This is a genomic window from Chitinophaga sp. W3I9 (genome assembly GCF_050434025.1).
Classification (GTDB): Bacteria; Bacteroidota; Bacteroidia; order Chitinophagales; family Chitinophagaceae; genus Chitinophaga.
The window spans coordinates 22,501-80,171 of the sequence record NZ_JBNPWC010000001.1 but is presented as its reverse complement, the minus strand read 5'-3'; the positions used below and the strand labels follow the sequence as shown (position 1 = coordinate 80,171).

Annotated in this window: 55 protein-coding genes and 2 tRNA genes (2 of these 57 only partly in view); 29 read left to right on the top strand and 28 right to left on the bottom strand. The window is 46.0% G+C overall.

The annotated features are described in order from the left end of the window. From QFZ51_RS00355 to QFZ51_RS00335, 5 genes are all read right to left on the bottom strand, one after another. Nucleotides 1-844: the 5' portion of a sensor histidine kinase gene (locus tag QFZ51_RS00355; protein ID WP_429042076.1), read on the bottom strand. Its footprint begins 254 nt before the window's first position; the window shows 844 of its 1,098 coding nt (coding positions 1-844); its start codon is at nucleotides 842-844; the stop codon falls past the left edge of the window. Nucleotides 845-862: 18 nt separating this feature from the next. Further along, nucleotides 863-3,013 (bottom strand): sensor histidine kinase, encoded by a 2,151-nt coding sequence (locus QFZ51_RS00350; RefSeq protein WP_429051556.1) that lies wholly within the window; start codon nucleotides 3,011-3,013, stop codon nucleotides 863-865. A 71-nt stretch (nucleotides 3,014-3,084) separates the two neighbouring features. Then, nucleotides 3,085-3,735: a hypothetical protein gene (locus QFZ51_RS00345; protein WP_370913347.1), complete on the bottom strand. Its 651-nt coding sequence runs from the start codon at nucleotides 3,733-3,735 to the stop codon at nucleotides 3,085-3,087. A gap of 86 nt (nucleotides 3,736-3,821) precedes the next feature. Beyond that, a complete protein-coding gene (locus tag QFZ51_RS00340) occupies nucleotides 3,822-4,658 on the bottom strand; it encodes a ThiF family adenylyltransferase (RefSeq protein WP_429042074.1) in 837 nt (278 codons plus the stop codon). Beyond that, nucleotides 4,633-4,920, bottom strand: coding sequence for a hypothetical protein (locus QFZ51_RS00335; protein WP_429042072.1), 288 nt, complete (start codon nucleotides 4,918-4,920; stop codon nucleotides 4,633-4,635). Before QFZ51_RS00335 ends, QFZ51_RS00340 begins: the two co-directional genes overlap by 26 nt. A 447-nt stretch (nucleotides 4,921-5,367) precedes the next feature. On the opposite strand from QFZ51_RS00335, the gene QFZ51_RS00330 reads away from it, so the two are divergent. Beyond that, entirely contained in the window at nucleotides 5,368-6,096 is a 729-nt protein-coding gene (locus tag QFZ51_RS00330) for a superoxide dismutase (protein ID WP_370913345.1), read from the top strand. A gap of 232 nt (nucleotides 6,097-6,328) precedes the next feature. Here QFZ51_RS00330 and QFZ51_RS00325 read toward each other — a convergent pair whose 3' ends face one another. From QFZ51_RS00325 to QFZ51_RS00315, 3 genes are all read right to left on the bottom strand, one after another. After that, entirely contained in the window at nucleotides 6,329-7,951 is a 1,623-nt protein-coding gene (locus QFZ51_RS00325; protein ID WP_429042069.1) for an ArnT family glycosyltransferase, read from the bottom strand. 63 nt (nucleotides 7,952-8,014) lie between these two features. Beyond that, nucleotides 8,015-8,689, bottom strand: coding sequence for a phosphatase PAP2 family protein (locus tag QFZ51_RS00320; RefSeq protein ID WP_429042066.1), 675 nt, complete (start codon nucleotides 8,687-8,689; stop codon nucleotides 8,015-8,017). A 28-nt stretch (nucleotides 8,690-8,717) separates the two neighbouring features. Beyond that, complete coding sequence (locus tag QFZ51_RS00315; protein ID WP_370913342.1) at nucleotides 8,718-10,163, bottom strand: LptF/LptG family permease; 1,446 nt, start codon at nucleotides 10,161-10,163, stop codon at nucleotides 8,718-8,720. 132 nt (nucleotides 10,164-10,295) lie between these two features. Here QFZ51_RS00315 and QFZ51_RS00310 point away from each other — a divergent pair, with 132 nt between their 5' ends. Continuing rightward, nucleotides 10,296-10,910, top strand: a complete 615-nt coding sequence (locus QFZ51_RS00310; protein WP_370913341.1) for a hypothetical protein — start codon at nucleotides 10,296-10,298, stop codon at nucleotides 10,908-10,910. Here the strand turns inward: QFZ51_RS00310 and QFZ51_RS00305 are convergent. Further along, nucleotides 10,907-11,287 carry an START-like domain-containing protein gene (locus QFZ51_RS00305; RefSeq protein ID WP_079473597.1) on the bottom strand — a complete coding sequence of 127 codons (381 nt, stop codon included), beginning with the start codon at nucleotides 11,285-11,287 and terminating at the stop codon, nucleotides 10,907-10,909. The two genes, QFZ51_RS00310 and QFZ51_RS00305, sit on opposite strands and share 4 nt — an antisense overlap. Before the next feature lie 363 nt (nucleotides 11,288-11,650). Between QFZ51_RS00305 and QFZ51_RS00300 the strand changes: the two genes are divergently transcribed. The 9 genes from QFZ51_RS00300 (at nucleotide 11,651) to QFZ51_RS00260 (ending at nucleotide 19,738) form a co-directional block, all read left to right on the top strand. After that, nucleotides 11,651-12,517, top strand: coding sequence for a sigma-70 family RNA polymerase sigma factor (locus tag QFZ51_RS00300; protein WP_079473598.1), 867 nt, complete (start codon nucleotides 11,651-11,653; stop codon nucleotides 12,515-12,517). Between the two features lie 254 nt (nucleotides 12,518-12,771). Beyond that, nucleotides 12,772-14,097 carry a signal recognition particle protein gene (ffh, locus tag QFZ51_RS00295; RefSeq protein ID WP_370913340.1) on the top strand — a complete coding sequence of 442 codons (1,326 nt, stop codon included), beginning with the start codon at nucleotides 12,772-12,774 and terminating at the stop codon, nucleotides 14,095-14,097. A 109-nt stretch (nucleotides 14,098-14,206) separates the two neighbouring features. Further along, nucleotides 14,207-14,671 carry a 30S ribosomal protein S16 gene (rpsP, locus tag QFZ51_RS00290; protein WP_370913339.1) on the top strand — a complete coding sequence of 155 codons (465 nt, stop codon included), beginning with the start codon at nucleotides 14,207-14,209 and terminating at the stop codon, nucleotides 14,669-14,671. Between the two features lie 130 nt (nucleotides 14,672-14,801). Next, on the top strand, nucleotides 14,802-15,323 hold the full coding sequence (gene rimM, locus QFZ51_RS00285; protein WP_079473601.1) for a ribosome maturation factor RimM: 522 nt from the start codon (nucleotides 14,802-14,804) through the stop codon (nucleotides 15,321-15,323). Between the two features lie 36 nt (nucleotides 15,324-15,359). Next, nucleotides 15,360-16,031, top strand: a complete 672-nt coding sequence (gene trmD, locus QFZ51_RS00280; RefSeq protein WP_370913337.1) for a tRNA (guanosine(37)-N1)-methyltransferase TrmD — start codon at nucleotides 15,360-15,362, stop codon at nucleotides 16,029-16,031. A gap of 119 nt (nucleotides 16,032-16,150) precedes the next feature. Then, nucleotides 16,151-16,498 (top strand): 50S ribosomal protein L19, encoded by a 348-nt coding sequence (rplS, locus tag QFZ51_RS00275; RefSeq protein WP_079473603.1) that lies wholly within the window; start codon nucleotides 16,151-16,153, stop codon nucleotides 16,496-16,498. 190 nt (nucleotides 16,499-16,688) lie between these two features. After that, the gene (locus QFZ51_RS00270) at nucleotides 16,689-16,943 is read left to right on the top strand and encodes a Sec-independent protein translocase subunit TatA/TatB (protein ID WP_429042059.1); all 255 of its coding nucleotides are present in this window, start codon (nucleotides 16,689-16,691) and stop codon (nucleotides 16,941-16,943) included. Nucleotides 16,944-17,004: 61 nt separating this feature from the next. Then, nucleotides 17,005-18,450, top strand: a complete 1,446-nt coding sequence (gene gatA / locus QFZ51_RS00265; protein ID WP_429042056.1) for an Asp-tRNA(Asn)/Glu-tRNA(Gln) amidotransferase subunit GatA — start codon at nucleotides 17,005-17,007, stop codon at nucleotides 18,448-18,450. Nucleotides 18,451-18,460: 10 nt separating this feature from the next. Further along, on the top strand, nucleotides 18,461-19,738 hold the full coding sequence (locus QFZ51_RS00260) for a lytic transglycosylase domain-containing protein (protein ID WP_429042053.1): 1,278 nt from the start codon (nucleotides 18,461-18,463) through the stop codon (nucleotides 19,736-19,738). A gap of 79 nt (nucleotides 19,739-19,817) precedes the next feature. Here the strand turns inward: QFZ51_RS00260 and QFZ51_RS00255 are convergent, their stop codons facing one another. From QFZ51_RS00255 to gap, 3 genes are all read right to left on the bottom strand, one after another. Further along, nucleotides 19,818-21,230 (bottom strand): cation:proton antiporter, encoded by a 1,413-nt coding sequence (locus QFZ51_RS00255; RefSeq protein ID WP_429042050.1) that lies wholly within the window; start codon nucleotides 21,228-21,230, stop codon nucleotides 19,818-19,820. A 138-nt stretch (nucleotides 21,231-21,368) separates the two neighbouring features. Then, entirely contained in the window at nucleotides 21,369-22,562 is a 1,194-nt protein-coding gene (locus QFZ51_RS00250) for a phosphoglycerate kinase (protein ID WP_429042047.1), read from the bottom strand. A gap of 163 nt (nucleotides 22,563-22,725) precedes the next feature. Then, complete coding sequence (gene gap, locus QFZ51_RS00245; protein ID WP_370913331.1) at nucleotides 22,726-23,742, bottom strand: type I glyceraldehyde-3-phosphate dehydrogenase; 1,017 nt, start codon at nucleotides 23,740-23,742, stop codon at nucleotides 22,726-22,728. 140 nt (nucleotides 23,743-23,882) lie between these two features. On the opposite strand from gap, the gene QFZ51_RS00240 reads away from it, so the two are divergent. Beyond that, nucleotides 23,883-23,954 (top strand) — tRNA-Glu (locus QFZ51_RS00240). A 58-nt stretch (nucleotides 23,955-24,012) separates the two neighbouring features. Here the strand turns inward: QFZ51_RS00240 and QFZ51_RS00235 are convergent. From QFZ51_RS00235 to QFZ51_RS00220, 4 genes are all read right to left on the bottom strand, one after another. After that, complete coding sequence (locus QFZ51_RS00235; RefSeq protein ID WP_429042044.1) at nucleotides 24,013-25,158, bottom strand: C1 family peptidase; 1,146 nt, start codon at nucleotides 25,156-25,158, stop codon at nucleotides 24,013-24,015. Between the two features lie 7 nt (nucleotides 25,159-25,165). Then, on the bottom strand, nucleotides 25,166-25,600 hold the full coding sequence (locus QFZ51_RS00230) for a hypothetical protein (RefSeq protein ID WP_429042042.1): 435 nt from the start codon (nucleotides 25,598-25,600) through the stop codon (nucleotides 25,166-25,168). 90 nt (nucleotides 25,601-25,690) lie between these two features. Next, nucleotides 25,691-26,137 (bottom strand): hypothetical protein, encoded by a 447-nt coding sequence (locus QFZ51_RS00225; RefSeq protein ID WP_429042039.1) that lies wholly within the window; start codon nucleotides 26,135-26,137, stop codon nucleotides 25,691-25,693. Then, nucleotides 26,134-26,697 (bottom strand): RNA polymerase sigma factor, encoded by a 564-nt coding sequence (locus QFZ51_RS00220; protein ID WP_429042037.1) that lies wholly within the window; start codon nucleotides 26,695-26,697, stop codon nucleotides 26,134-26,136. The genes QFZ51_RS00225 and QFZ51_RS00220 overlap by 4 nt, the downstream gene beginning before the upstream one ends. A 276-nt stretch (nucleotides 26,698-26,973) precedes the next feature. On the opposite strand from QFZ51_RS00220, the gene QFZ51_RS00215 reads away from it, so the two are divergent. From QFZ51_RS00215 to QFZ51_RS00205, 3 genes are all read left to right on the top strand, one after another. Further along, nucleotides 26,974-27,660, top strand: a complete 687-nt coding sequence (locus QFZ51_RS00215; protein ID WP_429042035.1) for a DUF1345 domain-containing protein — start codon at nucleotides 26,974-26,976, stop codon at nucleotides 27,658-27,660. 111 nt (nucleotides 27,661-27,771) lie between these two features. After that, a tRNA-Glu gene (locus tag QFZ51_RS00210) sits at nucleotides 27,772-27,843 on the top strand. 158 nt (nucleotides 27,844-28,001) lie between these two features. Then, a complete protein-coding gene (locus QFZ51_RS00205) occupies nucleotides 28,002-31,199 on the top strand; it encodes a two-component regulator propeller domain-containing protein (RefSeq protein WP_429042032.1) in 3,198 nt (1,065 codons plus the stop codon). A 41-nt stretch (nucleotides 31,200-31,240) separates the two neighbouring features. On the opposite strand, the gene QFZ51_RS00200 is transcribed toward QFZ51_RS00205, so the two are convergent. From QFZ51_RS00200 to QFZ51_RS00180, 5 genes are read right to left on the bottom strand one after another with little or no spacing between them, the layout of a single operon-like run. Beyond that, the gene (locus tag QFZ51_RS00200) at nucleotides 31,241-32,644 is read right to left on the bottom strand and encodes an MBL fold metallo-hydrolase RNA specificity domain-containing protein (RefSeq protein ID WP_429042031.1); all 1,404 of its coding nucleotides are present in this window, start codon (nucleotides 32,642-32,644) and stop codon (nucleotides 31,241-31,243) included. Between the two features lie 33 nt (nucleotides 32,645-32,677). Further along, nucleotides 32,678-33,187 carry a DUF4442 domain-containing protein gene (locus tag QFZ51_RS00195; protein WP_429042028.1) on the bottom strand — a complete coding sequence of 170 codons (510 nt, stop codon included), beginning with the start codon at nucleotides 33,185-33,187 and terminating at the stop codon, nucleotides 32,678-32,680. Between the two features lie 7 nt (nucleotides 33,188-33,194). After that, nucleotides 33,195-33,698: a thioredoxin family protein gene (locus tag QFZ51_RS00190; protein WP_429042026.1), complete on the bottom strand. Its 504-nt coding sequence runs from the start codon at nucleotides 33,696-33,698 to the stop codon at nucleotides 33,195-33,197. 27 nt (nucleotides 33,699-33,725) lie between these two features. After that, nucleotides 33,726-35,717, bottom strand: coding sequence for a polyphosphate kinase 1 (gene ppk1 / locus QFZ51_RS00185; RefSeq protein WP_429042023.1), 1,992 nt, complete (start codon nucleotides 35,715-35,717; stop codon nucleotides 33,726-33,728). A 6-nt stretch (nucleotides 35,718-35,723) separates the two neighbouring features. Further along, nucleotides 35,724-36,986 carry a Pycsar system effector family protein gene (locus QFZ51_RS00180; protein ID WP_429042021.1) on the bottom strand — a complete coding sequence of 421 codons (1,263 nt, stop codon included), beginning with the start codon at nucleotides 36,984-36,986 and terminating at the stop codon, nucleotides 35,724-35,726. 162 nt (nucleotides 36,987-37,148) lie between these two features. Between QFZ51_RS00180 and QFZ51_RS00175 the strand changes: the two genes are divergently transcribed. Beyond that, nucleotides 37,149-37,997 (top strand): hypothetical protein, encoded by an 849-nt coding sequence (locus QFZ51_RS00175; protein WP_429042019.1) that lies wholly within the window; start codon nucleotides 37,149-37,151, stop codon nucleotides 37,995-37,997. Continuing rightward, entirely contained in the window at nucleotides 37,994-41,647 is a 3,654-nt protein-coding gene (locus tag QFZ51_RS00170) for a BamA/TamA family outer membrane protein (RefSeq protein WP_429042016.1), read from the top strand. The genes QFZ51_RS00175 and QFZ51_RS00170 overlap by 4 nt, the downstream gene beginning before the upstream one ends. 72 nt (nucleotides 41,648-41,719) lie before the next feature. On the opposite strand, the gene QFZ51_RS00165 is transcribed toward QFZ51_RS00170, so the two are convergent. Together QFZ51_RS00165 and lysA are read right to left on the bottom strand one after the other, a co-directional pair. Further along, the gene (locus tag QFZ51_RS00165; RefSeq protein ID WP_429042013.1) at nucleotides 41,720-44,053 is read right to left on the bottom strand and encodes a GAF domain-containing protein; all 2,334 of its coding nucleotides are present in this window, start codon (nucleotides 44,051-44,053) and stop codon (nucleotides 41,720-41,722) included. 222 nt (nucleotides 44,054-44,275) lie between these two features. Continuing rightward, nucleotides 44,276-45,499, bottom strand: a complete 1,224-nt coding sequence (lysA, locus tag QFZ51_RS00160) for a diaminopimelate decarboxylase (RefSeq protein ID WP_370913316.1) — start codon at nucleotides 45,497-45,499, stop codon at nucleotides 44,276-44,278. Between the two features lie 125 nt (nucleotides 45,500-45,624). Between lysA and QFZ51_RS00155 the strand changes: the two genes are divergently transcribed. Both QFZ51_RS00155 and QFZ51_RS00150 read left to right on the top strand, forming a co-directional pair. Then, nucleotides 45,625-45,825: a hypothetical protein gene (locus tag QFZ51_RS00155; RefSeq protein ID WP_429042011.1), complete on the top strand. Its 201-nt coding sequence runs from the start codon at nucleotides 45,625-45,627 to the stop codon at nucleotides 45,823-45,825. A gap of 212 nt (nucleotides 45,826-46,037) precedes the next feature. Next, nucleotides 46,038-46,289 (top strand): hypothetical protein, encoded by a 252-nt coding sequence (locus tag QFZ51_RS00150; protein ID WP_429042008.1) that lies wholly within the window; start codon nucleotides 46,038-46,040, stop codon nucleotides 46,287-46,289. A 17-nt stretch (nucleotides 46,290-46,306) separates the two neighbouring features. Here the strand turns inward: QFZ51_RS00150 and QFZ51_RS00145 are convergent, their stop codons facing one another. Beyond that, a complete protein-coding gene (locus QFZ51_RS00145) occupies nucleotides 46,307-46,528 on the bottom strand; it encodes a helix-turn-helix domain-containing protein (RefSeq protein ID WP_336389068.1) in 222 nt (73 codons plus the stop codon). 144 nt (nucleotides 46,529-46,672) lie between these two features. Between QFZ51_RS00145 and QFZ51_RS00140 the strand changes: the two genes are divergently transcribed. The 3 genes from QFZ51_RS00140 to QFZ51_RS00130 all read left to right on the top strand — a co-directional run bounded on the left by QFZ51_RS00140 (nucleotide 46,673) and on the right by QFZ51_RS00130 (nucleotide 47,569). Then, nucleotides 46,673-46,876, top strand: coding sequence for a hypothetical protein (locus QFZ51_RS00140; RefSeq protein ID WP_429042006.1), 204 nt, complete (start codon nucleotides 46,673-46,675; stop codon nucleotides 46,874-46,876). A 183-nt stretch (nucleotides 46,877-47,059) separates the two neighbouring features. Further along, on the top strand, nucleotides 47,060-47,314 hold the full coding sequence (locus QFZ51_RS00135; protein ID WP_429042003.1) for a type II toxin-antitoxin system Phd/YefM family antitoxin: 255 nt from the start codon (nucleotides 47,060-47,062) through the stop codon (nucleotides 47,312-47,314). Beyond that, nucleotides 47,315-47,569, top strand: a complete 255-nt coding sequence (locus tag QFZ51_RS00130) for a Txe/YoeB family addiction module toxin (RefSeq protein WP_429042000.1) — start codon at nucleotides 47,315-47,317, stop codon at nucleotides 47,567-47,569. 151 nt (nucleotides 47,570-47,720) lie between these two features. On the opposite strand, the gene QFZ51_RS00125 is transcribed toward QFZ51_RS00130, so the two are convergent. Next, nucleotides 47,721-48,119, bottom strand: coding sequence for an RNA-binding S4 domain-containing protein (locus QFZ51_RS00125; protein ID WP_429041997.1), 399 nt, complete (start codon nucleotides 48,117-48,119; stop codon nucleotides 47,721-47,723). A gap of 47 nt (nucleotides 48,120-48,166) precedes the next feature. Continuing rightward, nucleotides 48,167-49,537 carry a dipeptidase gene (locus tag QFZ51_RS00120; RefSeq protein ID WP_429041994.1) on the bottom strand — a complete coding sequence of 457 codons (1,371 nt, stop codon included), beginning with the start codon at nucleotides 49,535-49,537 and terminating at the stop codon, nucleotides 48,167-48,169. Between the two features lie 232 nt (nucleotides 49,538-49,769). Here QFZ51_RS00120 and QFZ51_RS00115 point away from each other — a divergent pair, with 232 nt between their 5' ends. Beyond that, nucleotides 49,770-49,964 carry a hypothetical protein gene (locus QFZ51_RS00115; protein WP_429041992.1) on the top strand — a complete coding sequence of 65 codons (195 nt, stop codon included), beginning with the start codon at nucleotides 49,770-49,772 and terminating at the stop codon, nucleotides 49,962-49,964. Between the two features lie 6 nt (nucleotides 49,965-49,970). On the opposite strand, the gene QFZ51_RS00110 is transcribed toward QFZ51_RS00115, so the two are convergent. Then, a complete protein-coding gene (locus tag QFZ51_RS00110) occupies nucleotides 49,971-50,435 on the bottom strand; it encodes a response regulator (protein ID WP_429041990.1) in 465 nt (154 codons plus the stop codon). A gap of 388 nt (nucleotides 50,436-50,823) precedes the next feature. Here QFZ51_RS00110 and QFZ51_RS00105 point away from each other — a divergent pair, with 388 nt between their 5' ends. The 4 genes from QFZ51_RS00105 (at nucleotide 50,824) to QFZ51_RS00090 (ending at nucleotide 53,703) form a co-directional block, all read left to right on the top strand. After that, entirely contained in the window at nucleotides 50,824-51,402 is a 579-nt protein-coding gene (locus QFZ51_RS00105; protein ID WP_429041989.1) for a LemA family protein, read from the top strand. Nucleotides 51,403-51,488: 86 nt separating this feature from the next. Then, nucleotides 51,489-51,947, top strand: a complete 459-nt coding sequence (locus QFZ51_RS00100) for a TPM domain-containing protein (RefSeq protein ID WP_429041986.1) — start codon at nucleotides 51,489-51,491, stop codon at nucleotides 51,945-51,947. 37 nt (nucleotides 51,948-51,984) lie between these two features. Further along, entirely contained in the window at nucleotides 51,985-52,764 is a 780-nt protein-coding gene (locus tag QFZ51_RS00095) for a TPM domain-containing protein (protein WP_429041983.1), read from the top strand. Between the two features lie 18 nt (nucleotides 52,765-52,782). Continuing rightward, entirely contained in the window at nucleotides 52,783-53,703 is a 921-nt protein-coding gene (locus QFZ51_RS00090) for a hypothetical protein (RefSeq protein ID WP_429041982.1), read from the top strand. 218 nt (nucleotides 53,704-53,921) lie between these two features. On the opposite strand, the gene QFZ51_RS00085 is transcribed toward QFZ51_RS00090, so the two are convergent. Beyond that, nucleotides 53,922-56,468: a M1 family aminopeptidase gene (locus QFZ51_RS00085; RefSeq protein ID WP_429041979.1), complete on the bottom strand. Its 2,547-nt coding sequence runs from the start codon at nucleotides 56,466-56,468 to the stop codon at nucleotides 53,922-53,924. Between the two features lie 135 nt (nucleotides 56,469-56,603). Here QFZ51_RS00085 and QFZ51_RS00080 point away from each other — a divergent pair, with 135 nt between their 5' ends. Together QFZ51_RS00080 and QFZ51_RS00075 are read left to right on the top strand one after the other, a co-directional pair. Further along, complete coding sequence (locus tag QFZ51_RS00080; protein WP_370913304.1) at nucleotides 56,604-57,101, top strand: biotin/lipoyl-containing protein; 498 nt, start codon at nucleotides 56,604-56,606, stop codon at nucleotides 57,099-57,101. Between the two features lie 36 nt (nucleotides 57,102-57,137). Then, a protein-coding gene (locus QFZ51_RS00075) for a DUF4476 domain-containing protein (protein WP_429041976.1) crosses the window boundary here: on the top strand, nucleotides 57,138-57,671 show its 5' portion. The gene runs 981 nt beyond the window's last position; 534 of the gene's 1,515 nt are visible here — the first part of the coding sequence; the start codon lies at nucleotides 57,138-57,140; its stop codon lies beyond the right edge, outside the window.

Sequence of the window (57,671 nt, the reverse complement as noted above, 5' to 3'; positions counted from 1 at the left end):
CCGCCAGGTTAACCATCGGGTTTGTTTCCTCCGGCTTCTGGTATTTAACAGCATTTGAAATAAGATTGTTCAAAATAACACTGATCCTGAAGGTATCCCCCCTGAAATCTACAGCCTGGTCCACACTGGTTTGAAAGCGGATCTGGGTGTTCTGCGGTTTAAACGCAGTGATACAATCGTTCAGCAGGGTATTGAAGTCAATTCTCTCATATTCTATCTCCAGGCGGGAATTACGGTAATACTCAATGATCTTCTGGATAAAATCATCCAGCTTTAACACACAGGTTTCTACCATGTTTATATAACCATTGGGATCTACCACAGAATTATCCAGCCTGGACAGATTGATAATTCCCAGCACAGACATCAGCGGTGAACGTAAATCATGCGAAGTGGAATAAATAAACCGGTTAAGTTCATCGTTCGTTTTTTCCAGCTCTTCTATCTTTTCCCGGAGTTGCTTTCGTGTGCGGTATATTTCGTAGGCGTTGTTAATGGTTTTGTGCAGCTCATGCTCATCCCAGGGCTTCTTGATATAGGAGTAGATGTGGCCTTTGTTAATGGCGTCAATAATATCTTCCACATCCGTATAACCGGTCAGCAAAATTCGCATGGGGTCGGGCAGGATATCCTTTATTTCATTGAAGAACTCCACACCCGTGGCTACCGGCATTTTCTGATCGGCGATGATAATATGCACCATGATCTCCTTCAGCAGCAGTTTGCCTTCCTGCGCAGAAGTAGCGGTGTAGATTTCATAACTTCTGCGAAAGCTTGCTTTAAACGCGTTCAGGTTATGAATCTCATCATCTATGTATAATATTCTTATGCGGTTTTCTTTCATTGAAGGGCCTTATGGTTATTAGGATAAATGATTTGCGATACTAAGAGGTAAATATATAATAAATTCCGCTCCTTCACCCGGCGCCGAGTTCACAACAATCTTCCCTTTATGCTTCTCAATGATACTGAATACGATAGATAACCCCAGCCCCGTACCTTCCCCCACATCTTTGGTGGTGAAAAACGGATCAAAGATCTTTTCCCGCACCGCTTCCGACATGCCAATACCGGTATCTTTAATGGTAATAACAATGAAGCTGTTCTCCTGCCTGGTGGTAATGGAGATGAATTCATTGTGATGCTCCTTCTTGCTTTTGATAGCATTCAGCGCATTGCTGAAAATGTTCATGAACACCTGGTTTATTTTACCGGCGTAACATTCAATCTTCGGCAAGCCTGCATAATCCTTTATGATGTTCACATAAGGCGGTATGGCATTACGAAGCAGTACCAGCGTGGAGTCCAGTCCCTCGTGGATGTCAATGGATTTTACCTCGCTTTCATCGAGCCGGCTGAAAGTACGCAACCCCTTCACAATTTCGGCGGTGCGTGAAGCGCCGTCTTCTATACCCTTGATAAGCGAGGAAATTTCTTCGTGGATGTAGTCAATATCAATTTCTTTCTTGAACAGGGCAATATCCGCCAGCGATTTGGATATATCTGTGCTCACAGGTAATTCATCATAGCGGTTTAACAGCTCCCTCAGATCAGCGATATCCAGTTTCAACGGTTTGATATTGGATGTAACAAAGTTGATCGGGTTATTGATTTCATGCGCGATACCGGCCGTCAGCTGACCAAGCGATGCCATTTTCTCTTTTTCCACCAGCCGGGTTTGTGCATCTTTCAGGTTAGTTAAGGCCATGTTCAGTTCCAGGTTGGTAGCCTGCAGGTCTTCAGTTCTGTCCTTTACTTTACTTTCCAGTATGATGTTTTGTTCCCTTACCAGTCTTTCATTTTCCTGGGAAATAGCCAGGGCCATCTGCTGCGATGCTTCTTTTTCCGCCTTGAACACATTGATCTTATGGGCCAGTGCAAACGACAGCAGCAGTACTTCCACGCCGGAACCAATCTGCAGCGCATAGTAGGTAAAGTTGTTATACGGCAGGATATTGAAATTGCGCAGTACAAAAACGAAAATACTGATGAGGAATATTGACCATGCCAACAGGAAGAAACGGGCTGCGTTCACTCCCTTCATACTGATACGGTAGGCAACAACAAAGGCCATCACCGCGGCGAGGAAAGCATCCAGCTGCACAAGTATCTGCGCATAATTATACATATCCAGGAAGGTAGGTATAAAGCAAAGCATGTACAGTACAATCACGGCATTCATCAGCTTATGTCCCAGCGGGTAGTTTACCTTGGTAGACAGGAACTGCTGGATAAACACCAGCGCCGTAAGCCCGTTGAACACCGGCACCAGCACCGTGGCGTGCATAGCCAGCCATGGACTGTTGGGATACAGGAAACGGAAGGAATAACCCTGCAGCGTTACCTGGGTAAGCCCTACGCATATAATATAACTCACGTAGATGAGATAGCTGTTGTCACGGGTAGATATGTAAATAAAGAGATTATAAAAAGCCATGGCCAGGATAACGCCCACGTATATACCAAAAATCAGCTCCCGTTTGTTGTTCTTTTCAAAGATGCTTTCCGGGGTGCCCAGGTAAATCGGCAGCTGTAGCTGTTCTCCTGCCTTTACTTTCAGATAGAACTGGCGGGTTTCATTCGGTAGCAGCCGTATAGGGAAATGATAATTCTGGTGGTCATATCCCCGGTTTTTGTAAGCGGTAAACTCCCCCAGCCGGGTTTGCCTGATAGTGCCATCCGGCAACAGTTCGTATAGCGTGATGTCATCTATAATAGGATATTCCACCTCCAGCAGCAGCTTCTCCGCTTTCGACTGGTTATTGATGGAAAACCTTGCCCATTGGGTATATGGCGTGATCTGCAGGTTGGGTACGTCCTGCCCGGAAGCCTTGAATGCCTGCATGGGAGCCGAGGCAATAGTGAGCGTGTCTGCCTTATCAGTGTATAGCTCAAGATAACCACCTATCTGTAACAGCGATTTGCTGTTTTTAAACACAACAGGTTGTGCCGTTACATGAAACAGGACTAACAGGGTAAAGATTGACCATAAACCAACAATCTTGGACAGCATCACGAAAATAGATTAGTATCAGGCTTGAATTTATATGTTTTTTTCAGAAATACCGGCCCCGATTAATTGTTTTAAGGGGTAAAGTGGGCGTGTGTAGGGATCCGGAGGCTGTAGTTTACCTCGTAGGAACCCTTTGGGCCCACTTCTATTTTAGATTGCATTGGATTTTCACGCAGATCTGAAATCAGTAATTTCTCCTTGGGATCGGCATGTGGCAGCTCGTAGCAATCGTTGATCACCATAGCGGTGGCCAGGAAGTCGTCTTTCGGATAAAAGAACGTACCGTTATTCCCCAGTGATTCATCTATAACAAAACCTACACGTTTCCCTACCCGGGTGGTGATGGGTGCGCATAACACGTGATAGGTGTCTATCGGTAACTGTGCGCCCAATACAACACCTACTCTTGCCAGTACCTGGCTGCCGATTCCCATCCCGGCCACTTCTTTGGAATTCCACATTCCACAGATCTCCGCACTGCCTTTTTTTACATATGAATATATTTTCGGATCGTATTTGCCTATCGCCGTTTCAATGGGCAGTGGTAACACGCCGTCAGCAATCTGCACACGTGCCCCACCATATGTTTTGGTACGAGTATCGTCCTCCACTATGATCACTATTGTATTTTCATGTTGCATCCAGTCAGCGCTGCCGGATGTTACCTGGGCAATACCAAAATAAATTTCCAGCAACTTGAGGTGACCGGTATAAAATCTCATGCAAGCCTCAGGATCATCTGGAGCCCTAAATACCCTTACATTAATCATGACATTGCGGAATAGCGCTTATACAAGGCATAAGTATGTTAAACAATCAACTGCTCAAAATCTATGTAATACCTGCCTGAACTCTTTAACTGATCCAGGGCGATACGACGGCAGGTGTCGGCAACCAGGGCTCCTCCCAGTACAACTGAAGAGGCCAGCTGGGGCCATGTGGTAATAGTTTTACCAATCTCACCCAGGGAGAATTTCATCCTGTCAGATGCTTTGTCCAGCGCCAGCATGGGACTGAAGATGGGCAGCTTCTCGGCATCCGTTAAACCCTTTAAGGTATCAATATTCACCTCCGGTATCAAACCGTGCATAAGCGGCCGGTCTGGTTCAAGATCAAACCGCTCAATATCTATCATGCCCCTGTCGTTCATTTCCATAACAACCGGTATTTTCAGCGCTTTTGCCTTTATTCTGCTTAATATCTTAATATCAACGCCATCACATTCCTCCACAAAAATATCCAGCACGCCACCGCCGGTAAAGAAGTCATCCATATTGGCTTCTGTCATGCCATCCTGGTAAATGCTCACTTTAATAAACGGATCCAGCTCCGCAATTTCACGGGCGGCTATCACCACTTTCGGCAACTGTATATTGTGCACACCACAACGGATCCTGTTCATGTTGGTCAGCTCCAGCCGGTCGAAGTCCGCCAGCCGCAGTTCGCCACAGATACGCTCCATGACCAGCGTTAATGCGATCGATTGCCCAACGGATAAGCCGACAATGCCGATCTTCTTTTTTGACAATACCGCAATTTCTTCCGCAGTAATTTTATGCTGGTTCCTGCTGGTACGTAACTCAATAAACTCCGCTTCATTTACCAGGTGCACCAGCTGGTCATTCCAGGGATAGTATACCCACACGCCATATTTTTTCGGGGGAAATACCACCAAGATGTGCCTGTACTTTTTCCTCGTATTCCTCTGCAGTCAAGCGTTTGGTAGGATTCCTGATTTTCATCAGCTCCTTTAACTGAGAGTCGATATGATCGTTGATGCGTAGGTGCGGATGGGTTTCCAGAAGGGTCTCGAAGGACTGAAGGTCTTGTGCGCGCTTCAAATCATAAAAAACAGGCTTGTAGTCATTGCTCTTATCCTGTTGTTTCCTGAGGTACTCTTGTATCATGTTTCCTGCTTTATCGAGGTTGGACCAGGATTGCTTGCACTGAATGACGCTAAATTATCGTGTGTAAAGCAATTCCTGTTGCTCTTTAGTATTCGCTTAAAATATTAATTATATCTGATCGGTTATTACGTTGGCGCATTGGCGGGTTAATGAACAGGTTCCTTTGTTTGCCTGCCAGGCCCGGGATAAATATATCTGGCAATCACACAATTAATTGCAACTTTTCATTACAAAAATGATATGAATGTAAGGTAAAATAGTAATTTAATATGAAAACAAAGTAAAAGTTTCCCTTTATTTTGATATTAAATCATCGTTTTTATACTTTTACCTTAGTTTTAATATTAGTTTTCATCTCTCTCCACCAACGAGATTTGGTTTAATATTTGCGGCATTCCCGGCCTGACTCGATCTTTATTACTCAATAATATATTTAAATAATAAAACATGGATAAGAGAGAATTTCTCAAGCTTACCAGTCTTGCAGGCGCCGCCATCCTGAGCGGGCCATTGAGCAGCCTGGCTACTTCTTCTGTATCCGGCCAGCCGGCCTTTGCCGATCCTAAAGCCCCCTTTGTTCTACCTGCGTTGCCTTACGCATATGACGCCCTTGAGCCTCATATCGACAAGCTCACTATGGAAATTCACCACGATAAGCACCACGCTGCCTATGTGAAGAACCTGAATGATAACCTCGCCGGTACAGCGTTTGCAACACTGTCGCTCGAAGAAATCATGAACAAAGTGACGGACAAAGATAAAGCCATTCGCAATAACGGTGGCGGACATTATAATCACTCCCTCTTCTGGACATTATTGTCTCCCACAAAAAAGACGCCTTCTGATAAGCTGAAATCAGCCATCACCAGCGCTTTCGGCAGCTGGGAAGCATTCCAGACAAAATTCAATGATGCCGCAAAAACTGTTTTCGGCTCCGGCTGGGCATGGCTCATCGTAACCCCGGATAAGAAACTGGCTGTCATCAATACACCTAACCAGGACAATCCACTGATGCATAATATTGTGAAAGATAAGGGCACCCCCATCCTGGCGCTCGACGTATGGGAACACGCCTACTACCTGAAACATCAGAACAAACGCCCGGAATACATTGACGCTTTCTGGAATGCCGTTAACTGGGATGAGGTGGAGAAACGTTATAAAGCAGCGGTGTAATCGCCTCCGGCGCGGATTTTATCTTAGCTCAGGATTACGCTGATTATACTGATTAGCTGGATTTTTACTTTTTTTGATTTTTTTTGATTTTTTTGATTTTCTTAAAATAATAATTAAGGGAGATAAAAGCGAGTATATCCGCTTCTATCTCCCTTAATCCTTTATAAAATCAAAAGTAAAAAATCAAAGTAATCAGTATAATCAGCGTAATCCTGAGCCAAGACAAAATCCGCTATTTCCGCTTCAGGAACACGAAGCCGTTCTTCTCACCAATCACCTCCAGGTTAGGGTGGCGCCGGTAAGGCTCACTATCCGTAATACGGCAAATGAAGTAGGCGGGCTTGTCGATCCGGCCATTCAGGAGCCAGTCTTCGTTGTAATAGTTTTTATTGGAATGTGGCAGCTCTCTTGAATAGTAATGCTGCGCATAACTGTGGTATCCCAACGCTTTCACATATACGTCTTTCCCTTGCAGGGAAATGAAATAGTCTATGGCAGCGCGTTGTGAATAGGCTTCTATCTTGGGCACAAAATGTACTACTGTTACCTGTATCACCAATATGGAACTGATAAACAAACACATCAATCCTTTGCTGATCTTCCGGCGTATCAGTAATACACTGCTTATAATAACAAGTATAATATAACCCGCGCCATATCCGGCTTCTGCTACCGACCAGGGCACGGCTGCCTGCAGGTTGGCTACCGCGAATTTATCACCGATGTACGGGATCAGCATGTCTTTGTAAACACCTACCAGTGGCAATACTGCAATTGCCAATCCGAGCACAATACCGATGAAAAGTATCAGGGCAATATTCCAGCCACGCAGCCGCTGCTTTCCTTCGGAGAGCAGGTATACCTGCCAGGCCGCAAGAAAAGACAGTGGGAAATAACACAGCGAAGAATAATGTACAATCTTTGTTTTTACAATAGAGAAAAGGATCAGTACTACCCAGAATAACACCCACATCCATACTTTGAAATCCTTCAGTTCAATGGCGGCAGGAGTGGAGTAGATCGTTTTTTTCCTGCTTTGTAAATAGGTGAAAAGAAACGTGCTCGCCGGAAAACAGCCTATCAGCAATACAATCCAGTGATAATAGAAAGGGCCGCCATGACCGGCATCTTCCGTAGTAAGCAGGCGGATCTGGTAAGCCACAAATTCATTGACAAACCACCAGCCATGCGCTGCAATCTCATATCCAAACCACAACAGCGTGGTAATACAGGCAAACAAGGCAATTAAACCAAGGTGGGAAAACCGGATGCTGATCTTTCCTTTATTCCAGATCCAGTATATCAACAGGCACAATAAAGCTACCAGTATGGCTACCGGTCCTTTGGTCAATACAGCCAGTCCGAGGAATAAGCCACTGAGAATGGCCATACGGAAAGGTTTATGGTTATACCCGATGCGATAGGCAAAGTAAATAGAAAGGAAGATGAAGAAATTGAATGTAGGATCTATGATACCTGACTTAAAATAAAAATGCGGTAACCAGGAGCCCGCATATACCAGCGCCCACCAGAAACCGAATCTTTCATCCACTGTTTTTTTACCGATGGCAAATAAACTGATCAGTGTGGCAATGCCGATGATAGCATTAGGAAAACGGGCAGCAAAATCATTTACCCCAAAAAGGTGCATACTTCCCGCCTGCATCCATATAAATAAGGGTGGTTTTTCCCAGAAAGGACGAAAATCGATCTGCACCTGGCTGTAGTTGTGGCTTACAATCATTTCGCGTGCTGCTTCCGCAAAGTTGATTTCATCCCAGTCGAATAAATGTACGGCCCCAAGAAAAGGTATAAATAGTAAAGCGGCCACCAGGGCAATCAATAGGTATTTCATTGAAAGTATTTAAAAAATTGGATTACGAACGGTCAGCTTGTGACCGTTCGTAATGATGCCTTGCTATGTAGTGGCATTGGCCTGTAAAAGCGCCTCTGCACATACTTCCGGCGACGACCTGGTGTCCCGGAAACTGAAAAGTCCATACACGATGACAGTACTTAAAGTTCCCACAATGCTGCCAGCATATACATCTATAAAGAAATGCTGCGCCAGGTAAATGCGGGAATAACCGGCGCCAAGCGCCATTATTAATAACAGCAATCCCAGCTTTTTATTGCGCACAATTACGGCCAGAAAACTGAACATGCCAAAAGCCGCTGCGGAGTGACCAGAAGGAAAACTGCAACTGCTGTGCACATTAACCCATCTGACCGTATGCACCAGCGTAGCCGTTTCATCTCCGAAATAGGAGATGGGGCGTGGTGCATTATAATAATGTTTGGCCATCTGTACTACGATGGTGACCAGCAGCAGCACTGCCAGCCCGATAAAGAATAGCCGGAACCGCTGGGTTACCAGCATCAGGAACAGCACTATTCCAAACATAATTCCGTCACCGAGGTAGGTAAGCCCGGTAACAATAACATCGCCCCAGCCGGAATGTTCTCTGTTAATACTGAGAAACAGGTCCCGTTGGCTGTAAGTGGCTAACATCACTCCGCCCACTATTAGCCATAGCAGGAAGGGCAGAAAGAACCAGGAGTTCTTTCTGAACAGTGTAAACAGCGTTTTCAAGTCTGTAGGTTTTAAATTGTAGGTTGCTTTAAATCTCTTTAAGAACTTCTTTCTTTCTAAATCTTTGTAAGAACTTTTTTATTTGTTGAATAACGCGAAAATAGTACTCTTTATTAAAAAGCTGTGAGTCATTCATAGCCTTAACAATAAGGAAACCTGCAATGGGGAGTAACACCATATTTGATAGCCACATGCCCGACCAGGTGAACATCACGCCATTTCTCGCCATCTTTTCACCTATCATGAAAAATACGTTAAAAATCACAAAGAAGATCACGGCAAACACCAGTGGTGTGCCCAATCCTCCTTTTCTGATAATGGACCCCAGCGGAGCGCCTATCAGGAACATCACGATACAGGCAGCAGCAAGCGTGAATTTACGCTGCCATTCTACTTTGTGCATCAGGATTACACCATGCTTGTCTTCAAACTCCTGGGTAGGCTGTTCGAGGGCGCTCTGCGTTTCACGGACATTCTGCTCTGCTCTTTCCAACACGGTACGGAGGCTCTTCTCCGGTATAATATCTTCAAATTCTTTTGCTTTCAACGGTGGGGCGCTGGCAGCCCAGGCGGAATCCTTCCATTTGAAGAAAGGGTAACGTACAGTAACATACGAATTTACGGTCTTACTGTACTGGTTCTCTATTTTCTGCAGGGAATCTATCGCTACATCCAGTTGCCTTACGTTCAGCATTTGCTGGTTGGAGGCAAAAAGGTCCATGTTGAGGCGGTTAAAAGCAAATGAACTCAGGTCAAATGCTTTGCTGTATTTTTTAAAGCCCAGCCTGATCATGTCGCCGGGAACGGTGTATCCGCGGTTGTTCCGCTCTTCATAACGCCAGCCATTGTCCAGGATGAAATACAGGAAACGCTTGTTGGCCGTAAGTACCATCTGTCCTTTTTCCGCGAGGATGATGCGGTCGCCGCCACCACTCTGGTGGTCGAAGATCATCACCTGGTGGATGGTTTGGTTGTCTTTATCCTTTTGGGCTACCTTAATGGTATAGCCGGGAATATCTTTATAAAATACGCCCGCCTTGATATTAAAGGCTGGCTTGGAGTTGGTAATGTCGTAGAGCAGTGATTTGGCCTGGAGGTTGGCAACGGGGATCACATAGTTGGCAAACAAAAAGGCCAGGAAAGCGATTACGGAGCATACCAGCAGCAGCGGGCGGATAAAGCGCAACAGGGAAATGCCGGAAGATTTTAACGCCACCAGCTCGAAGCTTTCTCCCAGGTTACCAAAGGTCATAATGGAAGACAGCAACACTGCAAGGGGAAGGGCCAGGGTTACCAGCGTGGCGCTGGTATAGGCAATGAGTTGTATGATCACACCCGTATCCAGGCCTTTACCTACCAGGTCGTCCACATATTTCCAGAGGAACTGCATTACCAGTACGAATAAGGTAACAAAGAAGGTAGCTACAAAGGGACCCAAAAAGGTTTTTATAATTAGTTTGTCGAGTTTTTTCACTGATAATGCGGTATTAAAAAGATGGAATCCCGATCTTCGTATTCTACTGGTCAGGATACTCCTAAACGGTAAAGTTAGCACGAATTCACAAAGGAGTGTTAGGGAGAACCTGAAAATACCGTTAAAATTTATATGGAAAGTTTTGAATTAACACCGGAAGAAGCAGCCGTTATAGAAAGCACGCACTTTATTCTTCTGAAAAACAGTGCAATAGGGAAGGTAATGGTATTGATGGGGAAGCTGCAGGAAGCGCTGGCAGCGTACGACCGTAACAGTAGTTTCCCGTTTAAGCCTGAGTGGCTGCTGCAAGGCGGTAAAATTTCAAAGGGGGAGCAGTACAAGGGGCTGCCCTGGGTAATGCTGGACTACCCGCGTTATTTCAGTAAAACGGAAGTTTTTGCGTTTCGCACCATGTTCTGGTGGGGGCATTATTTTAGCGCTACCCTGCACCTGGCAGGTAACGTGAAGCGCTATTACAGTCCTGTTCTTGAAAGCAGTTACACAAAACTGGCGGAAGCCGGATTTCAGGTATATGTTCAGGAAGATCCCTGGGAGCATGATTTCGAAAACGGAAATTACTGTTTCATAAACACCTTAAGTTTAGATGAGTGGAAGACGCTGATTAGCCGGAACGATTTCATCAAAGTGGCTAAACCTTTCGTGATCGGTCATTGGGGCAAAATAATTACTGATGTAGTGGAGGCCTATGCTGCGCTACTCAATATACTTGAAAATAAAGGGGCTTAACTGCCGATGCGGTGGAAGAGATCTTTCACCTGGTATTCCCATAGTTGACTTTGGTCCTTCACTTCTTTCTTCTCTGCGAAATCTTTTACTACCAGGATAGTTTCATTCGTTACTTCAGAAATTTGTATGCGGAACTCAAAATATTCCTCTTTGGGAGCATGCGTCCAGTGCAGCCGGATGTACTCATCCTCTTCCTGTTCCAGTACTTCCGCTTCTTCAGCAGTACCGTTCCATGAAAAGGAAAAAACATTATCCCTGAAATCAACCCTATCGGCGAACCATTCCTGCAAACCGGCAGGGGTCGATAAGAATTCATACAGGATACCGGGTGAGCACCTTACCGGAAATTCTAACTCATAAAGCACTTTCTTAGACATCTCTCAAATAATTAGTAAATCAATATCATCCAGTTGCAATTATAGAAAATATTTTACTCTGTCAAAATAATTTACGGTTTTTTTTTATAGAATACATAAAAACTTTACACGTCTTAATAAAACTATATATATTACATTTATAATAAATATAAAACAGCCACATATGATAGCGCTGTCTGCTTCGCCTCTATAGTGGCGAATTTCCGCGACATTTGCAAGCCCTTAATGATCAATCGATTTTATTTGGAAATGATTTAAAAACAATAGATTTTTTTTGGTGGCTATCTAAAAAAAGTTATTTTTGTCAGGCATTCATCAAATCTTAACTTTTTATTAACCTGTAACTGTTCCGACTCTATGTCAATGCGCCAACTTAAAATCACTAAATCCATTACCAACAGGGAATCACAATCCCTGGAGAAGTATCTGCAGGAGATTGGGAAAGTGGATTTAATTACGCCGGAAGAAGAGGTAAACCTGGCTATCCGGATCAAGCAGGGCGATCAGAGAGCGTTGGAGAAGCTTACAAAAGCAAACCTCCGCTTTGTGGTATCCGTTGCGAAACAGTACCAGAACCAGGGCCTGTCGCTCAGTGACCTGATCAACGAGGGGAACCTCGGGTTAATTAAAGCTGCTCAACGTTTTGATGAAACGCGCGGTTTTAAATTCATTTCCTACGCCGTTTGGTGGATCCGTCAGTCTATCCTGCAGGCTTTGGCAGAACAATCCAGGATTGTTCGCCTCCCGCTTAACAAAGTGGGCCTGAGCAACAAGATCAGCAAAGCGTACTCCCAGCTGGAACAGGAATATGAAAGAGAACCATCTCCCGATGAACTGGCTACCATCCTCGAAATCAATACGGAAGAAGTGGAAGCAACCCTCGGTGTTGCTGCCCGCCACGTATCTATGGACGCGCCTTTTATCGACGGGGAAGATAACTCCCTGCTGGATGTACTCGAAAACCCGAATGCGGTTAGCGCAGACGAGGAATTGGATCATCACGATTCCCTCCGCCGCGAAATCGAGCGCTCACTCTCTACTTTAACAGACCGTCAGAAAGATGTGATCATGCTGTACTTCGGCATCGCCGTTGAACATCCCATGTCACTCGAAGATATTGGCGAAAAATTTGGCCTGACCCGCGAGCGCGTACGCCAGATCAAAGACAAAGCCATCACCAAATTAAGAACTACCTCCAGGAGCAAGTTGCTGCGCAACTACCTCGGATAACGCGGATGTTGTCTTACTCAGGATTACGCTGATTAGGCTGATTACCTTGAGTTTTTAGTTGATTTTGTAAAGATTTTTAAAGATTAGCGAAGCTTGTTGCGGTAGATAATAACCACAACATTCTTCGCTAATCTTTTTTAATCCCAAATGATCAAATCCGGGTAATCAGTATAATCAGCGTAATCCTGAGTAAGACAAAATCCGCGAGAATCCGCAAAAAAATATACTTTTGCAGTCCGTTTAAAATACCAACAATGTTTGAATCATTATCAGAGAGACTAGACTCCGCGTTTAAACAGCTTAAAGGGGAAGGCCGGATTTCAGAAATAAATATCGCCTCTACCGTTAAAGAGATCCGTCGTGCATTGGTGGATGCGGATGTGAACTATAAAATTGCCAAGGAATTTACAGATAAAGTAAAGGATAAAGCGCTGGGAGAAAAGGTGTTAACAGCTATTTCGCCCGGACAGCTCATGGTGAAGATCGTAAAGGACGAACTGGCCGAACTTATGGGCGGCACCGAAGCAGAATTCGACCTCAAATCCAATCCTACCGTTGTACTGATCGCAGGTTTGCAGGGTTCGGGTAAAACCACCTTCTCCGGTAAACTGGGCAACTTCCTGAAAACAAAGAGAAATAAGAAACCCTTGCTGGTAGCAGCCGATATCTACCGCCCTGCGGCGATAGACCAGCTGAAAGTACTGGGCGAGCAGATAGGGGTGGAAGTTTACAGCGAACCGGAAAATAAAAATGCCGTTCAGATCGCTGAAAACGCCATCAAACACGCGAAAGCCAATAACTTCAACGTTATCATCATCGATACTGCCGGCCGTTTGGCGGTGGACGAAGTGATGATGAACGAAGTAGCCGCCGTAAAAGCTGCGGTGAAACCACAGGAAATCCTGTTCGTGGTGGATTCCATGACCGGCCAGGATGCGGTAAATACCGCCAAAGCGTTCAACGAACGCCTCGACTTTACCGGCGTAGTGCTCACCAAACTGGATGGCGATACCCGCGGTGGTGCGGCACTGACCATCAAATACACGGTGGAAAAGCCTATTAAGTTCGTAAGTATGGGTGAAAAACTCGATACCCTCGATGTTTTCTACCCCGAACGTATGGCCCAGCGTATCCTCGGAATGGGGGATATCACCACCCTGGTAGAACGCGCCCAGGAACAGTTCAACGAAGAACAGGCCAAAAAGCTGGAAAAGAAAATCCGCCAGAACCAGTTCGATTTCGACGATTTCAAGGAACAACTCCAGCAGATCAAAAAAATGGGTAACCTGAAAGATCTGATGGGCATGATCCCCGGCGTCGGGAAGGCAGTGAAGGACCTGGACATCAGCGATGACGCTTTTAAGGGCATTGAGGCCATGATCAACTCTATGACGAAGGCGGAGCGTGCCGACCCGGATATGATCGACGGAAGCCGCCGAAAACGCATCGCAAAAGGCGCCGGAAAAAACATCCAGGACGTCAACCAGTTCATGAAACAGTTTGAACAGATGCGCCAGATGATGAAAATGATGAATAAATTTGGCGGTGGTGGTAAGGGTTTGAAAGGAATGGTGAGATAAACGGATCAGATTGATATAAATATTTTTTGCAAATACCAACTTACTGATTACATTTGCATCCCTAATTAAACAATATTTCCTAACTCGCAAAAAATAACTCGACTTATTTATGCCAGTAAAAATCAGACTGCAGAGACATGGCGCGAAAAAAAGGCCTTTCTATTTTATCGTAGTAGCCGACGCCCGCGCACCAAGAGATGGTAAATTCATCCAGAAAATTGGTACTTACAATCCTTTAACAGTTCCGGCTTCCATCAACATCGATACCGAAAAGGCATTGCGTTGGTTGCAGAAAGGTGCACAACCTACCGACACTGTTAGAAGAATCTTGTCATTCAAAGGTGTATTGTATTTGAAACACCTGTTAAGAGGTGTTACTTTGAACCTGTTCGACGAGCCTACTGCTTACCAGAAGTTCGCACAATGGCAAGCTGAACACGAACAGAAAGTTTCTGCCCGCCGCGACGGTCACAAGAAAGCAAGGATTGCTGCTCCAATCGTAAGAAAGGTAGAAGACACTCCGGCTGCTCCAGCGACTGAAGCACCAGCAGCAGAAGAAGGTAACGAAGCATAAAACGGCAACGTTTTAACAATACCTGAAAAAGGAAATATTTGCAACCGCAAATGTTTCCTTTTTTAATTTTTGTTAATAGCCTCATCAGCAATCAGTTACCTGATCCGCTAAAGTCCGACAGCAAAAAATTATGAGTAATTATTTCAGTATAGGTAAACTGGCCTCCGCGCACGGTTTGCAGGGCGACCTGGTTTTAAGGCACAGCCTCGGCAAAAGATCCGCGCTGAAAGGTGTAACCGTTATATTCCTGGAAGAGCGGAAAAACAGCTTTATTCCCTACTTTATACAGCAGGTAACCGTAAAGGATACAGAAAGCGTATACATCAAGCTGGAAGGTATAGATACCAAGGAAGCCGCACACAAACTGATGCCCGCTCAGGTATACCTGCAGGAAGAAGACTTCAAACAACAAACCGCTTCCTCTGCACCCCTTGCTTTGCTGGGATTTGCCGTGGAAGACCAGCAATATGGCCCCCTGGGCACTATTGAGGAAGTCATTGAAATGCCTATGCAGGTACTCGTAAAAGTATTCATCAAGGGCAAAGAAGCCCTGCTGCCGGTTAATGAACAGTCGCTGGTGAAAGTAGACAAGAAGAACCAGACGGTACATCTCAACCTTCCGGATGGTTTAATTGAATTATACACTGGTTGATCTGATGGATTCAACTGTTATAAAGGGCACACAATCATGCGAATAGATATAATCACCGTATTACCGGAATTGCTCGAAAGCCCGCTGTCACACTCTATCATGAAGAGGGCACAGGCAAAAGGCTTACTGGAAGTACATGTACATCCGCTCAGGCAATATTCCAACCTGAAACACAACCAGGTAGACGATTACCAGTTTGGTGGTGGCGCAGGAATGGTAATGATGCTGGAGCCTATTGTAAATGCGATTGAGTCGCTCCAGGCAAAAGTGCAGTACGATGAGGTAATCTATCTCACCCCCGATGGCGAAACGCTGAACCAGAAAATGGCCAACCAGCTGTCGCTCAAAGGCAATCTGCTCATGCTTTGCGGGCACTATAAAGGTATCGATCAGCGCATCCGCGATCACTTTATCACCAAGGAAATCTCGATCGGCGATTACGTGCTGAGCGGGGGAGAGCTGGGTGCCGCCGTACTGGTGGATGCCATCGGACGCCTCCTGCCCGGTGTGCTGAATAATGAAACCAGCGCCCTTACAGACTCCTTCCAGGACAATTTACTAGCGCCGCCGGTATACACCCGCCCGGAAGAGTTCCGTGGCTGGAAGGTGCCGGAAATCCTCCTGAGCGGAGATCACAAAAAGATCGACGAATGGAGACACCAGGAATCAGTAGAAAGAACAAAACAACGCAGGCCTGACCTGTTATAACTTAATGATACATAGGTCATATAGAGCGCTTTACCATTTGACAGGGATAATTTCTTGATTTTTAATTTGGTAAATGCTATTTCTTGACTTACTTTTGCACTCCCATAAATATTTGAAAGATGAACGCAATTTCGTTTGTTCACGAACAACTGACAGCTAACAAACAGTACCCGAAGTTTAAAGCAGGCGACAACGTCACTGTCAACTATAAAATCGTGGAAGGTAATAAAGAAAGGATTCAGTCCTTTAAAGGTGATGTGTTGAAAATCCAGGGTACGGGATCAACAATGTCTTTCACTGTTAGAAAAATTTCTGATGGCATTGGTGTGGAAAGACTGTTTCCGCTTTACTCTCCTCATATCGATGGTATCGTGTTGAACAAGGTAGGTAAAGTAAGAAGAGCTAAGCTTTACTATCTGCGCGAACGTGCTGGTAAGAAAGCCCGTATCAAAGAAAAAAGGGTTTAGTATAAATACAGGGAAATTTGTTAAAAGCGGGACCATTACCGGTGCCGCTTTTTTCGTGTGCTTAAAATGGTATTAAAACTAGCGCAGGATTGCCCATAACGGTAAAAAAGCCGATTATATCTGCTATCTTTGTTGACTGAACTTTTAAACATTTGAGAAGATGACTGCTGTTTTTTTAAATTCATCATTTTTGATCCTTCAGGACATTGGAATGTCCGAGCTGCTGTTGATTGCTGTGGTAGTATTGCTGCTCTTCGGAGGTAAAAAAATTCCCGAATTAATGCGTGGCCTCGGTAAAGGTATCCGCGAGTTTAATGACGCAAAGAACAATGTGCGCCAGGAAATCGAAGAAGGAATGAGGGAAAAGCCCGTTCAGGCTGCAGCACCGGCCACTACAGATGCACCACATACCAGCACTGAAGAAGCTCCACTGCCAAAAGCATAATATTGTAGCCAACTCCCTAAAAGGAGTATTTTTCTGTTAATTTAATTTAACTGGTTTAGTCTTGTCTGAATTCAGCAGTATAATCACTTTCCATAAAGCATTATACGCCGGCAGCACAAGCTGTGCGGAGAGGGTGCGTTATTACCTCGACCGTATAGCTCAGTTAAAACACTTGAATGCCTTCCTGGAAGTGTATGAAGAGGAAGCCCTGGAGAAAGCACGCGAGCTTGATACCCGCCTCAAAAACGGGGAAAAGCTGGGCGTACTCGCGGGTGTGGTGGTAGGTATTAAAGATGTGATCTGCTATAAAGGCCATAATGTAAGCGCCGCTTCCCGAATACTGGAAGGGTTCACTTCCCTGTTCTCTGCTACCGCCGTCGAAAGATTGCTGGCAGAAGATGCTATTATCATCGGTAATCTCAACTGCGATGAATTCGCCATGGGGTCTACCAATGAAAACTCTGCCTATGGCCCCACGCTGAATGCCCTGGATAATACCCGCGTACCAGGCGGCTCTTCCGGAGGCTCTGCCGTAGCAGTACAGGCAGACTTATGCCAGGTAAGTCTTGGTAGTGATACCGGTGGCTCTGTCCGGCAACCGGCCGACTTCTGCGGTATAGTTGGCCTGAAACCCACCTATGGACGTATTTCGCGCTACGGACTCATCGCTTACGCCTCTTCATTTGACCAAATAGGCATTTTTGGCAAGAATATTGCCGATGTGGCGTCAGTTCTACAGGCGATTGCCGGTCCGGATGAGTTTGACAGTACTGCTTCCCAAAAAGAAGTTCCGGATTATAAAGCAGACCTGGAAAACAATAAAACATTCAAATTCGCGTATTTAAGGGATGCACAGTACCATGATGGGCTGGACGCGGAAATGAAGAACGGCTATATTGATTTCTTTGAAAGTTTGCAGTCTTTAGGTCATACGGTATCAGGAAAAAGTTTTGAATACCTTGACCATGTAGTTCCGGCATATTATGTACTGACTACAGCGGAAGCATCCTCCAACTTATCCCGGTTTGATGGGGTGAAATATGGACACAGAACCGCTGAAAAGAACCTGGATCTGACAGAATTTTACAAAAAAAGTAGATCCGAAGGGTTCGGAAAAGAGGTAAAACGTCGTATATTACTAGGGACTTTTGTGCTGAGTGCAGGCTATTATGACGCATATTATACTAAGGCACAACAGGTTAGGCGTCTTGTAACAGAAAAACTCAACGATATATTAGAAGAATACGACGCCATTTTAATGCCAACTGTGCCATCCACAGCATTTAAATTAGGGGAGAAGACTGATGACCCTATAGCTATGTACCTGGCTGATATTTATACGGTACTGGCAAATCTGGCAGGGGTTCCGGCTATATCCGTTCCTTTGTACCGGCATTCAAACGGAATGCCATACGGTGTACAGATCATCACAAAGAAGTTTAGCGAAGCAAACTTGTTACATATAGCGCATCAATTGATGGCTAAGGAGCAGGTTACTGTTGTTTAAAATAAATTGTATGAGAAAAATCTTTTTACTACTGCTGTTGCCAGCAATAAGTTTAGTGAGTGTGAGTGCAATGGGGGGCAATAGCAATCCTAAAGAGATGGCGTATCCGGTATTTTCACCCGATACCTCTGTAGTAAAGCTGAATCACAAGGTACGTTTACCAAAAGATACTGCTTTATTGCCATCGCCAACATCCGTGGCAGTGAAGAAAGCTGCTCAAAGCCTGCCTAACACCATTCGCAGTGCGAAAGTGTATGAACAGATCAACAATAACCTGGTTGCCGGTTACGTAAGTAACTATGCCACCCGGTATAGTCAGCATCTGCAAATCATGATCGATAAAGGACAGCCTTATTTCAATATGATTGAAAAGGTGTTCCGCGATAATGGTATCCCTGAGGAAATGAAATACCTCGCAGTAATCGAATCCAGCTTTAACACCAATGCCCGTTCCAGGGTAGGAGCGGTAGGCGCCTGGCAGTTTATGGCCGGAACCGCCCGTATCTTTGGTTTGAGCGTAGGTAAGAAAATAGACGAAAGAAAAGATTTCTATAAATCTACCCTGGCCGCTGCCCAGTTCCTTAATCAGCTGTATGCACAGTTCGACGACTGGTTACTGGTAGTTGCCGCTTACAACTGCGGCGCAGGTGGCGTTCAACGCGCTATCAAAGCCAGCGGACGTACCGATTTCTGGGGCATGCAGTACTTCCTGCCTGCAGAATCGCGTAACCATGTTTACAAATTCATTGCTACCGGTTATATTCTCGATAAGTTCAATAACTTCTTCGGTGTAAGTGAAGATAACACCATCACTGTAAATGTGCCTGTAGCAGATAACCTGTCTGCTCCCGTTGCGAGAGGCCCGTTAACAGAAGAGGAGATCTTCAATACGGTGGAAATCAATGTAACCGGCAAATACCGCCTGGAAGCAATTGCAAAGAAACTGGATATGAACGTGGCCGAATTAGACCGCTTCAACCCGGGCTTCTCCAAAGCAATGGCCAGCGCCGAAAATAACTACGACCTGCGCATCCCTAAGGAAAAGATGAAGCAGTTCATGGCAGAAAAAAATGAAATGCTGAAAGAATCTGTTCAGATGACCCTGGACGATAAAGCAGTTGGGGTAGATAAATCCAAATTCCCGCCGCCGGTGAAAATGGCAGAAAAGAATACCACCGCTAAAAAAGCAACTGCTACCAGCAGCAAAAAACATTATTCTTCCAAAAAGCATCATTATACCGCTAAAAAGAAGACTACTGCTAAAAAGAAAACTACCACAAAGAAATAATCACCCGCAAGGGTATACGAAATAAAAAAGAGACCGGTGATCATCACTGGTCTCTTTTTTTATTATCAATAATCTCATATCAGGTAGTAAGCAGGCCTTTACGTTTTTCACTAAAGGCTACCAGGTCCAGTAACGGTCCGGTCATAAAGGTGGTGGCCAGCGCCATCAGCACCATCATGGCAAATATCTCCGGCGATAAGATGCCGAGGTCAAACCCGATATTCAATACCACCAGCTCCATTAATCCCCGGGTATTCATTAATGCGCCAATAGAAACCGACTGCCGCCAGCTTTGACCCATTAAACGCGCTGTAATGGTACTGCCCCCAAATTTTCCCGCTACAGCCACCAGCATGATCATCCCAAATACTACCCAGAGATCACCCTGGTTCAATAAACCAATATGCGTTCTTAACCCGGTATACACAAAGAAGATAGGAAGTAGTAGTAATACGCTTACATCTTCCAGCTTATCTGTCAGCAGTTGCCTGATATTGGTGCCATGCGGCATGATCACACCCGCCAGGAACGCGCCAAACAAGGCATGTATCCCAATCACTTCTGCCACCCATGCAGATATCAGCAGCATAAAAAATATCAGGGATACTGCTGCTTTCTGATGGTCTTTCGCCATTTGTGCCTGCATGGTTCTGTTCAGCCAGGGGCGGACGAGCAGTAACATCACGGCTACAAATGCAATTGCCAGTAAAATGGTCACGAGGGCGCTCACTATCCCGCCAGCGTTCACAATGGCCACCACTACCGCCAGGATACACCAGGCGGTAATATCATCTGCGGCAGCGCAGGTAATGGCCATGATGCCCAGGGGCGTGTTGGTTAGTTTCCGTTCCTGTACAATCCGCGCCAGCACCGGGAAAGCGGTAATGCTCATGGCGATGCCCATAAACAGCGCGAAAGATAAAAAGCTGACATTGGCAGGAGCAAACTGTGTAAAAAGGAAATATGCCAGCCAAACGCCGAGGAAAAAAGGAATAATAATACTGGCATGACTGATCATCACCGCGTCATGCGCTTTATTCCTGATTTTACTGATATCCAGCTCCATCCCAACAATAAACATAAAGAAGGCAAGTCCTATCTGGCTGAGGAACTGGAGGTTTTTCAACGAATCTGCCGGAAATAAAAAGCCGGAAAATGACGGCGCCACCCAACCCAGCAGGGAAGGACCCAGCAACACACCCGCGATGATTTCACCTACCACTGCCGGTTGTTTCAGTTTATTGGCGATCAGTCCGAATACCCGCGCTGCCAGCATGATCAGGATGATTTGCAACAGTAACAGTCCCAGCGGGTGTTTCAGGTTTTCCAGGTAGCGCCACCAGCCGCCGGTGGCCATAGCCGCCGCTGCCGGTGCAGGAGTGATAACCGTGTGCGCATTCACCGGTAAAGATTGTCCCTTCTGAAGGATTACCCAGATCAGCGCCGCAAAAATGCCAATAATCACGGGGTACCAGAGAAAGCGTTTAGTCATGACAGGAAATTATTAATGGTTAGCTGCAAGATATAAAAAAGCAAAAAGCTATTACGGGGATAGACCGCTGCAGCAAGTTAAATCTTTGCATACGGTTATCGCTGTAATAGCTTTTTGTGGATATAATTAGCCGGCAGTTTAGCTGATAGCGGCAATTCCCGGCAGTTCTTTTCCTTCAAAGAACTCCAGTAATGCGCCACCACCGGTGGAAACATAACTTACTTTATCTGCAATCCCGAACTGGTTTACTGCAGCAACAGAGTCACCGCCACCCACCAGGGAGAAAGCTCCTTTGGCAGTAGCCGTTACAATGGCTTCGGCCACGCCTTTGGTACCAGCCTGGAAAGCAGCCATTTCAAATACGCCCATTGGTCCATTCCATAAAATAGTATTGGAGGCAGCAATGGTTTCGCTGAAAAGGGCTACAGACTTAGGTCCTATGTCGAGGCCCATCCATCCCGCAGGAATATTATCGTTGGAAACTTCCTGGGTATTTGCATCTGCTGCAAACTTATCCGCTGCAATGGAATCTACCGGCAGTAACAGTTGTACGCCTTTTTCCTTTGCTTTGGCTACCAGTTCATTCGCCAGGTCCAGTTTATCATTTTCGCAGAGGGAGCTGCCAATTTCTTTGCCCTGGGCTTTCAGGAAAGTGTAGGCCATACCGCCGCCAATGATCAGGTTGTTGGCACGGTCCATCAGGGTTTCGATGATCAGGATTTTATCGCTCACTTTAGCGCCGCCCAGGATTGCAGTAAAGGGAGATGCTGCGTCGTTGAGTACTTTTTGTGCACTGTTTACTTCTGCTTCCATCAGCAAACCGAACATACGGTTCTCTGGTGCAAAGTATTGTGCAATCACTGCCGTGGACGCATGTGCACGGTGAGCGGTACCAAATGCGTCGTTTACGTATACGTCGCCCAGTTTAGAGAGCTGTTCAGCGAATGCGGCATCACCTTTTTCTTCGGCTTTGTGGAAACGCAGGTTTTCCAGCAGCAGTACTTCGCCCATTTGCAGGTCGGCTGCCGCCTTTTCTGCCACAGGACCTACGCAGTCTTCCGCGAATTTCACGGTTGCGCCACCAAGTAAGGAAATGAGGTGGTATACCAGGTGTTTCAAAGAGTATTTATCAGTAGGACCATCTTTCGGGCGACCCAGGTGAGACATCAGGATAACGGCGCCGCCATCTTTCAGGATTTTCTGGATGGTAGGAACTGCTGCGCGCATACGGTTGTCATCCGTGATCTCGAATTTATCATTCAGGGGCACGTTGAAGTCCACGCGGATCAAGGCTTTGCGGCCGTTGAAGTTATAGTCAGAAAATTTGCTCATAATGTATCAATTTAAGATAACGAGAAGGGGTAAATTAAAAAACCGCGGTACCAACAGCGCAAAGCGAGTATATAACCAGGTAATGCTGGCCAATTGCTGCTATGGTGTAGTTCCGCGGAATTTAAAGGCTCCCGGTTTGCACCGGGAGTACCTGTTATAATTATTATTTGCTGATCAAACCGGCGAAGTACTTCACAGTACGCACCAGCTGAGATACATAGCTCATTTCGTTATCGTACCAGGAAACGGTTTTAACCATCTGGTGCTCACCTACAGTCAGTACCCTGGTTTGTGTAGCATCAAACAGGGAACCGAAGTGGATACCGATGATGTCAGAGCTTACAATTTCATCTTCGGTATAACCGAAAGATTCGTTGGAAGCAGCTTTCATAGCAGCGTTAACTTCGTCAACCGTTACTTTTTTATTGAGGATGGTAGTCAGCTCAGTTAAAGAACCGGTGATGGTAGGAACGCGTTGTGCACTACCGTCCAGTTTGCCTTTCAGTTCCGGTAATACCAGGCCGATAGCTTTTGCAGCACCGGTACTGTTAGGTACGATGTTGGCCGCAGCAGCACGGGCACGGCGCAGGTCACCTTTCGGATGCGGCGCATCCAGGGTGTTCTGGTCGTTGGTGTAAGCGTGAACGGTGGTCATTAAACCGGTGGCAATACCGTAGCTGTCCTGCAGTACTTTCGCCATAGGAGCGAGACAGTTGGTGGTGCAGGATGCGCAGGAAATAACTGTTTCGCTGCCGTCCAGGATTTCGTGGTTTACGTTGAAAACAATCGTTTTCAGATCACCTGTAGCAGGAGCAGAAATAACAACACGTTTAGCGCCGGCAGTAAGGTGAGCGGCCGCTTTATCCCTGTCAGCAAAGAAACCGGTACATTCGATCACTACATCGATGTTATGTTCTTTCCAGGGAATTTGAGACGGATCTCTCTGTGCATATATCTTCACATCTTCACCGTTCACATTGATTGCGCTTTCAGAATGCTTAACGTCTGCATCGAATCTACCCTGTGCTGAATCGTATTTCAGCAAATGCGCCAGCACGTTGGGGCTGGTGAGGTCATTGATAGCTACCACATCAATGCCGGGCATTTTGTAAATCTGGCGGTATACCAAACGGCCGATACGACCGAAACCATTAATACCAATTTTGAGAGTAGTTCCCATTTTACATCGTGATTTGAGTATGAAAAAATCGAGAGCGAATTTACAATCAATACCCTTATTAATCAATATAATTTTAGGTTATGAAAATATTTTTTGGAAATTTAGAATAACATCCTACATTTGCAATCCGAAAATGATGCGCCGCGTTGGTCAAGGGGTTAAGACGCCTCCCTTTCACGGAGGAGTCACGGGTTCGATTCCCGTACGTGGTACAAATAAAAAGGGTTCTTCTGTTTGGAAGAACCCTTTTTTATTTACGCTTTCTCACTCTTAAAAAAGCTTACGCCTGGTTGAATCCGTCAGTCCATCTTTGTGAAGCAGCACAGAGATTCCTTTCATTTTCATATAAGGAACGCTCAGGTAAATGAATCCATGTCTCCCTGCTTCAGGTCCCCACGAATTTTTTGCTTTATAATAGATATTGCCGTACTGGTCTTTCAGCTTGCCGGTAATATGCACAAGGTGGTCGTCTGTAGTGCTGAAATCCTCAAAGGAAGATTGCCGCATTTCCTGGGTCACTTTCTTTTCCGGCCGGGCTTCCGTAAGTATCAGCTCCTTATCTTCCTGCTTTTCAGGTAATACAGCTAATTCTGCAGTAAACGTAGGCTCGGTCCCGTCCAGGTCGAGGGCGAGGGAAAACCCTGCTTCGATCGCGTGATCTATGTTTTCCATAAATTCATCGAGGGGCAGGTTGTAAAACCGTTCATTGGCCCAGTTCGCCGGGATACTCAGCACAAAGGGTTTATAGAAAGGAACATGCGTAAAAGATGTAATGGTGAGGTAATTACCCGGGTTTAACTGCGTATAGGCAAGAAAGCTCATAGAGGTGTATGTCTTTCCTTCATACGGGAATTCATCCGGCGCCTTTCCTAAAAAACTATCCAGTTTGGCAGGTACTTCCTTTTTCCATCCGGTGCCCAGCTTATTGGCAGGGTCAGCATATTTTTTTACGGTGCTTTCCAGCTCTTTAAACATCACGGAATGGTTATGTTCCGTATGTCCGTTTAGCAGACCGGTATATACCGTTTGCGGTAATACCCCGAATTCAACTGAGCTGATGATGGGATCATGATTAAGGCCGCCTTCAGTAAAGCGCGCAGTGCCTTGCCGCAGGATATAATTCCTGGCTTTCAGTAAATAGGCGCATCTCACAAAATACATTTCCGAAAGATCAATTTTTTCTCCTTTCAACCGGATGATCTCGGACTCCAGGAAGGAAGTGGTGGAAAAACTCCAACAGGTACCCGAGGCGTTCTGGCTGATAACCGGTAATGCAGGAACCTCCGTTAAAACAGAGAAAACGTAGCTGCTTTTTCGCTGCGGCAGCGTAGCAACCTTTTCAGGTTTACTGTTACAGGCCTGGATAGCGGGCAGCAAAAGCAGGAATAATAAAGCAAGTAGCAGATCTTTTTTCATAACGGGCTTACCATGTTTCTTTTCTCTTTTTCAGATAATAATAATACCCGGCGAAACCTAACGACAAGCTGAAGGCCAGCATGCCTGCTGAAAGCCATCCGGATGGAAAGCTGTTCACTACTGCGCAACCGATACCGGCACTCAGTAACAGGAAAAAATATTTCGCCGCATAGTCTTTACTTTCCACACCAATCCGCAGCATCTTTTCTACTTCAGTGACATCAATCCCCCGGCTGATCATCTTGCTTTTAAGACGATAATTAAGTAGCATCCGGATCAGCGTTAGCAAAAAACCCGTTACTACATAGAACAGCAGGATGATGATGACGGTACGGATAATTACATCGGGAACATAGGTGCCATTGGCAAGCGTGAAACCGCCATCAGCACTTCCGGAAGCCGTGTGCGCATTTAAAAAACGGACTAAAATTATTTTCTTCATCTGCGTAAATTGTTTAGTAATGATGAAGCCGGCATGCCCCTGATGCGTTATTTATCATTAGACCTTCATACCGGTTTTCAGGTTGCAGTTTTACTCAAGATTTAATGTCCTGATCTTTTTCCGGTAAGTGTTATATAGTTCCATAAACTGCATGATCAATACGCCGGATAACAGCAACAATCCCGGTACAAGGCCCACCGCAGCGATGCCCGAAAAGATCCAGCTGATCGTACTCCAACACGCTATTAACCCTGCGGTCACCAGGCCGATGGCGCCAAACAGCAAGCCATATAGATACCAGGCCTCTTTTCTGTCGGGCGCACTAGCTGCAGACAACAGATCAGGAATGAGATGCGCTGTTTCGAAATCCGGTAAGGGAACTTCGCTTTCTTTGATATGGTTATACAGCATTTGGTAAGTCCTGATCTGCATTTGACAGTGGAGGCAATCCGCAATGTGTCTGGCAGCCGCCGGGTCCGCGAACTCTTCAAGTGCATAGCGCTGGAGCTGTTCTTCACTTAAATGTATCTTGCTCATAAATGCTCTTTTGAGTAATAATCAAGTAATCGTTCCTTCAATACTTTTCTTGCGCGGAACAAATAGTTTTTAACTGTTCCGGCAGGAAGTCCTGTGATGTTCATGATCTCATCAATACTGAGCTCTTCTTTATGAAATAAAGTAATAAGTGTACGGTAGACAGGTGGTAACGCAGCACTAAGCTTTTCCAGGATCTCTGCTCTTTCTTTCAGGGAAAGTAGCTGGCTGGCATCTAATGTATCCTTGTTGATTTCCTGCCAGGCGCTTTCGCGTAAAAGCAATTTATCATCATCAGGAATGTCGGTCAGTTCCGGCCTGTATTTTTGCAAATGGTCTAAACAGGTGGTGTAGCTGATTTGCGCAACCCAGGTAGACAGCCGGGATTGAAAACGGAATTTCGGAAGATACCTGAATACCTTGAGATAGATATCCTGCATTATGTCTTTTCTGTCCGACGGGTTACTGATCATCTTAAAGATAATATTTGCTACCAGTTTTTCGGTGCTGCGGAGCAATAGGGTAGCCGCATGAGGGTCGCCCTCCATGATTTTTTTTATCATGTCTTCATCCGAAAGAATAGGAAGGCGTCCTGGGTACATCGTATATATCAGACGTCATAAACAAAAAAAGGTTGCAGGAAGCAGTTGTTTCTAATGCCGGGTTTCTCAGATTTCTTCCAAAGTGTTTAACAAAGATCTTACCCGTTCAGTCATTTTATATGCTACGAAATATCTGTTGGATATTATTTTAAGAGAATGGATAATGCCAAGCGAACTTCCTTGCGGCAGGTAAGATGCTCTTATTTTTAGGTATCTTTAGAGATCAAGTTGTCTGCTATGAAAAAAAAGAAAGTCGCTTCCCTGTTGGTGAGTATGCATCCGTTACAACGGGTGCTGGTAAGTTTGGGATTCACGCTCCTGGTGTTTATTGCGTTTTTATTACTGAAGATAACAATGCATCCGTTGGTGCTGACTGCATTGTTATGGAATATCTTCGCCATTTCCTATATCACCACCGGGTGGATTGTTTTTTTCAACCGTACCATTGAAGAGATCCGCACCTGGGCGAGGATAGATGATGGCAGCCGCACTTTCGTTACATTAACAGTGGTAGTAGCATCTGTAGCGAGCCTGGTACTGGTATTGTTAATGATGTTGTCAAAAGAGCTGACCGGTCTTTCAAAGATCCTGTATCTCCCGGTGGCCGTTTCCGGCATGCTGGCTTCATGGACAATGGTACATACTACGCTCACTTTTCATTATACCCATTTGTATTACGACGATGCAGAAGATGACAATACCAAACAGGCAGAAGGACTGGAGTTTCCCAAAGAAAAAAAACCGGACTATATCGACTTCGCTTATTTCGCTTTCGTGATCGGTATGACCTTCCAGGTTTCCGATGTGGAAATCACCGGCAGAGTGATCCGGCGCACGGCATTGGCGCATGGTTTATTGTCCTTTTTGCTGAACACGTTTGTAGTAGCATTAACGATAAATTTAATTGCAGGATTGAAACAATAAGTCAGCCTGGCTACCGTGTTTTCTTCATAATCTTCTTACCTTTGATAAAGAATCGAAAAAAAGTTTTGGTTTGTAAAACATTTTCCTATCTTTGCAATCCCAAACGAAAATGCCGCGTTGGTCAAGGGGTTAAGACGCCTCCCTTTCACGGAGGAATCACGGGTTCGAATCCCGTACGTGGTACAAAAAAGAAGGACTTCTGCAAAGAAGTCCTTCTTTTATTTCAGACATTTTATGCTCATTCCCCCGCGAAAGTTTTGCTACAAAGTTGCCTCCTGCAACAAATTCACAACAACATTTAGTACATTTATTCCAACAGCACTCCTTTCCCTGAAACTGAAATGATTAATGGTCCTATAAAGGCACACGACCAACGATGGCAAACTGTAGTCAGGTATAGCTTTTACCTGCTGTGGATGATATTGTCCCTCACCAACGCCAATGCCCAGAAACGGGGAAATGCTACCTACAACTTCACCCACCTCGATATCAGCAACGGCCTGGCCAGCAACCACGTTTCCGCAGTAATGCAGGACCGGAAAGGATTTATTTGGATTGCCAGCACCGCATTACAACGTTACGACGGCACTAACCTGGTAACAGTGGCCAGTTTCGACAGGGTACCCGGCTCTATCTATTACGACGACATTTGCCTTTGTGAAGATAAAAAAGGCCGCATCTGGATGGGAACACCCGATAACATCCGGTTATATGACCCCGCTACCGACCAGGTAAGAGCCCTCCTGGTAGCCGGCAGGGACGTCCGGCCAGAAGGACTGCAATGCAGCCAGATCCTGGAAGATCATGATGGCGTAATATGGGCCACCACGCACGACGGACTGCTACGCTTCGATGAAAAGTTATTTCACTTTCAGAAAGCGTCTATCATCCCTGAAGAAGACCGCATCCAGATGATGGATGCCATCATGGAAGACGAAAGCGGTAACCTCTGGATCAGCGGAAAACACGGTGTATATATCCTTGACCGCCAACGGAAAAATTTATACAATGCGGCCAATAACCCGCAGCAACTGCCGGTACTCAACATCGATAACACCTTCAAGAAAATATTTACCGATCCCTATCACCAGGTATGGCTGGCCGGCAGACACGGACTTTTGTATAACTACGATCCTGCTTCCCGCCAACTCTCGCATTATACCTTCGATGCTCCGGAAGGCAAAAAATATAATGAAGCTTATGATGCCATCTTCGACCTGGTAACCGACAGCGATAAAAACCTCTGGATAGCCACCGAAAAAGGAGGCATATTCCGCTATAACCGCGAACTGAAACGCTTTGATCTGAACATCGCCGCCGACAATGCAGACGAAAAAGGATTTCATTATACCTACGAAGCGAATTGCTTTCTCAGCGACCGCGAAGGCCACCTCTGGATCGGTACCGACCTGGGAATAAATATCCTTAGCCTGCACAACAAAACATTCCGTATCCTCGACAACAGAACCACTTTCGCCAACACCCAACAACACCTGCCGGCAACGGAAGTAACCGGCGTTTTCCAGGCTTCCAACGGCGATGTGTACATAGGATACTGGGGAAAAGGCTTCAGCCGCTTAAATGCCAACCTGGAACTGATCCGCAACTATGTACACGATAATGGCGACCCCGCATACACACTCCCGGAGGAACGGGGACTGGTATGGACTTTCGCAGAACTGAAAGACGGGACCATCCTCGTCGGACAGGAAAATGCATTCGTCTCGCTGTTTAATCCCGCCACCGGGAAATTCATAAAACACCTCACGTCGCCCGTACTCTACGAACAAACAATACTCAACCTGAAACCACAACACGATTCCACCGTTTGGATAGGATTATACAAACGCGGACTCGCCAGCTGGAACCCTCAACAAAATACTTTTCAACACTATCATGAAATAACAGATTCCCTGAAAAGACCCGTTTCTGTAATGGATATCGTTCCGGATGGAGATTCCCTCCTGTGGCTCGGCTCCAGCAGTGCAGGTCTTATACAGTTCAATACCCGCTCACGCCGCATCACCCACCGGCAAACATTTGAACTGGATGCAAAAGTATACAGCAATATTACCTCCCTCCGCCGTTTTAATGACACCACATTACTGGCCGGCACCGATCACGGACTCTGGGTTTATAACACGCTGCGCCATACTTATAAACCGCTCCTCATTAACACTAAGCTGTTTGATCAGTGGGTACTGAGCATGGAAGAAGATGGGCCAGGCAAAATATGGTTTACCACCCAATACGGATTTTATCGCTATCATGTGGCAGACAACCGGGTGGAAACCTTCATCGAGGGTGATGATATCATCGATAACACCCGCAAAGTAAGACGCCGCATCGTAAAACTGGATGATGGCAACCTGCTCGTAGGCGCATCTGATCATATTGTTACCTTCGACCCCACCAGCCTGCGCGTAGCGCCGCCACCACCGGATGTTACTATTGTAAACCTTAAAGCACTCGACAGTATTGTACTGATCCATGCCGCACTGCAGGACAGCGTGCCGGTTACACTCAGCTATAAACAAAACTTTATCAGCATAGAGTTTAAAAGCCTGCAATACCACCAAGAAAAGATCCGCTATTACTATCAGCTGGAAGGCGTAGATGAAAACTGGGTGCTTACCGATAATTTACTGGTAGCAAAATATACCAACCTGCCTCCCGGTAATTATACCTTCCGCGTACGTGCTGTAAATACCGCGGGCACCTTCTCTGAACATATCACTGCATTACAGATCTTTATTAAACCCGCCTTCTGGCAAACCTCCTGGTTCCGGCTATTATGCCTGCTGCTGGCAGCTTCACTGGTATACCTCTACTACCGCCTTCGCATTGCAGGTATTAAAAGAGAAGCAAAACAACGCGAAGCTATTCAACAACAAATTGCCCAGCTGGAAATGAAAGCGCTGCGCGCCCAGATGAACCCGCACTTTATTTTTAATGCGCTGAACTCTATCCAAACCTTTATGATGAAAAGCGAAACAGAACAGGCCCTGGCCTACCTGAGCCGCTTCGCAAAACTGATCCGCAACGTACTCGATAATTCACAACTCAATAATACCACCGTAGCCCAGGAAATCAGTGTGCTGGAAAATTATATGGAATTGGAGAAACTCCGCTTCAGCGACGAGTTTGAATACGAAATCATCGTCGACCCCACTCTCGACGCCAACATGGTGGATGTACCCACCATGATCATTCAGCCATTCGTGGAAAATGCCATCTGGCACGGGTTACTGCACGATAAAGGGAAAGGCAAAGTAACCATCACCTTTAAAAAGGTAGATGACCGCATTTTATGTACCATAGAAGATAACGGTATCGGAAGAGAAAAATCTGCAGCCATGAAGCGCCTGAGCAAACCCCGTCACCAATCCCGCGGACTGCAAATTACCCGCGACCGCCTCTCTCTGTATAACAGCCGCTTTAATGTGGATGCCAGCTTCGATATAGAAGACCTGACTGATGAAGAAGGGAAAGCACTGGGAACAAGGGTGAACCTGTGGTTCCCGTTTGTGGAAGAATAGCAAATGGGAAAGTAGCAAGCCTTCCCATTTGCCGGAATATTTTAGGCAAGACCGGTTTCATAATGCCGTTCCGGAATTTCAATATCCAGGAAGCCTTTTTTAAACAACCATGCCTTGAAGATTTGCTGCACATCATACTCTCCATGTACCAGGAAAAGTTTTTTCACCTCTTTCGGTTGCTGACACGCCAGCCACTGGCTTAGATCTTCATAGTCGCCGTGCGCACTCATAGAACGGATCACGCCTACCGCCGCATTTACATGGAAACGGGTACCATAAATAGATACCTCCTTGGCCCCGCGCATCAGCTTACCACCGAGCGATTGCGGCTCACAATAACCCACAATCAGGATGGTATTACGGGCATTGTCGATGTTATTGGCGATATGATGCTTCACACGCCCGGCTTCTGCCATGCCCGATGCGGAAATGATCACGCAAGGTTCCTGGCGGAAATTCAACGCTTTGGATTCATCTACCGTTTTAATGTAATGCAGCCCGGGGAAGTCAAACGGATCATCATCCTTTTTCAGAATAGCAGCCACCTCCCTGTTAAATACTTCGGGATGCGCTTTGGTAACCGCAGTTGCTTCTGTCGACAGCGGGCTGTCAACAAAAATGTCAACCTTTGGCAGCTTGCCCACCAGTTGCGCATTGTTCAACGCGTACAGCAATTCCTGTGTACGGCCTACACTGAAAGCCGGAATGATCAGCTTCCCTCTTTTTTCCATACAGGTTTCCCGGATATGCCGCAGCAGCTCAGCATCAGCGGGAGCGGCGTCTGCATGCAGCGTGCTGCCATAGGTAGATTCTATCAGGATGTAATCTGCCTGTGGAAACACCTCCGGCGATTTCAGTATCGCATCGTTATAGCGGCCAATATCGCCGCTGAAAGAGATCTGCTCTGTTTTACCGTTTTCCGTGATACGCAGGTGTACAGACGCGGCGCCCACAATATGCCCGGCGTCGGTGAACATCAACTGTATGTCCTTATCAATGTTCGTCCAGGTACGGTAATCCATGGGCTTCAACCGGTCAATGGCCAGTTTGGCATCATCTACACTATACAACGGCTCTATAAAAGGAAGTCCTTCTTTCGCCATTTTTTTATTGGTGTATTTCGCATCATCGCGTTGTATTTCGGCAGAGTCGAGTAACAATATTTCCGCCAGGTCACGGGTGGCCGGTGTGCAGAAAATATCCCCTCTGAATCCAAGTTTCACCAGTCGCGGTATAAGTCCGGAATGGTCGATATGTGCATGCGACAACACCATATACGTTACTTCCTGCGGATCAAAACCAAAGTCCCTGTTAAGAGCATCTGTTTCATGACCCATGCCTTGGAACATACCACAATCCAATAAAATCTTTTTGCCATTCTTAAGTGTGATCAGGTGCTTTGATCCCGTAACAGTGCGTGCAGCACCATGAAATGCAATTTTCATATCTGAAATTTAGCGTGAACGGAGTTCAACATTTTACGATTTACATTTAAACGACCAGGTGATCGCGAAGGAGGCAATTAATATGCCGTCTTTATCCCTGCCTTCACTGTGCAGGGTTACCGTTTCTGCGGAATTATCATTTAACGCCCGCTCTATAGTAGCCCTCAGCAGCGGCAGTTCGGAGCAGGTAAAGGTGGTAGGGCCCGTGGCCTTTTTTACAAAAGTGGATTCCATGCCGGTAACGAGCATGGATACACGCCGCGGAGCGCTGCGCACATACATCATGGCGGGTAAACCGGTGCTGAGTTCTGCAGCCATCGCCAGGCAGGCAAAGTAGGTAGACCTGAACGGGTTTTGCGACAACCACCGGAAAGGAACCGTGGTTACACAGCTATTGGTTGCCAGCGATTTTAACCGCACCCCTGAAAGCCAGGCTGCCGGCAGCTTCCAGAACAGGTAGGCCGAAAACTTAAACGGATGCTGTGCAAACTTCTGAAAAGATTGCACAGCATCCGTATTAAAAGTGGTAATGCTGTTATCCATGACGATGCTATTCGTTGATATAATGGGAAGGCTGCAACGCAGCGGGTGACCATTGTTTCAGGAACTCCTGCACTTTCTTTTTATCATAGGTATCTGCCGATTCCAGCAAACCGGAATTCTGCGTATGCAGCCGGTTACCTTTCGCATCCAGTATTACCAGCACCGGGAAACCAAAGCGCTGCGGATAACCCAGCTCTTTCAGCACAGGCAGGTTCTTGTTTTCCTTGCTGTAGTTAAGATGATACACTACATAATTATCATTCAGTGCCGCTTTCAGCTCGGCATCATCTTCTATAAATTTATATAATCGTTTACACCAGATACACCAGTTACCACCAATTTGCAGCAACACATGTTTCTGTTCCTTCGCTGCCTTTTTTACAGCAGCGGCCATATCTGCCTTGGCATCAGCAGCAGGATTGTAAATATGCTCCAGGTCATGTGTTTGCGCCTGTGTGGCAGGAATCGCAAATGCCATACTCAATAACAACGTCCAAACAAACTTCTTCATAAAAAACAATTAATCAGGATATCTAATTTACACTATATTTTGCACATACTGCTGGATGGCCAGCTGGGCTTTGGCAGGGTCCTGCAACTGCAAAAGAACAATATCTTTCAGCTGTTGCTGCAACGCCGGATCATATACCGGCACACATACCTCTATCCTGCGATGGAGGTTACGGTTCATCCAGTCGGCCGAACCCATATATACTTCTTCCTGGTTATTATTATGGAAGATGAATACCCGCGCATGTTCCAGGTACCGGTCTACAATACGCGTAATGCGGATATTTTTACTTTCCGGGATATCCGGTACCAGACAATTGATACTGCGCACAATCAGGTCTATCTGTACGCCTGCTTCGCTGGCTTCATACAGTTTACTGATCATCCCTCTTTCCTGCAGGTTATTTATTTTGATGATGATCCTGCCGGGTTTCCCTTCTTTTACGTGAACAATTTCCCGGTCTATCAACCCGGAAAAACGCGTTGTCATATTAAACTGCGCTACCAGCAAATGCTGGAACTGTAAAAACTGGTAACCGGCTGGTTGCTCCCTGCTTTGAAGATAGAGGAACAGCAGTTCCATCTCCCGGGTAATTTCCTTATGTCCGGTAAACAAAACATGATCAGTATAAAAACGTGCGGTGCTTTCATTAAAATTACCGGTAGCAATAAGGCCGCAATAATCCCACTGGTATCCACGGTTACGTTTTACCAGTGCTGTTTTGGCGTGTACTTTCATGCCCGGAATACTATAAATAAGTTTTACGCCGGCATCCTTCATTTTCTTTGCCCAGCGGATATTATTCGCTTCGTCAAAGCGCGCTTTCAATTCCACAAACACCGTTACCTTTTTCCCGTTCTTAGCCGCGCTGATAAGCGCCTGTGCGATCTGTGAACCGGAAGCAATGCGGTACAGCGTTACATATATTTCCGCCACATCCGGGTCTGCGGCGGCTTCGTTAAAGAAGCGCAGGATGTAATCATATCGCTGATAGGGGAGATGTACCAGCAGGTCCTGTTGTAATACGAGGTCCAGCAACCGGTCGGTAGCCACAATGGCTTTGTTTTCGGCAGGTATTACTTTGGGATAATCCACCTGTTGTAATCCTGCCGGTGCGGGCAGGTTAGCCAGGTCTTTCAGGTTATGATAACGTCCGCCCATTACCTGTTCATCTTCCTGTACATCAAACTGGATGGCCAGGAAATGCAGCAGTGACCGGGAAATGGCGGCGTCATACAGGAAACGGGTAGGTACGCCTAACTCACGTTTACGGATCAACGTTTCCACTTCTTCCAGGATATCGCCTTTCATTTCGTCCATATCCATTTCAGCATTGCGGGTAAGCTTCACACTATGACAACTTTCCACCGTATAGCCCGGGAAAAGGTAGGACAAATGAGCACGGATAATATCGTCGAGAAAAGCAATGTAATGAATACCATCCAGCGATGGCAGCTGCTGAAAACGCGGCAGGTCGGCAGGAATATTCACAATTACAAATTCCTGTATGCCCGTATTATTTTCAGGTACCAGCGTTACCGCCAGGTACAGCTGATTGTTTTCAAGAAATAATTTTTTATGTTTCCCATTGAGCCATACTGGCTGCAAATAGGCCAGTACAGTAGTAAGGAAATAATATTTTGTAAAGGAGAGATGAGCAGTTTGGAAGGGTTGATTATAATACAATTGTACGCCCTGTGTCTGCAGGTCCGGCAACACGCTGCCGGTGAAGATCTGGCCGTATTCCTGTTGCTGCCGGTTTATTTCCTGCAGCACCTGTTGTAAGGTATCGCTGCTGATGGATTCATTTTCACCGGCTGCCGGATCATTTTCCAGTACCCGGTTAATTGTAAGTATAGCCGGCATTCTCACCCGGAAAAATTCATCGAGGTTGGAAGAAAAGATGGAAAGGAATTTAATCCTTTCGTATAGTGGTACCTGTTGGTCTGCCGCCATCAACAACACCCGGTAATTAAAGGATAACCAGCTGAGATCGCGGTTATATAAAGGAACACCCATGAATCATTATGCTTTTACCGGGAAGAAAATTGCTGCAATCAGGAAAGCGAATACAGAAATGATAAGACCAAACATGAAAATATTATAGGAAATACGCAGCAGTTTGTATTTATGACCCAGCACTACGCCGAGGTAATAAATGTCTCTTGTCATGCTGCTGTACAGGAATTCAGAGTCATCCATCATCTGTTTTATTCCCCACTGGTATTCTTCCAGGTGCATCTTATAAAAGTTGCCAAAGAACAGGAGGTTGGCATCTTTCTTTTCGATATCCGCTTTGGTGAAGATGCCACTGGTTACATTCGGGCGGGTGGCCAGCACCGAAAAGATGACCGTGAGTACTGCCGTGAAAAGGAAAATAATAGACGGGATCACCATATTCGGATAATCTTCCAGTCGCCTTACCAGCACGCTCAATATCACCGAAATGATAATGGAATTCACCGAAATCATGATATGCGCTTTGCTGTCGGCCATGGAGCTGAGGCGGATATGATTGGTGGAAGTGGTTCTGAACATCGTTTCCACGCCACGTTCCGATTTGCCGGCTTTGTCCTTGCCCTTGTCTTTTTTCTTTTTTTCAGTGGCGGTAGCAGGCGCCTCGCCGGAAACGTCTGTACCGGGAATGGCGGTGACAGCGGGGATATTATTTTCAGCTGCTTCTTTTGTTTTTTTCTCCAGCTTCTTTTTCAGCTTCTCCAGGTTCTCTTCTTTCTGTTGTTTAAACAAAGTTTGGGCATAGTCGGTCCAGTAATGATGGTCCGTTAAAAAGGTAATATTTGTATTCAGCCATTTGATGGCGGGAATATCGGTTTGGTAGGTGAGCTCCATTTCGTGCCGGAGCAGTTTGTTCCGGTCGGGGAACTCTTTGGACCCCAGGTGAGAGAGGTCGGCGTCACAAACAATCTGTTCCACCAGGTTGTGCGGCGACTGGGGCATTTTGGTAGCCAGGATAGCGCCCTGCACCATCGACTGAACATTTTCAGGCGCCTGTTGTTGCTGTAAGAATTGCAGGGCCTCTTTGGCGCCGTTTTCTTCGTGGGCGCTGCCTTCGCCCAGGAGATACCCGGCGTCATGAAACCAGGCAGCCACATATACTGCCGCTAATTCGTCGTCCTGCAGGCGGTAATGAGCCGCAATTTGCCCGGCAGCCTGTACTACCTGTTGCGTATGTACGAGATTATGATAAACCAGGTTAGGGCGCGGGTGTTGCTGATACTGGGCTAAAACATAGTCCCGGGCTGCATCTATAATAGCATTCTTTTGCATAAGGAAGACGAAAATTAAGATAAGGAACTGCGAAATACGCTTTATACTTTGTACTTTTTATCGTACTAATAACGGTATGTTCGCTATTTCGCGTATTACAAATCGCAAATTGAGCCTAAGTTACTGCATTTTTGAGTTAAATTTATGCCATAAAGTTACACTATGGATGTCCGCATCGGGTTAATATTTCTCCTTTTCTTACTGTCATGTAATCTGAGCGACAGGGAACAAAAAGTATACGCCTCTCCCCGTGGTTACGATTTAAAAGAGCCGGTACGCTACAGGGTCAGGGAATCTATGCAGGAAATCTCGGGTATAGAATTATTCCCCGATGAGCACAAGATCATGGCCATTAACGATGAGGAAGGCCGCATCTACCAGCTGGATGTATTGGCAAAAGAACCTTATCCCCATTTTAAATTTGCAAAAGACGGGGATTATGAAGATATCTGTCATACAGATAGCGGCTGGTTTGTGTTGAAAAGCAACGGCTCCCTGTTCCAGGTCCACGGCCTGTTCACCGACAGCGTTTACAGCGATCATCACAAAATGCCCAAAACAGGGAAGAAGGAGTTTGAAACCACCTACTACGATTCGGCTCATAACGGGATTGTGATGATCTGTAAGAACTGTGAAGATGATAAACGCCTTGGCGTAACCAGCGCCTACCGCTTCGATCTGGCTACCAAAACATTTGATACCACAGCTGTCTATAAATTCAATAACCAGGAAATTGCCCGCCTGGCCGGTTCTGATATGCGGTTCTTCAAACCATCTGCAGCAGCCATTCATCCCATTGAAAAGCGATTGTACATCATCGCCTCAGTAAACGGACTGCTCGTAATTGCCGATCTTCAGGGTCACGTGCAGGAAGCCTACAACCTTAAACACCGCCTGTTCCTTCAACCGGAAGGACTGGCCTTCGCGCCAAACGGCGATATGTATATTTCCAATGAAGGCGGATACGACGGTACCGCCAATATTCTTAAATTTACCTACAAGACCAAATGATCAGATCAACCATCATCTATATTGCCCTGCTAATCTTCACAGGTACTACCACCTACGCCCAGTCGCCGCAGGTAGTGAAACGTGTAATCCTTATCGGCGACGCCGGGGAATTGCACGACAACGGCAAAAACTCCGTAGTGGATGCCGTACGCAATACCTTCGACCTCCAGGACAGCCGCAATACCATCCTCTTCCTGGGCGATAACGTATATCCGCACGGGTTACCCGACTCCGCCAGCAGCAAGTTCCAGGTAGCCAAAGAAATCATCGACTACCAGATCAACCTGGTACGCGGTACCAAAGCCCAGGGGTATATTATTCCCGGTAACCACGACTGGGACAAAAGCAAACCCGATGGATGGGATATTATCCGCAACCAACAACAGTATGTGGATTCCCAACACCTCGATAACGTACAGTTTGAACCCAAAGAAGGATGCCCCGGCCCCATAGAAGTAAAGATCTCTGATAATATTACCCTCATCATTATGGATAGCGAATGGTGGGTGTTCCCTTATCAGAAACCCGGACTGGAATCCTCCTGCGATTGTAAAGACAACGACGAGATCCTTACCCGGCTGTCGGAAATAGTGGCTACCAACCGCAACAAACTGATCATATTTGCTACCCATCACCCTTTCCGCAGCTACGGCATCCACGGAGGATATTATACGATCAAGCAACATATTTTCCCGCTAACAGACCTGCGCCCCGCACTGTATGTGCCTCTGCCGGTGATAGGTTCTATCTATCCCATTGCCCGCGGCGTTTTTGGTACCCCGGAAGATATTCCCAATCCAAAGTACCAGCAGATGATCAAAGGAGTGGAAGCTGCCCTGAAGCCACATGGCCCCGTTGTATTTGTGTCCGGTCATGATCACACCCTCCAGCTTATAAAAGATCAGCAGAACGCCTATGTGGTAAGTGGCAGCGGCGCAAAAAATAACCGCGTAAAAAAAGGCGTTAAATCCCTTTTTGCCAGTACAGATAACGGTTTTAGCACCATCGAATTAATGTCCGACAGCACAGTGCGCGTGCAGTATTATACGGCTGATAACGGCGCACAACCCGTTTTCAGTAATAACCTGTTCCGCCTGCAGGACATTCCGCAACAGGCGCTTACCTATACTCCGCCGGCATCACTGCCTCCCTTTATCAGGGTAGCTGCCGATACACAGTATGTACAGGTCTCTAACTTTCATAAAAAATTGCTGGGAGAAAATTACCGGAAAGTATGGGCCACGCCGTTGAACTTCCCGGTACTGGACCTTAAAACCGCTAAAGGCGGCCTGAAGATCCTGCAACGCGGCGGTGGAAAACAAACACACTCCCTCCGCCTGGAAGACAGCACCGGCACCGAATGGTCCATGCGCTCCCTGAAAAAGTTCCCGCTGGCAGCTATTCCTGAACAGCTGCGCGAAACCATTGCCCGCGAAGTAGTACAGGACCAGATCTCCGCCGCGAACCCCTACGCCCCGCTGGCAGTAAGCGTATTGGCAGAAGCCGCCGGCGTGCCGCACACCAATCCTACTTTTGTATACCTCCCCGCCGATAGCTCGCTCGGCATCTATGCAAACGACTACGGAAACGAAGTATTCCTCTTTGAAGAAAGGGAACCCGTTACCGGCAGCAACGATAAAACTTACAACACACCAAAGGTACTGGCAAAGATCTGGGGAGATAATGATGAACATATAGATCAGAAATCCGTGCTCCGCGCCCGCATCTTTGATATGTACATCATGGATTTCGATCGCCACGATGACCAGTGGCGCTGGTATAAGGAAAAGCACAAAGGAGAAGAATTTTATTACCCGGTACCCCGTGACCGCGACCAGGCGTTTTTCCTGAACGGAGGTTTTATTCCCCGCCAGGCTGCCCGCCCATGGTTCATGCCGGCTATCCAGGGCTTCCGGAAAAACATCCCGGATATCAATGGCTTCAACTTCAGCACCCGTTACTTCGATCGCTCTTTCCTCAACGAAATGGATGAAGAAGATTGGAAGAAACAAACAGATAAGCTTTTAAGGAAGATGACCGACAGCGTGATCAACGCCGCTGTAAAAGCTTTTCCAGATACTATCCAGTCGCTGGTAGGGCCCATGATGATAGAAAAATTATCTGCCCGCCGTAACATCCTGGAAAAAAATACACTGAAATACTACCGCTTCCTCGCCAAAGGCGTTGACGTGCCGGCCACAGAAAAGAATGAACTCATCTCCGTGGAAAAACAACCGGGTGGTAAAGTAGCCCTGGATATATTCAAGATCAGCAAGAAAGGAGCCGTTCAGCAAAACATCTACTCCCGCACCTTCGACCCCACTGTAACCAAAGAAGTAAATGTATATGGCATGGGTGGCAACGATCGCTTTGTGATAAAAGGCGATAACGCAACGCCCATACGCATACGTCTCATCGGCGGCAAGGAGGCAGATGCCTATATCGACAGCACCACCAGCAGGGCGGGCAAACGGGTACGTATATACGATCAGCGATCCGGCAAAGATAGTTTCGCCCTCACCGGCAATGAACAACGCCGCCTGTCCAACGATCCTGCTAATATCAAATATAACCGCAGCGCCTTCCAATACGAAAAAACAATGCCGTTACTGGCCGGTGGCTACAACCGCGACGATGGTTTGCTGCTCGGTGTAGGCTTGTCTATTACCCGCCACGCATGGCGCCGGGAGCCGTTCTCCACTAAACACCTGTTCACCGCCACCCACGCAGTAGCCACCCGCGCCTGGAACTTCCGCTATGAAGGAGAATATACAGACGTCATCGGGAAATCTGACCTGCTGCTGTTTGCAAGAGCAAAAGCGCCCAACAATACCATCAACTTCTTCGGGTATGGAAATGAAACCGTATTCGATAAGTCGGATAATAAAACCATTTCCTACTATCGCGCACGGTATAACTTTTATACAGCAGAAGCATTGCTGCGTACCAGCATAGGAAATCATATGACCATTGCGTATGGTCCTACATTCAATAACTACGCTTTTAATAAGGATGAAAACCACGACCGTTTCATTACCGACTTCAAAGACAACGGCCTGGATTCTGCTGGTATCTACGCCAATAAAGCATATGCCGGTGGTAAAATAGTGGCTACTATCGATACCCGTAACAACAAGATCATTCCTACCCGCGGTGTCCTGTGGACTACCACCTACGCAGGTAACTTTGGTGTAAATGATAACAGTCACAATACTACTTCGCTGCAATCGGATCTGAGCTTATACATGAGCTTCCGCATCCCGGCAAATTTTGTAATCGTCAGCCGTTTTGGTGGTGGTAAACTTTGGGGGAACTACGAGTACTTCCAGGCACTCACCGTAGGCGGCGTTCAAAACCTGCGCGGGTACCGCAATTTCCGCTTTGCCGGCGACGCCAGCGTGTATAACAATACAGAAATACGCGTGAAGTTATTCGACCTGAAAACATATCTGCTGCCCGCAGGCGTAGGACTGATAGCCTTCAATGATATAGGCCGCATATGGCGGGAAAATGAAACCTCCCACGTATGGCACGATGGATATGGCGGCGGCGTTTATATTGCGCCCATCAACGCGCTCATCATCACCGCAGTGGTAGGGCATTCCAAAGAAGAAACAGTACCCTACATAACCTTTGGGTTTAAATTCTAAATAAAAAAAGGGGCCGGCTCATTTGAGCCGGCCTCTTTTTTTGTGTCACCCAACGGGCAACGTATCCTCGCTTCACAGCGGAGCTTCCATATTTACTTTCACGCGGAGCGCTTTCAATCCACTCACACCTTGTAACTCTTCCAGGTCCAGCATTTCAATTTCCGGCAACAGTATTTTCTTGCTTTGCAGGAAAGTGATATACTTTTTCAGTTCTTCCATTTCCCTCACATAAGAGTATACCATTGCAATGGTACCAGGCTGCGTTAACCGCTCGCCGGTATCTTTTATATGTACTTTATCAATGCGTTTTTTGATGATCTCATAACGCACATTGTAAGCGCCTTCCACATCAAACCGGCGTTCATCGCTGCGGAAGCTGATGGTAATAGGAGCGCTGTGCATCAGGATCATCTGGGTGGTTTGCAGCGGCACTTTTAATTTAGGCCCCAGTTTATGTGTAAGTCTTGCGATATGCGCCATGGAGGAAAGCTGCCACAGGCGCAGGTTGCGCAGGTATAACTGGTCAAACTTCTTTTCCTGGGCAATCGACTGCCCAATATAAATAGTATACTCCACGCCATCGGTGCGGTACTTTTCAAAGTAGCAGGGGAAAGAATGCTGGATATACTGGCGTTCTTTCTCCAGGTACTGGCTGATGGCTGTGTTGATGCTGGCTAAACTGTCTTCGTACTCCCTCCGGTGATGATAAACATGTCCTTCTGATTTGTCCATCTGGGCAAAATAGCTGGCCAGTAAGGGTTTCAGATCTTCATTATCTTCACAGAGATGTTCCAGTACAGGCTGTATCTCCTGGTCCATGAATTCATTCACTTTCAGGTCTTCGCCCGCCTGCAGGCTGTTACTGAGATTGTCGAGCAGGTCATTTGTTTTAAACTGCAGCTCTTCCAGTAAAGGCAGGTGAATGGTTTTACCGATGGTTTCAAGGGTATCACGGATCAGTTCCAGCTGTTCCTGCAAATCCTCGCGGATAGCGGTGCCCTGCTGTACAGATGAGTTGCGGATATCCACAGCGCCATAAAGCGGGTATACCTCATCAAAGCTGATGCTTTCAATATCTTTCCTTTCTTCTTCGGGTGTCAGCAGGTAACTCCAGGCAGCGTCTACAAACTTCCATTCTACGGAAGGCTGTAATGCGGTAAACTGGTCTTTGATCACTTCATTCAGCCGGTTCTCGAGGATGTTCATGCTGCGGTTCAGCATGAGCACCAGCAGGGGATAGGTGTTTTGCAGCTTCCACAGCGGGTCAGCCGACAAGCGGTTGGGAGTGGAAGAGGCCAGCTCCAGCACGCCCAGTATTTCCTTTTTATGGGTGATCGGGAGTATCAGAAAACTCCGGATGTTCTTGATCGGCAAATATTTCAGGAATGCGTGGGGCGCAATAGACGCCTCATTTACATCCGGAACAATCAGCGGCGCAGGGTTTTGCTGCGAATGCTCCAGCAGCAGCTGGAAAAAGTGTTGCTGTTGTTTTTTGTTGCCAACCCCCAGGATCGGATCAGTATTGGAAAATTGTTCTTCCAGCACATTCTTGCCATTCACTTTAGGGAAAGGTACCAGGTGGGCGGTTACATCAGGTATGCCCAAAATAACCGGGATCATTTTTTCCAGGGTACGGTAGCTCTCTACCTCGTTGCTGGCGCGCATGTTCATCACCAGGCTCTTGATATTATTGAGCGTTTCCGATTGGGTTACATCTTTCACGGTCCAGATAACAAAGCCTTCCAAAGAAAACATACTGGTAGGTAACAACTCCTGCAGGGCATCCGGCGTGATCTGCTTGGAACAGAACATATCATAGTTCAGATGCGGCAGTTCACCGTTTACCTTTACATCCACAAACCTGGGATCAATATTTACTTTCACATAACGTTTACCACCATCCGGCGTTTCCAGCGTATGGATGATATCGTTCTTATAGTTCATGGGAAAGTGGAATACCTTTTCCAGGATCAGTTTATATAACCAGGTGATCTTGTCTTTTTTTACCTGTGCAATGGAAATACCGTCCGGAACGGCCGATAACTCGGAGCCGTTTTCTGCAAATAGCTGTTTAAAGAGATCAGAATAATGGAAGATGGCGAACTTAAACGGAACACCTATGCCATAGATGTCTTTGCTGGAATCCGTGGTCACCGGGAAAATGGCGGCTATCAATAGATCCAGGTATTCCTTATAAGCGCTCAGATCACCATTGCCGGGAATGGGTTTGAGTATTTCCGGGTTACTTTCAAATTTATCAATGATCAGTTTATAGAAAGACGAACGGGCTTCTCCTTCATGTGTTACCTTTTCCTTCAGATAATTGAGGAAGGGTACGAATGATATATTGGATTCAATTACTTTATCATCGTTAAATATACCGGGGTGTGCAGTTAAAACTTTCATATTATCGTACAATTATAACCAAAGGCTGTCCTTTTAGTGCCAGTAATAAATTCTTATTACAATTTACAGTAAAACATTGCAGGAATAACAGAGGAGGGTACTAATGTAGACGCAAAGGTAGGGGAAATATTGTATCAATATTGAATTCCGGGATTCAGGTATTTGTCAAATCTGGTATACACCTGATAATCAAATACCTGAATCCGCGGAAATCCGGAAGATTTATTGCAATTCGATCTGGTTTTTAAGCAGATCTTCCAAAGTATCACGCTTGCGGATCAGGTGTGGTTTGCCTTCTTTTACCAGTACTTCCGCCGGTTTCAGGCGGGAGTTAAAGTTAGAGGACATTTCAAAACCATAGGCGCCGGCGTTATAAAACACCAGGTAATCGCCTTCCCTTACCTCATTGATCTTACGGTCCCATCCAAAGGTGTCTGTTTCACAGATATTACCTACCACTGTATAGATCCGCTCCGTGCCCTTCGGGTTGGAAATATTACGGATCAGGTGGAATGCCTCGTAAAACATCGGCCGGATCAGGTGGTTGAAGCCTGAATTCACCCCTACAAATACGTTAGCGGTAGTTTGCTTGATCACGTTGGCCTTTACTACAAAGTAACCGCTCTGGCTTACGAGGAATTTTCCTGGTTCAAACCACAGCTGCAGCGGGCGCACGTATGATTTAGCAAAGTTATTGAACGCTTCGCTCAGTTTTTTGCCGAGCAGGTCGATGTCTGTTTCAGGATCTCCCTGCTGGTAAGCTACCTTAAAGCCGCTGCCCAGGTCAATAGATTCCAGGTCAGGGAAGTGTTGCACCATTTCAAACATCACTTCCACGCCCCGCAGGAACACGTCTACATCCTTAATTTCAGAGCCGGTGTGCATGTGTAACCCGGTCACTTTCAGTTTAGTGGAATTGATAATGCGTTCGATATGCCGCATCTGGTGGATGGAAATACCAAACTTACTATCGATATGCCCGGTAGAGATCTTGAAGTTTCCGCCCGCCATAATATGCGGGTTCAGGCGGATACAGATCGGATAACTGCCACCGAACTTGTTGCCAAACTGCTCCAGGATGGAGAGGTTGTCTATATTAATGATTACGCCCAGGTCTTTCGCTGCAATAATTTCCTGCAGGTCCACACAGTTAGGCGTAAAGATGATATTCTTCGGATCAAAGCCAGCTCTCAGGCCCAGTTGTACTTCCTGGATCGACACCGTGTCCAGGCCGCAACCAATAGAATTGATGTACTTAAGGATATTGATGTTGGTCAATGCCTTACAGGCGTAGAAAAAGCGGGTGTCAGACTTATGAAAGGCCTTTTGCAGCTTTTCATACTGGGTTTTAATCTTTTCTGCATGGTATATATATACCGGGGTACCAAATTCTTCTGCTACTTTCACAAGGAAATCGGCAGTAAGTACGTCGCTTTGTTTAGGCATTGAAAATCCTTAGTTTAAGAATGAGGATGCAAAATTACTACGCAAAAGTGAGAAATTGTAGAAAAAAGGGAGAATGTCAGTAGTGGCGGGATAAGTATCTTTGTTATTAGTAAATTCACATATTTATGGAACCATACAGATTTGACAGAACAGCCTTCAAAATCAAGACATTTGCTGAGTCGGATGCGGATAATGTTGATTTAAGCCTTTCGCTGGAAGAACGGGTCCGTCAGGCATGGTATCTTATTTCAAAAGCTTATGGTTTTGATTTGGACAACCCGCCACGGATGGATAAGACTGTATTTTCATGTAGAAAACAGAAATAATAATGCGGTCGATATTTAATGACGATTTTAGGGATTTCATCCAGAGCTTTGAATAGCAATCAGGTTGAATATATTCTGGCAGGTGGCTATGCCGTTATTCGCCATGGCTATAGAAGGGTAACAGGCGATATGATATTTGAGTAAATAGGACCAAAGAGAATTATTTAAAGCTGACCAGAGCGTTTGCTGATTTTGGACTACCTGTTTTTGATATGACAGAAAGTAAATTTTTAGACGTAGAGAAGGCTGATGTATTTTCATTTGGTCGTTCTCCCGTAGGAATAGATATCCTGACGAAACTAAAAGGCGTGGATTTCGAAGAAGCCGCTGCTTCAGTTCAAATATTTATTGATGGAGATCTGGAGATAAAGTATTTGCATTTAAATAATCTCATACAGGCTAAGAGAGCCGCTGGTCGCCATAAAGACCTGGATGACATTGATAAATTGGAAGCACGAAATTGATCTGTTTATATATGGGTCTAACAATCAAATAGATCACACGGGGTAACTTCTAATACTTTAGCGAGTTCAATAATTGTAGAAAATCTTACATCTACTCTGCCCTTCTCCATCTGTCCCAGATTAGAAAAATCAATACTGCAATTTGTCGCCATCTGGCGCAAACTCCATCCCTTTTGCTCTCGCAACTGGCGTAATTTATTGCCAAATTGTTTTAATTCCTCTTGCTTATTGATATCCATATTCAAGTCGAATATGAACAAAATGAATAGAAAATATGTGTGCGAATAAACACACAGTAATATAAAAAGCATTATCTTTAAGGCATATTAACAGGCTAAAAGTCTTGTTATAATTCAACCATGTTAACCAAAACCATACATATCATGCAACCGACAAAAACTGTACAAACCAATCCGCTCCGTTCTCTCTTCGAAGGCTTCGCCGGCAGCGCCGTTAAGTTTCGTGAAAAAGTTTGTGAAGAATGTGGCTGGAGCGAAAGCACCTTTTACAAAAAAGCGCGCGAAACACGCCATCATGCAGCGGTTTTCAGTATTGCCGAAATGGAAAAAATAAAAGACCTCGCCTAGGAAGTACAGCAGGAGCTGAAAGACCGGTTATGAAAAATAAATTGCTAAAGCTTTACCGGTGTGAGGTATTAGCAATTCAGCCTCGCAAATATATTTGGAAGGTTCATATAAACGAACTAATTTTACAAGAATGAGTACAATATTAGGTACGTTTAAAAGTACCTATTACATAAATAGCATCATATGCAAGTAGTAAATTATAGTGAGTTCAGGCATAAAATGAAAGCACATCTTGATAACGTTTCGGATAATCATGATGTTCTCATTGTGCCGCGTGGTAATGAAAAAAGTGTTGTAATCATTTCTCTGGAAGAATACAATTCTATCCAGGAAACATTGCACCTCATGAGGTCAGAGAAGAATAGAACTCGTTTGATGGAGGCTCTGGAAAGGGCAGATAAAGGTATTAGTGAGAAACATGACCTAATTGAAGATTAAATGACGCTTACATGGGATAGTAATGCCTGGGAGGATTACTTATATTGGCAACACCATGATCGTAGGATCATGAAAAAGATTAATGAATTACTGAAAGACACAATGAGACAACCTTTTGAAGGTTTGGGAAAACCTGAATTGCTCAAAGAGAATCTGGCTGGATGCTGGTCCCGAAGAATTGACCAGGAACACAGATTAGTGTACAAAGTAATAGAAGATTCTATCTACATTCTACAATGTAGATACCACTATTAAAAAGGTCAAACCAGCTGGTTTGACCTTTTTAGCTCTTACTAATTTTTAGCCAGGTCCGATAAATCCTACTATCCTTTATCAGCCTGATTAAGAATAACTTGCTATTCACTTTGCACAGAAACTTTTTGAAAGATGACCTTCACTAATTACACTACTCCTCTTCATCCCCTTCCATAAACCCTTCAATACTCCTCCGGTCTTTCTTCGTGGGCCGGCCAATCTTACTCTGTCGCTTACCTGTCTGAAACACAGACGCAACAAAAGCGGGCGCCAGTTTATCCTCATCAGGAGTGGTGTCTATATAATGTTTAATGGCTTCACTATACGGCACCCGGTTGGAGATAACGCTCACCACTTCAATCACCCACTTACGGGCTTCGCTCCTGATCTCAAATTTATCCCCCGGATTTACGGGCTTAGCGGCTTTCACAGAGGAGCCGTTCATCTTCACTTTACCGCCGTCGCAGGCATCTGCAGCCTGGCTGCGGGTTTTAAACACCCTGATAGACCAGAGATATTTATCTACGCGTACTTTTTCGGTATTACTCATATTCAAAAACTTTAAGCCGGCGGCAACCGGAGCTGCCGCCAGATTGGCTATTTACTCATCTCCGCAAAAAATTTGTGGAAATAAGGAATGGTTTCAATGCCTTTGTAATAATTGGCTAAACCATACTTCTCGTTGGGAGAATGCAGGTTGTCGCTGTCCAATCCAAAGCCCATCAGTACTGTTTTCAGCCCCAGTTCCTTTTCAAACAGTGCCACGATAGGAATACTACCGCCACCGCGCACCGGGATAGGATCTTTGCCAAAAGTAGCGTGGATAGCTTTGTGCGCTGCCTTAAATGCCACCGAGTCGATTGGCGTAACATACGGGCTGCCGCCATGATGCTTGGTTACTTTCACCTTCACACTCTTAGGTGCAATGGCTTCAATATGTTTGGTGAACAGATCTGATATTTCGTGCCAGTCCTGGTTAGGGACAAGGCGCATGGAAATCTTGGCAAATGCTTTTGATGGCAATACGGTCTTGGAACCTTCGCCGGTATAACCACCCCAGATACCATTTACTTCCAGCGTTGGCCGGATACCGGTTCTTTCGATCGTCGTAAATCCTTTCTCTCCCCAAACATCCGCTACACCCAGGTCTTTTTTATATTCTTCTTCATCAAAAGGAGCGGCATTCAGCGCGGTCCTCTCTTCTGTACTTAGTTCCTGCACTTTATCATAGAAGCCGGGAATGGTGATGTGATTATTTTCATCATGCAGGGAAGCAATCATTTTCGCAAGGATAGTAGCCGGGTTAGCTACAGCGCCACCGTATACACCACTGTGCAGGTCGCGGTTAGGACCGGTTACTTCCACTTCCATATAAGCCAGTCCGCGCAGGCCCGTATCAATGGAAGGGTTTTTCAGGCTGATCATGGAAGTATCTGAAATCAATACCACATCCGCTTTCAGGCGTTCCTTGTTATCTTTCAGGAAGATGCCCAGGTTAGCAGAACCTACTTCTTCTTCCCCTTCAATCATAAATTTGATGTTGCAGGGAATCGTGTTGGTTTTGTTCATGGTTTCAAAAGCCTTTACATGCATGTAAAACTGGCCTTTGTCATCTGCACTGCCACGGGCATATATATTGCCATCTTTAATTACAGGTTCAAACGGACCGCTGTGCCACAGCTCCAGCGGATCTGCAGGCTGTACATCATAGTGGCCGTATACCAGTACGGTGGGTAAGGAAGGATCTATGATCTTTTCGCCATAAACGATCGGGTGACCAGCAGTCTGACATACTTCTACTTTATCTGCGCCGGCTTCTTCCAAACGTACTTTTACCGCTTCCGCACATTGCTGGGTATCTTTATTGTGACGGGAATCCGCACTCACAGAAGGAATGCGTAACAGCGCCAGTAATTCATCCAGGAAACGATCTTTGTTCTCTGCCTGGTAATCTTTCCAAACTTGCATGATTCTAGGAAATTAAGTTCACAATGTGGTGCAAGTTAAAGGAAAATCAACATTTACAGATTTAGATAGTTTCGAATGGTAGTCCATGCCGTTTTAGAGAGAAGTGAACCGTTATCCCTTCCCGTTTGAATAACATCCAATACACGATACTCTCCCGTTTGTCAATCTCAAAATTCTGACCGGATACCCGGCTAAGCTTTTATCTTATTTTCAGTAAAAAAATTAATCTATTATGGGAAAACAAGTCGGAATAATCAGCTTCACGGGCAAGCTGGGTAACCTGATCGGTTACCGGAGGAACGGGCAATACTTTGTCCGCACCATGCCCGAAACGGTGCGGCAAACCGCCGCGTGCAAGGCAAAAGTAAGGCATAAGCAGGCCTGTCCCCATTTTCCAGGAACGCCTCGTTATCTTCACTGCCTCTAATAATGATCAGGAAATTAGTTTCTGTCTTACCAGGAACTCCAGTTTCTGGTTTACATCGAGCAATTTGGCGGTTAACTCTTTATTCTCTTTGCGGAGGGCGTACACTTCATATGCCTTTTCGATATTGTGTTTCAACTCCTCTTCATTCCAGGGTTTGGAGAAATATTTATATACCTGTCCTTTGTTAATGGCATCTACTACCGCGTTGATATCGGCATAGCCGGTCAGCAGCATGCGTATAGGCTCGGGGTACTTTTCCAGTATTGATTCAAAAAACTCTATCCCGGTTGTCTTTGGCATCCGCTGGTCCGAGATAATGATGTGAAATTCCTGTTCTGCCAGCAGCTTTTCCGCGTCCTCCGCAGAACTGGCTGTAACCACGTTGTACAGCCTTCTGAATGAAGCTTTGAAAGCATTCAGATTGTGTATTTCATCATCAATATAGAGAATATGGATGTGTTGTGCACTCATTTAAGCAGACTTAGTTCCAAGTTATTGATAATAAATGAGTTAGAAACAATGAAACTTTCGATATCGATTTTGTATCCATTCTGCCCCATTCACCTTAAATCTTACGGTAAAACGTTCAATGTTTTACGCTCAACAAAGGTACATATAAACATACTGTTTTATGATGAATATTTCAAGGATGAATGAACTTTTTTAAAAAATAGCCGTTTCCTTATCCAATAGCGATTTAGTGGGGGAGTTTCCATATTTTCGTGTAGTTATGAAAAGCGTGCGTTAACCGCTTTTTTTATAGCGTTCACCGGTGAAAAAACTACTTACACCGGCAAGCGTAAAATCGGGAATACCTTTTGCACATTTGCCGGCACTTAAAACTTAAATTTAAATTCAGATGAAAACAGGAATTATTGTTATTGTAGTACTCGCGTTATTGGTCATGTTAGGTTGTGGTAAATACAACGGCCTCGTTACTAAAGACGAAAATGTGAAAAATAAATGGGGAGTGGTACAAAGTAGCTATCAACGCCGTGCTGATCTGATCCCTAACCTGGTGGCCACCGTGAAAGGCGCCGCTAATTTCGAAACTGAAACCCTCGAAAAAGTGATCCAGGCACGCGCCAGCGCTACCCAGATCAAAGTAGACGTGAATGATCTCAGCCCTGAGAAAATTCAACAATACCAGGCTGCACAAGGACAGTTAAGCCAGGCACTGGGCCGCTTACTCGCCGTATCTGAAGCCTACCCCGACCTGAAAGCAAATGCTAATTTCCAGAACCTCCAGGCTCAACTTGAAGGAACGGAAAACAGGATTAACGTAGCCCGAAATGACTTCAACGAAGCGGTAAATGCTTACAACAGCTCCGTTCGTACTTTCCCAAACAACATTATAGCCGGTATCACTGGCTTTAAACAAAAAGGTTATTTCGAAGCAGCCGCAGGTGCCCAAAATGCTCCCGAGGTTAAATTCTAAAACAACCCTTACAAGATAAGCTGTCTCCGGGATGCTGGTGCAATACCGGCATCCCCCGGAACAGCAATCCAAAAATTATATTCAGCATGCGCATTTTCCCTTTTAAACGAAAAGAGATTTTTTCAGAAACGGAGAAAGAAAGACTCGTGCAGGCTATCCGGGTAGCAGAACGGCTTACTTCCGGAGAAATCAGGTTGTTTGTAGAAAGCCATTGCAGCTATGTGGATCCTATGGACAGGGCGAAAGAAGCTTTCGTGTCACTCGATATGGGAAAAACAAAATTGCGCAACGGCGTTTTGGTATATGTGGCCATCAAAGACCGGCAGTTTGCTATCCTGGGCGACCAGGGCATACATGAAAAAGTAGGCGACGAATTCTGGGTGAAGGAAGCAGCATTGTTAATCGACCACTTTCAGCGCAATCGTATTATCGATGGCATCGAAGCATGTATAGCGGAAATAGGCGCCTCACTCCGTACCTTTTTCCCGCATGAAGCCGGTAATGATGCGAATGAACTGCCCGACGATATCGTCTTCGGCAAATAAAAGCCACTCTTTTTAAAACGATTTTAGCTTTGATACAATGAGGATACTACGCTGGTTTTTACCGGGATTATTAATGATGGCGGGTTTGCTGGCAAATGCCCAGAATATACCGCCCCGGCCTAATCCTCCCACTTTAGTCAATGACTTTGCAGGCGTGTTGCTGAAAACGGAAGATGATGCCCTCGAACAAAAAGTAGTGGCCTATTTCGACAGTACCTCCACGCAAATAGCAATTGTTACACTCAAGTCCATCGGTGACTACGATATCAGTCAGGTATCATTAAAAATATTGCGCGACTGGGGAATAGGTACCAAAGGCAAGAACAATGGTATACTTATTCTTGTTTCAGTGGAAGACAGGAAGATCAGGATTGAAACAGGCTATGGCATGGAAGGCGTAGTACCCGACGCTACCGCCAACCAGATCATTTCACAGATCATAAAGCCAGCTTTCCGTGAAGGACACTACTACCAGGGCCTCGACGGCGCTGTGGAAGCCATTCAGAAAGCAGCCGCCGGCGAGTACCGTGCAGACCCGCGGCAAAGCAAACCCGGCGTCAGCCCGGGAGCCGTTTTCCTGATCATCATGGTAATTGTAATCATTGTTTCCATCATCGGCCGTGGCGGTGGCGGAGGCAGAGGTGGCGGTACCACCTATAACAGACGGGGCGGATGGATATGGCCGGTAATCGGCGGTATGGGAGGCTTCGGTAGTGGCAGCAGCGGAGGCGGATGGTCCGGTGGTGGAGGAGGTGGCGGCTTCGGTGGCTTCGGAGGAGGTTCCGGTGGTGGCGGTGGCGCCAGTGGCAGCTGGTAAGAGCAGGAAAACTATTTTATGTCATATTTGCATGTGTTAAATGGAGATGCTACCCTTGCCCTGTTCCGGCAAAGCAAGGTGCCGGGAGAGATAGTGGTGTGCCGGGAAATGATGTGCGAAGGCAAAGTAAAATATACCAAAGACCTCACAGAATTCTTTGAAAGCCGCGCCAAGCATCTCGAATTCCATTACGGGATCGATAAGCAAACCTATTATACCAATGTAGTACAGGAGCTGGAGAAATTAGCACTCTCCGGCTCCGCTGCAGAGGAAATCGTATTGTGGTTTGAATATGATCTGTTTTGCCAGATCAATATGCTGTTCATCCTTTACTATCTCAGCAGCCGGCTTACTATCCTTCCCCCCATCACCCTGGTAGATCTGCACCATCACCCCACTGCGGATGAATTCCCGCAGATATTTGAACAACGGACACAGCTTCAGGCTGAAGACCTGCTTTGGGCCGCCGACGTATGGGACGCCTGGTGCCTTAGCACCCCACAAGCGCTGGAAACCATCAGTAAGCTGCCTGCCGGAAATCTTAAATACCTGCCCGAAGCTATCACTGCACATCTCAAACGCTTCCCCGATATCAATACCGGCCTGAACACCATTGAAAACTATTTCCTGCTCCGCCTCGTGCTCGGAAGCTACCGCTGGTACGACCTCTACATGCTTTTCTGGAACGAACTCGAAATATACGGCTTCACCAACTTCCAGCTCGATGTTCTCATCCACCGCATGGCCAATGCCGGCGTCATCGAAGAACACGACCAAATGCTGAAAATCACCAGCCTGGGAAAGGAAATACTGGAAGAAGAAGAAAACTACCTCGACTACATATCGCTCGAACACCGCTGGCTCGGAGGCGTAAAACTCGCCAACACTCCCTGGCGCTGGGACCCGCAACTCAACGCCCTCGTGGAGATTGAAGCGTAGGTTGTCTTTCTCAGGATTACGCTGATTTTACTGATTTACTTTTTTTGATTTTTTTAAGATTAAAAGATAATGGGAGATAAAAGCGATGTCCGGCTTCTATCTCCCATTATCAGTTATAGATATCAGTTAAAAAAAATAAATCAATTAAAAATCATAAAGCAAATCCAAAAAGTAAAATCAGTAAAATCAGCGTAATCCTGAGCAAGACAACCTACGCGTTACTTAATACTCGCTTTAATCTCCTCCGATGCCTTGCGCAGATAGTCCGCCTGTTTCAGCAGCTCGTCGCGGTTAGCGCCGGTTACGGCAGTGGCTTCCTGCGATTTGCTTTTGCTGATTTCCTGCATCCAGTTACTGATGTAGGTGCTTACCTGTGAGTTATTAAATTGGGCGGTCATGGCTTTTACCTGGTCCACACCTTTTGTTACAGCAGGGGTGTTGTTGATCTTGGATAAGAAGCCCAGGTAGTCGAAAGCTGCATTCAGCTTGTCCTGGCCGGAGGTTTCATCAAATTTTGTTGCCACAAAAGTAACATCGGAAGCGTTGCCTTTCCTGGCATATACACCTGCGATAGCATTTACCAGCTTGCCTTTGGTGTCGCTTTCCAGCTGTTTGGCGATGGTGTATGCTTTTTCCAGATCCAGGGTGGCTAAGCCTTCCAGGCCGGCGGCTTCTACAGCATAGGATTTGTCTTTTGTTGCTGCTTCAAACAAAGCGGCGTACTGCGGATCTTTTAGTTCACCCAGTTGCAGCAGTGCTGCTGCACGTACCAGGGAGCTGGGATCTTGTTTGGCAAGGTCCGTCAAAACAGGCAGGGCGGCTGTTTTCACAGCTGCATTGCTCAGGTTCAGCTTTCCGATGGCATACGTTCTTAAGCCGTGATATTTATCTTTCAACGCCAGCTGCAACAGTTTCACTGCTTCAGGATTGGTGGCCTGTGCATCTGCTGCTTCATCTATAGCAATATGGCGGTCCATATAATTAGGCGCGTGGGCATATTGATAAGCATAAGTGCTAAACGCCCGGTGGTCGTCTATCTTGGCTAAAACTACCTTATCTGCATCTACATTTACCAGGTCTGGTTTAGCCGTGTAAGAGAAGGTAAAGGAATCAACCCGGTGTTCCATGAAGATGTTATGCCTGTTTGCTTTGCCGCCTTCATAGATGTCAATGGCCATGGGGATGTGCCATACTTTATCTTCTTTCTGGATCTGCTGTAATATAACGGTCACCGTGTTGGCGGCATCATTATACTTATAGCTGATATCCAGCTGTGGGAAGCCTTTACCAAAATACCATTCGTTGAAGAACCAGTTCATATCCCTGCCGGTTACTTCTTCTACGGCTAAACGCAGCTGATGCGCTTCGGTAGCTTTAAAGGCGTTTGCTTTCAGGTAAACGTTCAGGGATTTGAAGAAGGCAGAATCTCCTATGGCATTGCGGAGCATATGTAGGATACGGCCACCTTTCTGATAGGTGATCTGGTCAAACATATCTTCCTTGTCGTGATAATGGAAGCGTACCAGGTCTTTATCGCCGGCATACTGCACCATCGACATATACGACTGTGCCGCTTCCAGGCTGTGTTCATCGGCAGCGTCCTTACCATATTTATGTTCCAGCCACAGGTATTCGCTGTAGTCTGCGAAGGATTCATTCACAGTAAGATTGCTCCACGACTCTGCGGTGGCCAGGTCGCCAAACCAGTGGTGGAACAGTTCATGCGCAATTACGCCTTCATTGTAGTTGTTATTGTCCAGCAGCTCCCGGTCCGTTTTCTGTATAAACTCCCCGTGAAGAGTGGCGGTGGTGTTTTCCATAGCGCCGGAAACGTAGTCGCGGCCGGTGATCTGGGAGTACTTCACCCAGGGATAATCATATCCCAGTATTTTAGAGTAGAAGGTGAGCATTTCAGGCGTATTACCAAAAATGTTTCTGGCATATTTCTCAAAAGGCTTTTCCACATAATAGCTTACTTCTTTGCCGCGCCAGGTATCTTTTACAATGGCATATTCACCTAGCGCCATCATAAACAGGTAAGGGGAGTGGGGGAGATCCATCTTCCAGGTATCTGTACGGGTACCGTCGGCATTATTTTTCTGGCTTACCAGCTTACCATTGGAAAGGGTAACATATTTCTTTTCAACGGTCATGCTGATTTCCTCGGTGCACTTCTGGTTGGTTTTATCGATAGTAGGAAACCAGGCAGAAGAACTTTCTGTTTCGCCCTGCGTCCATATCTGGGTGGGCTTTTTAGGATCTTTGCCATCGGGATTGATAAAATAGAGTCCTTTGGCATCAGAAATAGCGGCGCTTCCCTTTACTTTGAGTTCATCGGGTTTTGCTGTATAGCTGATATAGATGATATATGATTCGGTGGCTTTGTAGCTTTTATCCAAAGCGATGTGCAGTTGGAGGTCGTCGTAGCTGTATTTCAGCGGACTGCTTTTACCTGCTTTAACTACGGCCACTTCTTTAATATCCATGCCTTTGGCGTCCAGGGTGAGGGAGTCGGTGGCATAAAAATGCGGCTTGAGGGTTATCCAGGCTTTGCCATAGAGGTACCGCTTGGCGTAGTCGAAACGTACGTCCAGCTTAGTGTGTACCAGATCGTTCACTTTAGTGGCGGATGCGCGGTAGATCTTTAGTGCGGGGTCTTCCTGGGCAGCTTTGTCAGATTGGGCCATCAGGGAAGTGCTCATCCCGAGTCCGGCTATTCCTCCGATCAGCATCCCCATCAGGGATTGCTTCAGATGTAGATTCATGTAAAAGACTGTTTTAAACAAATGTATCGGCTTGCGCCAATTAAAAAGAGTCAAATTTAAACAAATGGGCCAAATATGAGGTAAGTGGTTAAAAATGCTATTTTTGTTGAGCTTACAGGCCAATAAAACAGCATTATGATCAAAGCAATAGTGAATGGTAAATCTACATTTGCCGTTAATAACGATACCAAACTTACCTGCGATAACCAGGAAGTGGACTGGTCGGCAGTGAAGCTGCCTACCGGCGATTACAGCGTTATAATGGACGGCCGCAGCTACCAGGCGCAGGTGTTGAGGATAGAGAAAGATACTAAAACCGTGGTATTACAGGTAAATCAGCAACAGTTTGAAGTGGTGATAGAAGAACCGATCGACCAGCTGCTGGCCTCCATGGGGATCAAGGATGCGATGACCAAAAAGGTGAATGACATCAAGGCGCCGATGCCCGGACTGGTGCTAAAAGTGCTGGTAACCGCAGGTCAGGCCATCAAAAAGGGCGATCCGGTGCTGATCCTGGAAGCCATGAAAATGGAGAACGTGTTCAAGGCCGGCTCAGATGCTATCGTAAAAGAAATCAAGGTAAAAGAGCGCACCGCCGTGGAAAAAGGTGAGGTGCTGATCGTGCTGGAATAATATTTGCACAAGGACAGTTTTATACCAATATATAGTATGCATCTCAAATACAGGACAGTAATATTCGTATGGGCATGTCTGTTACTATGCGGCCGGCTGTGGGCGCAGGAACAACTCCACTACGTGTATATTCAGAGCGAGAAGGGACAGCCGTTTTATGTAAAACATAACGGCAAAGTGCTGAGTTCCACCGAAAGGGGCTACATCATTATCCCGCGGTTGGAAACAGGTACGGCGCCCATTACGGTGGGTTTTCCAAACAAAGAATCCAAGGAAGCACAGTTTAACCTTAGAATAACAAAAGGTGATCAGGGCTTTCTGCTGAAACAGTCCGGCGAAGCCGGTTATTCTTTATATAACCTCCAAACTTTCCGGGAACTGAAATCGGATGCCGGCGAAACGGCACTGGCAGCAGCGCCTCCCGCCGCAGATTCCATTGTGCCGGAGCTGGACACGGCCAAAAAGGAAATGATGACCAACCTGCAGAAAGACCTGGAAACTACTTTTGCCGATAAAGCAATTGTAACCGGTCCTGCTAAAACAGCTCCCGCTAAATCAGGCAATCCTTTT

Coding starts and splice junctions, on each gene's coding strand:
- ffh (WP_370913340.1), top strand. CDS start 12,772: ATGTTTGAATCATTATCAGAGAGACTAGACTCCGCGTTTAAACAGCTT.
- QFZ51_RS00165 (WP_429042013.1), bottom strand. CDS start 44,053: ATGAAAGTTTTAACTGCACACCCCGGTATATTTAACGATGATAAAGTA.
- QFZ51_RS00220 (WP_429042037.1), bottom strand. CDS start 26,697: ATGATAAAAAAAATCATGGAGGGCGACCCTCATGCGGCTACCCTATTG.
- QFZ51_RS00090 (WP_429041982.1), top strand. CDS start 52,783: ATGTCATATTTGCATGTGTTAAATGGAGATGCTACCCTTGCCCTGTTC.
- QFZ51_RS00345 (WP_370913347.1), bottom strand. CDS start 3,735: ATGAGATTTTATACCGGTCACCTCAAGTTGCTGGAAATTTATTTTGGT.
- rpsP (WP_370913339.1), top strand. CDS start 14,207: ATGCCAGTAAAAATCAGACTGCAGAGACATGGCGCGAAAAAAAGGCCT.
- QFZ51_RS00255 (WP_429042050.1), bottom strand. CDS start 21,230: ATGACTAAACGCTTTCTCTGGTACCCCGTGATTATTGGCATTTTTGCG.
- lysA (WP_370913316.1), bottom strand. CDS start 45,499: ATGCCTAAACAAAGCGACGTACTTACTGCCGATTTCCTTGTGAAAGTA.
- QFZ51_RS00190 (WP_429042026.1), bottom strand. CDS start 33,698: ATGAAGAAGTTTGTTTGGACGTTGTTATTGAGTATGGCATTTGCGATT.
- rplS (WP_079473603.1), top strand. CDS start 16,151: ATGAACGCAATTTCGTTTGTTCACGAACAACTGACAGCTAACAAACAG.
- rimM (WP_079473601.1), top strand. CDS start 14,802: ATGAGTAATTATTTCAGTATAGGTAAACTGGCCTCCGCGCACGGTTTG.
- QFZ51_RS00120 (WP_429041994.1), bottom strand. CDS start 49,537: ATGCAAGTTTGGAAAGATTACCAGGCAGAGAACAAAGATCGTTTCCTG.
- QFZ51_RS00155 (WP_429042011.1), top strand. CDS start 45,625: ATGGAACCATACAGATTTGACAGAACAGCCTTCAAAATCAAGACATTT.
- QFZ51_RS00305 (WP_079473597.1), bottom strand. CDS start 11,287: ATGTCTAAGAAAGTGCTTTATGAGTTAGAATTTCCGGTAAGGTGCTCA.
- QFZ51_RS00200 (WP_429042031.1), bottom strand. CDS start 32,644: ATGAAAATTGCATTTCATGGTGCTGCACGCACTGTTACGGGATCAAAG.
- QFZ51_RS00300 (WP_079473598.1), top strand. CDS start 11,651: ATGCGCCAACTTAAAATCACTAAATCCATTACCAACAGGGAATCACAA.
- QFZ51_RS00195 (WP_429042028.1), bottom strand. CDS start 33,187: ATGGATAACAGCATTACCACTTTTAATACGGATGCTGTGCAATCTTTT.
- QFZ51_RS00095 (WP_429041983.1), top strand. CDS start 51,985: ATGAGGATACTACGCTGGTTTTTACCGGGATTATTAATGATGGCGGGT.
- QFZ51_RS00130 (WP_429042000.1), top strand. CDS start 47,315: ATGACGCTTACATGGGATAGTAATGCCTGGGAGGATTACTTATATTGG.
- QFZ51_RS00180 (WP_429042021.1), bottom strand. CDS start 36,986: ATGCAAAAGAATGCTATTATAGATGCAGCCCGGGACTATGTTTTAGCC.
- QFZ51_RS00225 (WP_429042039.1), bottom strand. CDS start 26,137: ATGAGCAAGATACATTTAAGTGAAGAACAGCTCCAGCGCTATGCACTT.
- QFZ51_RS00205 (WP_429042032.1), top strand. CDS start 28,002: ATGATTAATGGTCCTATAAAGGCACACGACCAACGATGGCAAACTGTA.
- QFZ51_RS00260 (WP_429042053.1), top strand. CDS start 18,461: ATGAGAAAAATCTTTTTACTACTGCTGTTGCCAGCAATAAGTTTAGTG.
- ppk1 (WP_429042023.1), bottom strand. CDS start 35,717: ATGGGTGTTCCTTTATATAACCGCGATCTCAGCTGGTTATCCTTTAAT.
- QFZ51_RS00080 (WP_370913304.1), top strand. CDS start 56,604: ATGATCAAAGCAATAGTGAATGGTAAATCTACATTTGCCGTTAATAAC.
- QFZ51_RS00330 (WP_370913345.1), top strand. CDS start 5,368: ATGGATAAGAGAGAATTTCTCAAGCTTACCAGTCTTGCAGGCGCCGCC.
- QFZ51_RS00215 (WP_429042035.1), top strand. CDS start 26,974: ATGAAAAAAAAGAAAGTCGCTTCCCTGTTGGTGAGTATGCATCCGTTA.
- gap (WP_370913331.1), bottom strand. CDS start 23,742: ATGGGAACTACTCTCAAAATTGGTATTAATGGTTTCGGTCGTATCGGC.
- QFZ51_RS00140 (WP_429042006.1), top strand. CDS start 46,673: ATGCAACCGACAAAAACTGTACAAACCAATCCGCTCCGTTCTCTCTTC.
- QFZ51_RS00175 (WP_429042019.1), top strand. CDS start 37,149: ATGGATGTCCGCATCGGGTTAATATTTCTCCTTTTCTTACTGTCATGT.
- QFZ51_RS00235 (WP_429042044.1), bottom strand. CDS start 25,158: ATGAAAAAAGATCTGCTACTTGCTTTATTATTCCTGCTTTTGCTGCCC.
- QFZ51_RS00100 (WP_429041986.1), top strand. CDS start 51,489: ATGCGCATTTTCCCTTTTAAACGAAAAGAGATTTTTTCAGAAACGGAG.
- QFZ51_RS00350 (WP_429051556.1), bottom strand. CDS start 3,013: ATGCTGTCCAAGATTGTTGGTTTATGGTCAATCTTTACCCTGTTAGTC.
- QFZ51_RS00105 (WP_429041989.1), top strand. CDS start 50,824: ATGAAAACAGGAATTATTGTTATTGTAGTACTCGCGTTATTGGTCATG.
- QFZ51_RS00110 (WP_429041990.1), bottom strand. CDS start 50,435: ATGAGTGCACAACACATCCATATTCTCTATATTGATGATGAAATACAC.
- QFZ51_RS00250 (WP_429042047.1), bottom strand. CDS start 22,562: ATGAGCAAATTTTCTGACTATAACTTCAACGGCCGCAAAGCCTTGATC.
- QFZ51_RS00325 (WP_429042069.1), bottom strand. CDS start 7,951: ATGAAATACCTATTGATTGCCCTGGTGGCCGCTTTACTATTTATACCT.
- QFZ51_RS00230 (WP_429042042.1), bottom strand. CDS start 25,600: ATGAAGAAAATAATTTTAGTCCGTTTTTTAAATGCGCACACGGCTTCC.
- QFZ51_RS00085 (WP_429041979.1), bottom strand. CDS start 56,468: ATGAATCTACATCTGAAGCAATCCCTGATGGGGATGCTGATCGGAGGA.
- QFZ51_RS00150 (WP_429042008.1), top strand. CDS start 46,038: ATGACAGAAAGTAAATTTTTAGACGTAGAGAAGGCTGATGTATTTTCA.
- QFZ51_RS00145 (WP_336389068.1), bottom strand. CDS start 46,528: ATGGATATCAATAAGCAAGAGGAATTAAAACAATTTGGCAATAAATTA.
- QFZ51_RS00335 (WP_429042072.1), bottom strand. CDS start 4,920: ATGATACAAGAGTACCTCAGGAAACAACAGGATAAGAGCAATGACTAC.
- QFZ51_RS00170 (WP_429042016.1), top strand. CDS start 37,994: ATGATCAGATCAACCATCATCTATATTGCCCTGCTAATCTTCACAGGT.
- QFZ51_RS00125 (WP_429041997.1), bottom strand. CDS start 48,119: ATGAGTAATACCGAAAAAGTACGCGTAGATAAATATCTCTGGTCTATC.
- trmD (WP_370913337.1), top strand. CDS start 15,360: ATGCGAATAGATATAATCACCGTATTACCGGAATTGCTCGAAAGCCCG.
- QFZ51_RS00310 (WP_370913341.1), top strand. CDS start 10,296: ATGGAAAGTTTTGAATTAACACCGGAAGAAGCAGCCGTTATAGAAAGC.
- QFZ51_RS00135 (WP_429042003.1), top strand. CDS start 47,060: ATGCAAGTAGTAAATTATAGTGAGTTCAGGCATAAAATGAAAGCACAT.
- QFZ51_RS00115 (WP_429041992.1), top strand. CDS start 49,770: ATGGGAAAACAAGTCGGAATAATCAGCTTCACGGGCAAGCTGGGTAAC.